At 48.1% G+C, this 48,488-nt stretch carries 48 protein-coding genes (1 of these 48 cut by a window edge); 28 read left to right on the top strand and 20 right to left on the bottom strand.

The annotated features are described in order from the left end of the window. The 18 genes from QZZ54_RS02440 to QZZ54_RS02525 form a co-directional block, all read left to right on the top strand. On the top strand, nt 1-94 hold the 3' end of the coding sequence (locus QZZ54_RS02440) for a glutamate-5-semialdehyde dehydrogenase (RefSeq protein WP_290698049.1). 1,163 nt of this gene lie to the left of the window's left edge; 94 of the gene's 1,257 nt are visible here — the last part of the coding sequence; its start codon lies beyond the left edge, outside the window; its stop codon occupies nt 92-94. A 6-nt stretch (nt 95-100) separates the two neighbouring features. Continuing rightward, nucleotides 101-760: a nicotinate-nucleotide adenylyltransferase gene (nadD, locus tag QZZ54_RS02445; protein WP_290698051.1), complete on the top strand. Its 660-nt coding sequence runs from the start codon at nt 101-103 to the stop codon at nt 758-760. A 6-nt stretch (nt 761-766) separates the two neighbouring features. Then, nucleotides 767-1,114, top strand: a complete 348-nt coding sequence (gene rsfS / locus QZZ54_RS02450) for a ribosome silencing factor (protein WP_290698053.1) — start codon at nt 767-769, stop codon at nt 1,112-1,114. A 36-nt stretch (nt 1,115-1,150) separates the two neighbouring features. Beyond that, nucleotides 1,151-1,618 carry a 23S rRNA (pseudouridine(1915)-N(3))-methyltransferase RlmH gene (gene rlmH, locus QZZ54_RS02455; RefSeq protein WP_290698055.1) on the top strand — a complete coding sequence of 156 codons (468 nt, stop codon included), beginning with the start codon at nt 1,151-1,153 and terminating at the stop codon, nt 1,616-1,618. Between the two features lie 27 nt (nt 1,619-1,645). After that, a complete protein-coding gene (gene mrdA, locus QZZ54_RS02460) occupies nt 1,646-3,571 on the top strand; it encodes a penicillin-binding protein 2 (protein ID WP_290698057.1) in 1,926 nt (641 codons plus the stop codon). Further along, nucleotides 3,572-4,708: a rod shape-determining protein RodA gene (gene rodA / locus QZZ54_RS02465; RefSeq protein ID WP_290698059.1), complete on the top strand. Its 1,137-nt coding sequence runs from the start codon at nt 3,572-3,574 to the stop codon at nt 4,706-4,708. A 209-nt stretch (nt 4,709-4,917) separates the two neighbouring features. Then, nucleotides 4,918-5,925, top strand: a complete 1,008-nt coding sequence (gene mltB / locus QZZ54_RS02470; protein ID WP_290698061.1) for a lytic murein transglycosylase B — start codon at nt 4,918-4,920, stop codon at nt 5,923-5,925. A gap of 3 nt (nt 5,926-5,928) precedes the next feature. Then, a complete protein-coding gene (locus QZZ54_RS02475; protein WP_290698063.1) occupies nt 5,929-6,777 on the top strand; it encodes a septal ring lytic transglycosylase RlpA family protein in 849 nt (282 codons plus the stop codon). 108 nt (nt 6,778-6,885) lie between these two features. Then, nucleotides 6,886-8,040 carry a D-alanyl-D-alanine carboxypeptidase family protein gene (locus QZZ54_RS02480; RefSeq protein ID WP_290698065.1) on the top strand — a complete coding sequence of 385 codons (1,155 nt, stop codon included), beginning with the start codon at nt 6,886-6,888 and terminating at the stop codon, nt 8,038-8,040. A gap of 72 nt (nt 8,041-8,112) precedes the next feature. Continuing rightward, complete coding sequence (locus QZZ54_RS02485) at nt 8,113-8,964, top strand: aminotransferase class IV (RefSeq protein ID WP_290698067.1); 852 nt, start codon at nt 8,113-8,115, stop codon at nt 8,962-8,964. Between the two features lie 17 nt (nt 8,965-8,981). Beyond that, on the top strand, nt 8,982-9,263 hold the full coding sequence (locus QZZ54_RS02490; protein ID WP_290698069.1) for a DUF493 family protein: 282 nt from the start codon (nt 8,982-8,984) through the stop codon (nt 9,261-9,263). After that, nucleotides 9,263-9,952 (top strand): lipoyl(octanoyl) transferase LipB, encoded by a 690-nt coding sequence (gene lipB / locus QZZ54_RS02495; RefSeq protein WP_290698072.1) that lies wholly within the window; start codon nt 9,263-9,265, stop codon nt 9,950-9,952. The genes QZZ54_RS02490 and lipB overlap by 1 nt, the downstream gene beginning before the upstream one ends. Continuing rightward, a complete protein-coding gene (gene lipA, locus QZZ54_RS02500) occupies nt 9,942-10,976 on the top strand; it encodes a lipoyl synthase (RefSeq protein WP_290698075.1) in 1,035 nt (344 codons plus the stop codon). Before lipB ends, lipA begins: the two co-directional genes overlap by 11 nt. After that, nucleotides 10,976-11,911 (top strand): lysylphosphatidylglycerol synthase domain-containing protein, encoded by a 936-nt coding sequence (locus QZZ54_RS02505; protein WP_290698077.1) that lies wholly within the window; start codon nt 10,976-10,978, stop codon nt 11,909-11,911. The genes lipA and QZZ54_RS02505 overlap by 1 nt, the downstream gene beginning before the upstream one ends. Before the next feature lie 97 nt (nt 11,912-12,008). After that, nucleotides 12,009-13,043, top strand: a complete 1,035-nt coding sequence (locus tag QZZ54_RS02510) for a glycosyltransferase family 2 protein (RefSeq protein ID WP_290698079.1) — start codon at nt 12,009-12,011, stop codon at nt 13,041-13,043. Beyond that, entirely contained in the window at nt 13,018-14,610 is a 1,593-nt protein-coding gene (locus QZZ54_RS02515; protein WP_290698082.1) for a glycosyltransferase family 39 protein, read from the top strand. Before QZZ54_RS02510 ends, QZZ54_RS02515 begins: the two co-directional genes overlap by 26 nt. After that, nucleotides 14,585-15,448, top strand: a complete 864-nt coding sequence (locus QZZ54_RS02520) for a phosphatase PAP2 family protein (RefSeq protein ID WP_290698085.1) — start codon at nt 14,585-14,587, stop codon at nt 15,446-15,448. Before QZZ54_RS02515 ends, QZZ54_RS02520 begins: the two co-directional genes overlap by 26 nt. A gap of 177 nt (nt 15,449-15,625) precedes the next feature. Continuing rightward, entirely contained in the window at nt 15,626-16,063 is a 438-nt protein-coding gene (locus QZZ54_RS02525; protein WP_290698088.1) for an OsmC family protein, read from the top strand. A gap of 321 nt (nt 16,064-16,384) precedes the next feature. On the opposite strand, the gene QZZ54_RS02530 is transcribed toward QZZ54_RS02525, so the two are convergent. From QZZ54_RS02530 to leuS, 5 genes are all read right to left on the bottom strand, one after another. After that, a complete protein-coding gene (locus QZZ54_RS02530) occupies nt 16,385-17,263 on the bottom strand; it encodes a DMT family transporter (protein WP_290698091.1) in 879 nt (292 codons plus the stop codon). A 565-nt stretch (nt 17,264-17,828) separates the two neighbouring features. Beyond that, the gene (locus QZZ54_RS02535; protein WP_290698094.1) at nt 17,829-18,152 is read right to left on the bottom strand and encodes a cytochrome c; all 324 of its coding nucleotides are present in this window, start codon (nt 18,150-18,152) and stop codon (nt 17,829-17,831) included. 172 nt (nt 18,153-18,324) lie between these two features. Further along, nucleotides 18,325-19,341, bottom strand: coding sequence for a DNA polymerase III subunit delta (gene holA, locus QZZ54_RS02540; protein ID WP_290698097.1), 1,017 nt, complete (start codon nt 19,339-19,341; stop codon nt 18,325-18,327). Nucleotides 19,342-19,346: 5 nt separating this feature from the next. Then, nucleotides 19,347-19,847 carry an LPS assembly lipoprotein LptE gene (gene lptE, locus QZZ54_RS02545; RefSeq protein WP_290698100.1) on the bottom strand — a complete coding sequence of 167 codons (501 nt, stop codon included), beginning with the start codon at nt 19,845-19,847 and terminating at the stop codon, nt 19,347-19,349. A 10-nt stretch (nt 19,848-19,857) separates the two neighbouring features. Then, a complete protein-coding gene (leuS, locus tag QZZ54_RS02550) occupies nt 19,858-22,449 on the bottom strand; it encodes a leucine--tRNA ligase (RefSeq protein ID WP_290698103.1) in 2,592 nt (863 codons plus the stop codon). 124 nt (nt 22,450-22,573) lie between these two features. Between leuS and QZZ54_RS02555 the strand changes: the two genes are divergently transcribed. Next, on the top strand, nt 22,574-23,116 hold the full coding sequence (locus tag QZZ54_RS02555) for a zinc ribbon-containing protein (protein ID WP_290698106.1): 543 nt from the start codon (nt 22,574-22,576) through the stop codon (nt 23,114-23,116). On the opposite strand, the gene lnt is transcribed toward QZZ54_RS02555, so the two are convergent. The 5 genes from lnt to miaB all read right to left on the bottom strand — a co-directional run bounded on the left by lnt (nt 23,060) and on the right by miaB (nt 28,378). Further along, nucleotides 23,060-24,583, bottom strand: coding sequence for an apolipoprotein N-acyltransferase (gene lnt / locus QZZ54_RS02560; protein ID WP_290698109.1), 1,524 nt, complete (start codon nt 24,581-24,583; stop codon nt 23,060-23,062). The two genes, QZZ54_RS02555 and lnt, sit on opposite strands and share 57 nt — an antisense overlap. Nucleotides 24,584-24,594: 11 nt before the next feature. Beyond that, entirely contained in the window at nt 24,595-25,440 is an 846-nt protein-coding gene (locus QZZ54_RS02565; protein ID WP_290698112.1) for a transporter associated domain-containing protein, read from the bottom strand. Nucleotides 25,441-25,502: 62 nt separating this feature from the next. Beyond that, nucleotides 25,503-25,961, bottom strand: a complete 459-nt coding sequence (gene ybeY / locus QZZ54_RS02570) for an rRNA maturation RNase YbeY (protein ID WP_290698115.1) — start codon at nt 25,959-25,961, stop codon at nt 25,503-25,505. Beyond that, nucleotides 25,958-26,959 (bottom strand): PhoH family protein, encoded by a 1,002-nt coding sequence (locus QZZ54_RS02575; RefSeq protein WP_290698118.1) that lies wholly within the window; start codon nt 26,957-26,959, stop codon nt 25,958-25,960. The genes ybeY and QZZ54_RS02575 overlap by 4 nt, the downstream gene beginning before the upstream one ends. Before the next feature lie 45 nt (nt 26,960-27,004). Continuing rightward, on the bottom strand, nt 27,005-28,378 hold the full coding sequence (miaB, locus tag QZZ54_RS02580) for a tRNA (N6-isopentenyl adenosine(37)-C2)-methylthiotransferase MiaB (protein WP_290698121.1): 1,374 nt from the start codon (nt 28,376-28,378) through the stop codon (nt 27,005-27,007). Nucleotides 28,379-28,537: 159 nt separating this feature from the next. On the opposite strand from miaB, the gene QZZ54_RS02585 reads away from it, so the two are divergent. Together QZZ54_RS02585 and QZZ54_RS02590 are read left to right on the top strand one after the other, a co-directional pair. Further along, nucleotides 28,538-28,858, top strand: coding sequence for a DUF1820 family protein (locus QZZ54_RS02585; protein ID WP_290698125.1), 321 nt, complete (start codon nt 28,538-28,540; stop codon nt 28,856-28,858). A 614-nt stretch (nt 28,859-29,472) separates the two neighbouring features. Beyond that, complete coding sequence (locus QZZ54_RS02590) at nt 29,473-32,817, top strand: EAL domain-containing protein (protein WP_290698128.1); 3,345 nt, start codon at nt 29,473-29,475, stop codon at nt 32,815-32,817. An 8-nt stretch (nt 32,818-32,825) separates the two neighbouring features. Here the strand turns inward: QZZ54_RS02590 and QZZ54_RS02595 are convergent, their stop codons facing one another. Further along, a complete protein-coding gene (locus QZZ54_RS02595) occupies nt 32,826-33,623 on the bottom strand; it encodes a glucosaminidase domain-containing protein (protein WP_290698131.1) in 798 nt (265 codons plus the stop codon). A gap of 7 nt (nt 33,624-33,630) precedes the next feature. After that, nucleotides 33,631-34,641, bottom strand: a complete 1,011-nt coding sequence (epmB, locus tag QZZ54_RS02600) for an EF-P beta-lysylation protein EpmB (protein ID WP_290698134.1) — start codon at nt 34,639-34,641, stop codon at nt 33,631-33,633. Between the two features lie 109 nt (nt 34,642-34,750). On the opposite strand from epmB, the gene efp reads away from it, so the two are divergent. Together efp and epmA are read left to right on the top strand one after the other, a co-directional pair. Next, complete coding sequence (gene efp / locus QZZ54_RS02605; protein ID WP_290698137.1) at nt 34,751-35,314, top strand: elongation factor P; 564 nt, start codon at nt 34,751-34,753, stop codon at nt 35,312-35,314. A 335-nt stretch (nt 35,315-35,649) separates the two neighbouring features. Beyond that, nucleotides 35,650-36,621: an EF-P lysine aminoacylase EpmA gene (epmA, locus tag QZZ54_RS02610; protein WP_290698140.1), complete on the top strand. Its 972-nt coding sequence runs from the start codon at nt 35,650-35,652 to the stop codon at nt 36,619-36,621. Nucleotides 36,622-36,795: 174 nt separating this feature from the next. Here the strand turns inward: epmA and QZZ54_RS02615 are convergent, their stop codons facing one another. From QZZ54_RS02615 to QZZ54_RS02640, 6 genes are all read right to left on the bottom strand, one after another. Then, the gene (locus tag QZZ54_RS02615) at nt 36,796-37,146 is read right to left on the bottom strand and encodes a DUF3147 family protein (protein WP_290698143.1); all 351 of its coding nucleotides are present in this window, start codon (nt 37,144-37,146) and stop codon (nt 36,796-36,798) included. 135 nt (nt 37,147-37,281) lie between these two features. Then, the gene (locus tag QZZ54_RS02620) at nt 37,282-37,623 is read right to left on the bottom strand and encodes a DUF6488 family protein (RefSeq protein WP_290698145.1); all 342 of its coding nucleotides are present in this window, start codon (nt 37,621-37,623) and stop codon (nt 37,282-37,284) included. Nucleotides 37,624-37,672: 49 nt separating this feature from the next. After that, entirely contained in the window at nt 37,673-38,272 is a 600-nt protein-coding gene (locus QZZ54_RS02625) for a hypothetical protein (protein WP_290698148.1), read from the bottom strand. 10 nt (nt 38,273-38,282) lie between these two features. After that, on the bottom strand, nt 38,283-39,014 hold the full coding sequence (locus tag QZZ54_RS02630; RefSeq protein ID WP_290698190.1) for a HupE/UreJ family protein: 732 nt from the start codon (nt 39,012-39,014) through the stop codon (nt 38,283-38,285). A gap of 778 nt (nt 39,015-39,792) precedes the next feature. Next, nucleotides 39,793-40,089: a hypothetical protein gene (locus QZZ54_RS02635; protein ID WP_290698151.1), complete on the bottom strand. Its 297-nt coding sequence runs from the start codon at nt 40,087-40,089 to the stop codon at nt 39,793-39,795. Between the two features lie 492 nt (nt 40,090-40,581). After that, nucleotides 40,582-41,739: a PatB family C-S lyase gene (locus QZZ54_RS02640; RefSeq protein ID WP_290698155.1), complete on the bottom strand. Its 1,158-nt coding sequence runs from the start codon at nt 41,737-41,739 to the stop codon at nt 40,582-40,584. Nucleotides 41,740-41,984: 245 nt separating this feature from the next. Here QZZ54_RS02640 and QZZ54_RS02645 point away from each other — a divergent pair, with 245 nt between their 5' ends. The 4 genes from QZZ54_RS02645 to QZZ54_RS02660 are packed head-to-tail and all read left to right on the top strand — an operon-like array spanning nt 41,985 to nt 45,636. Further along, complete coding sequence (locus QZZ54_RS02645) at nt 41,985-43,523, top strand: 2-isopropylmalate synthase (protein ID WP_290698158.1); 1,539 nt, start codon at nt 41,985-41,987, stop codon at nt 43,521-43,523. Between the two features lie 35 nt (nt 43,524-43,558). Further along, a complete protein-coding gene (locus QZZ54_RS02650) occupies nt 43,559-44,476 on the top strand; it encodes a hypothetical protein (RefSeq protein WP_290698162.1) in 918 nt (305 codons plus the stop codon). Continuing rightward, nucleotides 44,466-44,936, top strand: coding sequence for a ribosomal protein S18-alanine N-acetyltransferase (rimI, locus tag QZZ54_RS02655; RefSeq protein WP_290698164.1), 471 nt, complete (start codon nt 44,466-44,468; stop codon nt 44,934-44,936). The genes QZZ54_RS02650 and rimI overlap by 11 nt, the downstream gene beginning before the upstream one ends. A gap of 31 nt (nt 44,937-44,967) precedes the next feature. Continuing rightward, nucleotides 44,968-45,636: an energy-coupling factor ABC transporter permease gene (locus QZZ54_RS02660; protein ID WP_290698166.1), complete on the top strand. Its 669-nt coding sequence runs from the start codon at nt 44,968-44,970 to the stop codon at nt 45,634-45,636. Between the two features lie 8 nt (nt 45,637-45,644). Here QZZ54_RS02660 and QZZ54_RS02665 read toward each other — a convergent pair whose 3' ends face one another. Together QZZ54_RS02665 and QZZ54_RS02670 are read right to left on the bottom strand one after the other, a co-directional pair. Continuing rightward, a complete protein-coding gene (locus QZZ54_RS02665) occupies nt 45,645-46,196 on the bottom strand; it encodes a response regulator transcription factor (RefSeq protein ID WP_290698168.1) in 552 nt (183 codons plus the stop codon). Further along, nucleotides 46,186-47,460, bottom strand: coding sequence for an ATP-binding protein (locus QZZ54_RS02670; protein ID WP_290698170.1), 1,275 nt, complete (start codon nt 47,458-47,460; stop codon nt 46,186-46,188). Before QZZ54_RS02670 ends, QZZ54_RS02665 begins: the two co-directional genes overlap by 11 nt. A gap of 314 nt (nt 47,461-47,774) precedes the next feature. On the opposite strand from QZZ54_RS02670, the gene QZZ54_RS02675 reads away from it, so the two are divergent. Further along, entirely contained in the window at nt 47,775-48,305 is a 531-nt protein-coding gene (locus QZZ54_RS02675; RefSeq protein WP_290698172.1) for a hypothetical protein, read from the top strand. Nucleotides 48,306-48,488 lie beyond the last annotated feature (183 nt).

The raw sequence follows: 48,488 nt of genomic DNA on the forward strand, positions 1-48,488 counted from the left end.
AACTGATAAAATTCATGCTCGCGGGCCTGTTGGTCTTGAAGGGCTTACCTCGCAAAAATATGTGGTGTTGGGTGATGGCCATATTCGCCAGTAACTGTTGATGAGTGAATCTGTCAAAGTGTTTATGGGTGGGACTTTCGATCCTATCCATAATGGTCATCTACGCACTGCGTTAGAAATTGAACAGTGGCTGGGGGTGTCTCAAGTCACTTTAATTCCTTCCAAAGCGCCTGTTCATCGGCAGCGGCCTGAGCGTACTGGGCAACAACGTTTGGATATGGTGCGTCTGGCGGTTATCGACGAGCCTGGACTGTTTGCCGATGATCGTGAAGTGATGTCGGAGAATGCTTCGTATACTGTGTTGACTCTGGAGTCTTTTCGCCGGGAAATCGGCGAAGATGCACCTGTTTGTATGGTGCTGGGGATGGATGCTTATCTGTCTTTGCCACAGTGGGATCGCTGGCAGGAACTGCTGACCCTTTGTCATGTGGTTGTGGTTAAACGTCCCGGTTGGGTTTATGAGCCCTGCGAAGAAATGCAGGAAATTAGCCAGAAACATGAAACTAAAGACCTGCAGCGGCTACTAACATCCCCTGCGGGCCATGTTATTTTTCGCGAGCTGACCCCGTTGGGGATATCAGCTACCCAGATCCGTCAGCTGATCAGAGAGGGGTGTTCACCACGCTATCTGATACCTGATGCGGTATGGAACTACATACAAAAAAATAAGCTATACGGCTTTAATAATGAAGGTAAGTAATTACTAATGGAAATGGATCAGATAATCAGCGCTGTGCGTGAAGCCCTTGATGATATGAAAGCACGTGACATCGTTGAAATCGATGTTACCAATAAATCGACGGTCACTGACCGAATGGTTATTGCCAGCGGAACCTCTAGGCGACATGTGATGTCTATTGGACAGCATGTTCAGGAAGAGATGAAGCATCAGGGGTTACTGCCCTTGGGAATAGAGGGACTGGATACCGGCGAATGGGTGCTGGTAGATCTGGGTGAGCTGGTAGTGCACGTTATGATGCCGGATGCCCGTAGCTTCTATGACCTGGAACGTCTATGGGGTTTCGATGAAGCTGCGCAGGGTTCTGTTAATTAATTTCTCCCTTACGCAATAAGGATTTAGTGTTCTGCCATGAAAATACGCCTCATCGCTGTGGGTACCAAGATGCCTGGCTGGGTGACAGAAGGGTTTAACGAATATGTTAAACGCTTACCCCACGAATTTAGTCTTGAACTGGTGGAAATTCCATTGGGTCATCGGGGCAAAGGTGCTGATTTAGCCCGTGCTAAACGGCAAGAGGGTGAGTTGGTGCTGGCGGCGATACCTAAAGGTGACCGAGTTATCGCGTTGGAAGTGGGTGGCAGAAACTGGAGCACGGAGCAGCTGGCTGAACAGGCCGAACAGTGGCAGATGTCAGGACAGAATGTCTGTCTGCTAGTGGGCGGGCCAGACGGTTTGTCGCCGGAGTGTGTCGCGATTGCTGACCAGAAATGGTCACTTTCAGGGCTGACGTTGCCGCATCCTCTGGTGCGTATTCTGTTAGCTGAACAGCTTTATAGGGCCTGGAGTATCCTTCAGGGCCATCCATATCATAAGTAGTCAAATAGCCAGTGAAGAATTGCTTAGATGTCAGCATTCGATAGTCTGAAGGACCATACCAAAGAGGGGCGGGTGTTTTTGTCCCGGGCATTGATAGCCTTTGTCGTTGTGCTGCTGTTGATGGGGGTTCTGATTGGCCGGTTGTATTATCTCCAGGTCATTCAGCATGACAATCTGGCTGCACTGTCCGATGATAACCGGGTTCAACTCAAGCCAGTGGCTCCCACCCGGGGTCTCATTTACGATCGTAACGGCACCTTGCTAGCGGAAAATCGTCCCAGTTACAGTGTTACCCTTCTGAAGGAAAAGGTAGGTGATGTTGAAGCGACTCTTGCCGAGCTACAAAAGCTGATTCCTATCACTGATAGAGAGTTAAAGTCCTTTCGTAAGCGGCTCAAGCAGCGGCGTCGACCTTATGAAACAGTGCCTTTAAGATTTCGTCTTAACGATGATGAGATCGCCCGGATTGCAGTGAACTACCAACGTTTGCCTGGGGTTCAGGTGGAGGCGGATCTGATTCGATATTATCCGTTCGGTGCCGGCCTGGTGCATGCGTTGGGTTATGTTGGACGGATCAATGAGAAAGAGCTGAAGCGGGTCGATTCTACTGACTACAGTGCTACCCATTACATCGGTAAACTGGGGATCGAGAAGTTTTACGAGCCCTTGTTACATGGCGATGTGGGCTATCACAAGGTAGAAACTAATGCCCGAGGGCGGGTGATGCGGGTGCTTGAACGTGCTGATCCAGTGCCGGGTAAAGATATCGTGTTACATCTGGATATCAGGCTGCAGCAGGCTGCTGAAAAACTGGTTGAGGGGCGTCGTGCAGCGATTGTTGCTATTGACCCTAAAACCGGCGGGATACTAGCGATGGTTAGTAATCCTGGTTATGACCCGAATCTATTTGTGACCGGTATTAGTACTAAAGCTTACAAAGCGCTGCGTGAATCACCTGATCTGCCGTTGTTTAATCGGGCATTACGGGGGCAGTATCCACCGGGCTCTACCATCAAACCAATGGTTGCGATGAGTGTTATTGATAGTGGCATTGTCAGTCCTTCTCACACAATACACGACCCCGGTTTCTTTACTCTGACTAACGGTGGTCGTCACTATCGTGACTGGAAACGCGGCGGACATGGCAAGGTTGGGCTGGAGATGGCTATTTATCAGTCCTGTGATGTCTGGTTTTACGATGTATCAAACCGTGCCGGCGTTGATGTAATCTCAAATTATCTGGGTAAATTTGGTTTGGGTCAGGTAACCAGTCTTGATTTGCCGGAGGCGCTGCCCGGTATTTTGCCTAGCAAAGCCTGGAAAAAGAAAACCGGTCGCGGCTCTTGGTACTCTGGAGATACTCTTAATCTGAGTATTGGACAGGGCTGGATGCTGACCACCCCACTGCAGTTGGCCACCGCCTCAGCGGTGATGGCCAACCGGGGTGTCTGGAAGCAGCCGCGGATGTTGAAAGGGGTGATGCAGCATAGTCAGAGCGATGGCAATACGATTGTAGATGGCACCATTATTGATATCAGTGGTCTGGAAGGCACCAGTGCCGTGCTTCCCAATGTTAAACTGAAAAATGACAAGTATTGGCAGAAGATAATCGATGCAATGATTGCGGTGGTGCATGGTCCGAGAGGTACCGCCAGAAAAGTCGGCAAAGGAATTGATTTTCAGATAGCGGGAAAAACCGGTACGGCACAGGTTGTAGGCATCAAACAGGATGCGGTTTATGATGCAGAAAGTCTGGCTGAACGGCACCGTGACCATGCATTGTTTATCGCTTTTGCACCGGCAGATAAACCCGAAATTGCCGTCTCTGTTATCGTAGAGAATGGCGGTGGTGGTTCCAGTACTGCTGCCCCTATTGCCAGAGAAGTTATCGATGCGTTCATGACGCTAAAACAGCAGGATGCAGACGTGAAAGAACTGGAAAGGGTTTTATAAATGGCTGATTTTCAGCGCAGTATGCCGGATGCTCAGCCCCACCTGGCCCGTCGTCGGGGGTTGTGGTCCCACACCCGTCTGGACGCCTGGTTGTTGCTTTTTATTTTGATTCTCTGTGGCTATGGCTTATTGGTTCTGTATAGCGCCTCAGGGGGCGATATAGACTATGTAGTTCGTCAGGCGATTCGGATGGCCGCCGGTTTTTTCATCATGATATTACTGGCGCAAATGCGGCCCCGGCTGTTTGCTCGCTGGGCGCCCGCATTGTATGTGATTAGCCTGGGGCTGTTAGTGGCGGTTTTGCTGTTTGGTGTGGGTGCTAAAGGTGCGCAGCGCTGGATTGCGCTACCGGGGTTTCGTTTTCAGCCAGCAGAGGTTGTTAAGCTGGTACTGCCTTTAATGATTGCCGGTTACCTGGCTAACCGTCCACTGCCGCCAAGTTTTCGTCATATTATGATTTCACTGGTACTGATCTTTCTGCCGGTGGTGTTGATTATGAAGCAGCCTGATCTGGGTACTTCCTTGCTGATAGCCGCTTCAGGTGTGTTTGTTTTATTGCTTTCAGGTATCTATTGGCGCTATATCTTTGGTGCTTTAGCGGTTGCTGCCACTGGCCTGCCAGGGCTGTGGATGGTGATGAAGGACTATCAGAAACAGCGGGTATTAACTTTTCTCGACCCGGAAAGTGATCCTCTGGGAGCGGGCTGGAATATTATCCAGTCAAAAGCAGCGATTGGCTCCGGGGGTATCGATGGCAAGGGGTGGATGTTGGGTACCCAGTCACAGCTAGACTTTCTGCCGGAAAGCCATACCGATTTTATCATCGCGGTAATGGCGGAAGAGCTGGGTATGATCGGGGTGCTGCTATTACTATTTATCTATCTGTTGATTATTGCCAGAGGCTTGGTGATTGCGGCTAAAGCTCAGGATAGTTTTGGTCGGCTGGTAGCCGGCAGTGTTACCCTGACATTTTTTGTCTATGTGTTTGTTAATATCGGCATGGTGTGTGGCTTGTTGCCTGTAGTAGGTGTGCCGTTGCCGTTAGTGAGTTATGGCGGTACCTCGATAGTGACGCTGATGGCGGGGTTTGGTCTGTTAATGTCGGTGCAGGCGCATAGACAGATGATCAGTCACTAGTGGTTGTCTTCTTGGCGAAGAATAAGCATAGTAATTGAGCGGTTTTGTTGTCAGGACTCTGTGATACAGTCACTCTTTCGACTGATGGTTATTTGAGTCAATACTATTCGAGTCAGTGTTAATCAAATAAGGGATACCAGGTTGCGATTGTACCTGGTGAGAGGTCAAGGTTAAGACCTTAATGAAGCAGCCTCAAAAGGTGGAGATATATGTTCAGAGCTAAAATTTCAGGATTGCTGGCCGGAGTTGTACTGAGTACCGGACTTGCGTGGGTGCCACAGGTTGTGGCACATGGCTATGGCGATCATCCCAGGGCGCAACAGTTTATCTCCGAAATGGGTAAAGAGGGTTTTGATGAGGAAAACATCAGAACCATTTTACGTTCAGCAGAGCGTAAGGAAAGTATTCTTAAAGCTATCTCCCGTCCGGCTGAAAAACGCCTGAACTGGGGCGAGTATCGTAATATATTTCTCAAGGATAAGCGCATCGATCAAGGCGTTGAATTTTGGGGGAAGTATAAAGCGGCATTGGAACGGGCGGAGAAAACCTACGGTATTCCGGCAGAAATTATTGTGGCAATTATCGGTGTGGAAACCCGTTATGGGCGTAACATGGGCAGTTACCGGGTGATCGATGCCCTTTCTACGCTAGGGTTTGATTATCCGCCGCGCGGTAAGTTTTTTAAAGGCCAGTTGAAAGAATACTTCTACCTTTTGAGGGACGAGAAGGCTGATCCATTCAGCCTGAAAGGTTCTTACGCCGGTGCGATGGGTTTTGGTCAGTTCATTCCCAGTAGTTTTCGCAGCTTTGCCGTTGATTTCGATGGTGATGGCAAAAAAGATATTTGGAATAACCCCGTTGATGCGATCGGTAGCGTAGCTAACTACTTCAATGCTCATGGCTGGAAAGCCGGTGAGCCGGTGCGCAGTAATGTGGTGATACGTGAGCTGGCGGATGAAACCTGGATTAATGCCGACCTTAAGCCGAAGGTTACCCTTGAAGAGTGGACTCGACGAGGTATTAATACCCGTCAGGGGCTCGATAAAGAGGATAAGGCAACTTTGTTGCGGATGGAATCTAAGGGCGAGTTTCAGCACTGGTTCGGGCTACATAATTTCTATGTAATTACCCGCTATAATCACAGCCGGCTTTACGCTATGGCGGTTTATGAATTAAGCCAGGCGGTAGCAAAAAAACGCAATGGGGTCGCAGGGTAAACGATGAAAAGAGTCTTCCTTAATCTGATTGCGCTGACGATACTGGTGATTATTGGCGGTTGTTCTTCTTCCAGTGGTCGTTATGCTGTCGAGCAAGATTATGGACCTTCCAGTAAAGTAGATGTGTCGAATGTGCCGGATGCGGTCCCCCGGGTTGAGCCGAAAAGCCGGGGCGGTAATAAGAGCCCTTATACAGTGCTGGGGAAAAGCTATCATGTAATGTCATCCAGTGCTGGCTATAAAGAGCGTGGGGTCGCCTCCTGGTATGGCAAGAAGTTTCATGGGCATAAAACCTCAAATGGCGAAACTTACAATATGTACGCGATGAGCGCTGCTCATAAATCACTGCCGCTACCTAGTTATGTTCAGGTTACCAATCTGAAAAATGGCCGGAAAGTGATTGTCAGGGTTAATGATCGAGGGCCTTTCCATGGTGGTCGGATTATAGATCTCTCTTATGCTGCAGCTTCTAAACTGGATATGCTGGGGCAGGGGACCGCGAAGATTGAAGTTGAAGCGATCGATCCTAAACGCTGGAGTGGTTCCTCTGCTGGAGTGGTTCGTGCTCTACCGGCCGCAACGCTAACACCGGTGTCGGCTGGAAGTGGTTCTGCCTCGGCTCCTCGTTTTCTTCAGGTCGGTGCGTTTGGCTTAGAAACAACCGCGGCTGAAGCGGTTAATCAACTGCAGGCGATGCTTCCGGGGTATCAGCTACGTGTGGTGCCGCTAACATTGAAAGATCGGACGCTCTATCGGGTTCAGGTAGGGCCTGTGCAACTGAATGCGAACCTGGCTGAACTGGTGTCCAGAATAGAAGCGGCAGGCTATCTGCGGCCACATTTGGTAGACTAAGCGTTGCTAAATAAAATGTTATTCAAGCCTTAAAGAACCATTATGTGATTTTTAGGTCCCATCAGTATCTGGATCCTCTGTAACCGTAAATAAAGTACATATAAAACCATGATTAAAAAAATTGCTCTTCGTTCTGCCCTGCTGCTGATGGTTATATTTGCTCTGCCTGTTCAGGCGGCAAAGATAACACCAGCCCCACCTCAGGTTGCTGCCCGTGCCTATATCGTTATTGATGCAGACACCGGTAAGGTGATTATGGCTAATCGAGAGGAGGAGCGTTTTCCACCGGCCAGCCTGACTAAAATGATGACCAGCTATATCCTGGAATCAGAACTGACTAAGGGAAACGTTAGTAAAACAGATCTGGTGCCTATATCGGTGAAAGCTTGGCGTGCGCCAGGGTCACGGATGTTTATTCAGGAAGGGACTCAGGTATTACTGAGTGATCTGATGAAAGGTATTGTTATTCAGTCGGGCAACGATGCCAGTGTGGCGGTAGCGGAATATATCGCGGGTAGCGAGGCTGCTTTTGCGGACATGATGAACCAGCATGCTGTACAGCTGGGAATGAATAGCAGTCACTTTATGAACGCTACAGGGCTGCCTGCCGAGGAACATTACTCCTCTGCTAAAGATCTGGCGTTATTGGCTCAGGCTATCATTCAAAATTACCCTGAACATTACGGTGTTTATTCTGAAAAATACTTCACCTATAACAAAATCCGTCAGCCAAACCGTAATAAGCTATTGTGGCGTGATGATTCAGTTGATGGTCTGAAAACCGGTCATACCGATGCTGCAGGATACTGTCTGGTAGCCTCCGCTAAACGTGACGGTATGCGCTTAATTACCGTGGTTATGGGGACAAATAGTGAGGAAGCACGGGCTCAGGAAAGTCAGAAGCTACTTGCTTATGCATTCCGTTACTTCCGCACCCATAAACTTTACGATGCCGGTCAGGTACTGGAAACGACTAAAGTCTGGGCGGGCCAGCAGGATAAGCTAAGCGTTGGGTTGACTAATGCGATGGCAATAACCATTCCCCGCGGTGAGAGTGAGCAGCTTCGGGCGGTACTGGATCTGGATAAAGTAATCAAAGCACCGATACAGAAAGGTCAGAGTTTCGGTACTCTGAAAGTGATGCTAGAGGGCAAACTTGTCGCAGAAGCTCCGGTTGTAGCGCTGGAAAGTATTAATGAAGCGGGATTGTTGCAGCGTATCTGGGATGCAGTTGCGCTATTCTTTTATAATCTGATCAACTGAGTATCCGGCTCTGAGGAATAGATGCCCGGGCTTAGGAATGGACTAAGTCCGGGCATCTGTCGTTAAACGAAGATGAAAACTGTATATCTGAACGGTGAATATATCGCTGCAGACAAAGCCCAGGTCTCTGTATTTGACCGGGGTTTTCTGTTTGGCGATAGCGTTTATGAAGTGATCCCTTTTTATCAGGGCCAGGGTTTCCGGCTGGATGAGCATCTGCAGCGACTCGGGCATAGTTTGCGAGGGGTTCAGATCAGTGCAGAGTTTGATTGGAAAGAGATTCTGACCCGTTTAGTTGAATTAAATGGCGGGGGGAATTTGTCGGTTTATCTGCAGATTAGTCGGGGGAGTTCGGGTAGCCGAAGCCACATCTATGATGCAGATATGACCCCGACGGTGTTTGCCAGCTGTAGTCCTATAAAAGATATCTATGATGCGGGCCTCGATTCAGTTGACGGTGTCCGGGCAATTGTCACCGCAGACCTGCGCTGGGGGCGTTGTGATATCAAAAGCACTGGCTTGTTACCGAATATACTGGTGATGCAGCAGGCACGCCAGGCCGGCGTAGAAGAAGCACTGATGATTCGTGATGGGCTGTTAACTGAAGGGGCTTCCTGTAATCTGTTTCTGGTCGATAAAGGGGTGATTTATACTCCGAAGCGAGGTTCAGATATTCTTGGCGGTACCACCCGGGAACTGATTTTACAGTTAGCCGATGAAAACGGTATTCCTGCGCAGGAAGTTGATATCGACTACGAGCGTCTGCTAGCTGCAGATGAGGTTTGGGTTAGTAGCTCCACCCGGGCTGTAGTTCCGGTGCTTGAAATTGATGGTCAGCCGGTGGCTGATGGAAAGAAAGGGCCGTTATGGGCTCGTATGTTTGAATTATTTACCTGTTATCAGCGCGACCTGATGAAAGGTTGAGTGACCGAGAGAGAGTTATGGCCCAGAAAACTGAGCAAGAAGCACCCAAAATTGAATTTCCCTGTGCGGATTATCCGATTAAGATAATTGGCCGGGCGGGGCCTGATTTTAAAGAGCTGGTGATCGATATTGTTCGCCAGTATGCCCCTGATCTGGATCTGAGTAAGGTTGACGAGCAGGACAGTAAAAAAGGCACTTTTACCTCTGTGCGAATGAAGGTTACGGCTACCGGTGCCGACCAGCTGGATGCGATGCATAAGGCGTTGAAAGCGACTGGCCGTGTTCAGATGGTGATTTGATGGCGCCGTCTGAACCTTTGGTAGTCCAGGTATCTGAAAAAATTGTTATTCGTGATCTGGGGTTAGTTGAGTATCAACCCACCTGGTTGACGATGCAGAATTTCACCGCCAGCCGAGATGCTGAGACAGTAGACGAAATCTGGTTGCTGGAACATCACCCTGTGTTTACTCAGGGCCAGGCTGGCAACGAGTCACATCTGTTAACGACTGGAGATATTCCGGTGGTTAAGGTTGATCGGGGTGGTCAGGTCACTTATCACGGGCCGGGACAGCTGGTGGTTTATCTGTTGCTTAATTTGCGGCGGAAAAAATTTGGTGTAAGAGAACTGGTTGCACGGATGGAAGCCAGTATTGTTGAGTTATTGGCGAGTTTCGGTGTCGAGGCGTATGCCAAGCCTGATGCTCCCGGTGTCTACGTCAATGAAGCAAAGATTTGCTCGCTGGGATTGCGAGTACGTAAAGGCTGCTCATTCCATGGGCTAGCGTTTAATCTGGATATGGATCTGGAACCCTTTAATCGGATAAACCCATGTGGTTATGCGGGTATGGCAGTTACCCGTCTGACCAATATAGCAGACAATATAGACCGGGAATTCGTTAAAGATTCACTTATAGAAATACTGGTGAAAAGACTCGGCTACATCGAGCGCGCCAATGCTAATTCGCTGGAAGATATAGATGTCAGATAATAGTGATAAGTTGCAAAGTGCTCAGTCTCAAAGCTCTGAAATTAATAGCTCTGAGAATCAAAAAGCTAAGCCCAAGCGCGCCGAAGCGGGTGTGAAGTTGCGCGGGGCAGAAAAGGTTGCGCGTATCCCGGTGAAGGTTATTCCGACAGAACGGGATCAGATTCTGCGTAAGCCCGAGTGGTTACGGGTCTCTCTGGGGACTACGCCTAAGGTTCAGGGAATCAAAAATAAGCTACGCAAACATAAACTAGCGTCTGTTTGCGAGGAAGCTAGTTGCCCTAATCTGGGTGAGTGTTTCAGCCATGGTACTGCGACCTTCATGATTATGGGTGATATCTGTACCCGTCGTTGTCCGTTCTGTGATGTTGCCCATGGACGTCCAAAACCACTCCCTGAGAATGAACCTCATGAATTGGCTGCAGCAATAGCAGATATGGAACTTCGTTATGTGGTTATCACTTCGGTAGACCGTGATGATCTGCGTGATGGTGGGGCAGAGCACTTTGCCCGCTGTATTACTGAAACCCGTAAAGCGGTGCCGTCGATTCAGGTGGAAACGCTGGTACCTGACTTCCGGGGTCGTATGGATGTCGCGCTGGATGTTTTGCAGCAGACGCCGCCCGATGTTTTTAACCATAATATGGAAACCGTACCGCGTTTGTATCGAAAAGTGCGTCCGGGAGCCGACTATAAGTGGTCATTAGAGCTGCTGAAAAAATATAAACAGCGCTGTCCAGATGTTCGGACTAAGTCGGGTCTGATGGTGGGTGTGGGTGAAACTAAAGAAGAGATCTTCGAAGTTTTAAAAGACCTGAGAGCGCATGATGTGGATATGCTAACGATCGGTCAGTACCTGCAGCCTAGCCGTGATCATCTGCCGATTGATCGCTATGTAACGCCGGCTGAGTTTGATGAATATGCAAAAGTGGCGAAAGAACTGGGTTTTTCTCAAGTCGCTAGTGGTCCGCTGGTGCGTTCTTCTTATCATGCAGACCTGCAGGCGAAAGGCGAAGCAATCAGCTAATGAGTCGCTCTCAACTGCTTAAACTGCTGCTGTCGGTGGTGATCCTGGTGATCACCCTGGCAGTGGTCGAGTATCAGATCGGCTGGTACAGCCTGCTGACCTCATGGCAGGGTTTCTCAGCGGGAACTTTAACCTTGCTGGTGATCTTGTCACTCTCTAGTAATGCGCTACGTGCGTTAAGAATTAAAGTCAGTTTTGAGCTCCCCGCCGCTCGTTACCCACAGATGTTTTATCTCAGTACCAATCATAATTTATTGAATAATCTGCTGCCGATGCGCACCGGAGAGGTGGCGTTTCCGGTACTGATTAAGCGGTACTTTGGCATCGGCGTTGTGGAATCTTCTTCGCATCTGCTTTTATACCGACTGCTGGACCTGGTAGCCTTGCTATCAATTGCGGGTGTGTTGGCGCTGTGGCAATCAAATCAGATGATCTCCATTGCTATCATGCTCGTTACGCTGTTTGGCTTGCTGCTGTTTGATCGTGGTAAGCGGTTGTTGGTCTGGTTACTGGGTCGTTTCAGTAGCCCGAAGCTAGCTAAGCTGGCGAAGGCGTTCAGTGATCTGCCTACACGTGGCGGTCACTTCGGTGTGATTGTTCTGACCACTTATGCTGTCTGGCTAACTAAATTGCTGGCGTTTCTTGGGGTGGTGTTGCAACTCTCACAACTGACCCTGGCTCAGGCCGTAACCAGTGTGGCTATTGCTGACTTGTCATCTATCCTGCCAATCCATGGGGTGGCAGGCTCAGGGACTTTTGAGGCGGCTTTTGTGTTGGCGGGTAAACTGTATGCCATTGATACGACTGCGCTGCTGACAGTCGCTGTTCAGCTGCACCTGTTTCTTTTACTGATGTCATTTGCGGCCTTTCTGTTAGGTTGGCTGGTGGCGAAAATATTTAACCGTCATTCTTCATTAAAGGCAGAGGTAGAGTAGCCTGCAATGCTAGCAGTCACGGGCATTACCTTCATATCAACGGGGCTTTGTGATAGAGTCCGCTTTAAATTTTGAATAGCCTATATCCGGGTAAATTATGAAATCATTATCGATCGTCGTACCGATGTATAAAGAAGAGGACTGTGTATTTCCGCTGGTTGAGCGGGTACATGAGGCTCTCAGTGATTATGCCGGTAAGTGGGAACTTGTATGCGTCGATGATGGTAGTCCGGATCAGACTGTTGCTCGCCTTAATCAAGCACAGGAGCAGTGGGGCGATCACCTAAGAGTGGTTGAGTTACAGCGTAATTTTGGTCAAACCGCAGCGATGCAAGCAGGTATTGACGCTGCCCGTGGCGAAATTATTGTCACAATGGATGGTGATCTGCAGAACGATCCCGGCGATATCCAACGGATGATCGTTGAGATGGAAGAGCGCGATCTGGACATGCTTCAGGGTTGGAGAAAGAAACGGGAAGATGAATCTACCCGCAAGTTCTTCTCTCGTCAGGCTAACCGCCTGATCGCCAAAGTGACCAAGGTGCGTCTGCATGACTATGGCTGCAGCCTGAAAGTTTATCGTGCCAGCATTATTAAACAGGTACGACTGTTTGGTGAGATGCACCGTTTTATCCCTGTTTGGGTCGCTTCCGTTACTAAGCCAGAGCGGATCGGTGAAACCGTTGTTGATCATCACGCGCGTCAGTTTGGTGAGTCTAAGTATGGTTTATCGCGCACCTTTCGCGTGATTCTAGACCTGCTGGTTGTATTTTTCTTCCTGAAATTTAAAGCACGTCCTGGCCACTTTTTTGGCTACCTTGGCTTAGGTATGGGCATGCTGGGTTCGCTGATTATGACCTGGTTGGTTATGGTCAAGTTGTTCCTTGGTGAAGATATCGGCAGTCGTCCATTATTCATGGTGGGTATCTTCCTGCTGGTGGTTTCTCTGCAATTTATTACCACCGGTGTACTGGCTGAAATGATGTCCCGAATCTTCTTCGAAACATCGAATACCCGTGGCTATACGCTGCGTGAAAAGCTTAGTGATGATGAAGAAGGACAGTGGTTTAATCCTCAGCCTAATGTAATGGACGAGATGACAGCGCATGACGCCGACACTGCGCCAAAGTAAAACGCTTCACTATGGACTGCTGTTCGCAGCAGTCTTTTTTGCTTTTTTCTGGAACATCTGGGGGTTTCCTCTTTTTGATCTGGATGAGGGGGCGTTCTCAGAAGCAACGCGCGAGATGCTCGCCAACAATAACTTTGCCGCGACCTATCTGGACGGCGAACCCCGCTATGATAAGCCGATTTTAAGCTATTGGTTTCAGGCGCTGAGTGTTTCCCTGTTCGACCTGAGTGAATTCTCTTTACGATTGCCTTCGGCTATCGCCGCTAGTTGCTGGATGCTGGCCTGTTATCGGTTTGCCCGTCAGCAGTGGGATAGCAACACCGCGCTCTTTACTGTACTGATTATGGCGAATACGCTTTGGATAGGTATTATCGGTAAAGGGGCTATTGCGGATGCCTGGTTAAACCTCTTTCTCACCCTCACCGTTCTCGATATCTGGCGCTACTGGCAACAGCCAGAATCATCGCGCTTTTTGTTATTACGGGTTTATCTGTGGATGGCGTTGGGATTGTTGACCAAAGGGCCTGTAGCGGTGCTGATTCCGTTGTTGGTCAGCGGTATTTTCTTTGTGGTTCAGGGGCAGTGGCGGCGCTGGCTGACGGCGATCTTTTATCTGCCAGGCTGGGTATTGCTGTTGCTGATTCTGACGCCCTGGTTATGGCTGGTGTATCAGGATCAGGGGATGGGTTTTTTTAAAGGCTTTCTACTAGATCATAACCTTAACCGGTTCAGCGACACTCGCGAAGGTCATGGCGGTAAGCTCTGGTATTACCTCATAGCCTTGCCTCTGGTATTGTTGCCGTTTAGTGCGGCATTGTTTACTCTGCTACGTAATCTGCGTGAATATTGTAAGGACTCACTTACCCTCTATCTTATGATATGGCTGGGTGTTGTGTTTGCCCTAGTGTCAGTCTCAGGTACTCAGCTGCCTCACTATGTAGTCTATGGTATTTCTGGTTTACTGTTACTGTTTGCCCATTATCGCGATCGTCTGTTCCGTAGCTGGGGGCTGGTCTTTCCGTTAGTGTTCTTTATCCTGATGCTCGCACTGCCCTGGATTCTTGAATCTGCAGCAGGCAGTAGTCGTAAGCTTTATGAACAAGAGATGCTGGGCCGGGTCTGGGATGTCGTTGGGACGCCCTACCTAATTGCCAGTGTTATTGCGTTACTGCTGGTCCTGGGTATTACCTTTACTTCAAAGCTGGAAAAGCCAGTTAAGTTTGTAGCCATTGGCTTTATTCAGACACTGTTCGTTTTCAACTTCTTTATTCAGGTGATGGCGGGTTTACAACAGTTGCCGGTCCAGGAAGCGGCCTATATCGCTAAAGCCCGGGCAGGAGAGAATGTAGTCGCCTATGGCCTACATATGCCGACCTTCAGTGTTTATCGTGATGCGATTACACCCAAAGAGAAAAACCCGAAGCCGGGAGATCTTATCTTTACCGATGCGGATAATCTGAAAAAACTGCAAAAACGTCATCCTGAGGCGCTATTACAGCCGCTGTATAGTAAAGGCGGAATTCGGTTAATGGAGTGGCGTGATGCAAAGCCTGCTAACGCAGATTAAACAGTGTTTTATTATTGCTGGATTACCCGATCAGCTGAAGAGTGCTCAGCAGGGTTTTAATAAGCAGACAGATCAGCAAGCGCTGGCTCGTTTAACCCTGTTGGCGTTGGTTTTACTGGGTACAGCGCTGCTGCTCTGGCTAGTAGCTGGCTATCATGGTGCTTTTCATCTGTTCAATCAGTTTACCCCTTATTTGCCAGCAACTTTTTGGCAGATCGCTACGTTTATGGGGGATACTACATTTGTTTTGGCGTTGTCTCTGCTCGTTGCGCGGCGTAATCCCGCGATTTTATGGGTGCTATTGATTGCTGCGGTTTATGGCACACTCGCGACCCATGGGTTTAAAAACTTGTTTGATGCTGCCCGGCCTCCGGTTGCGTTGTTAACCGATGATTACAATCTGGTGGGCCGAGCGCTGAGAAATGGCAGTTTCCCATCGGGTCACTCACTGTCGGCGTTGGTCTTCGTCACAACGGCCTATTACTTCTTCAACAACCCGATATTGCGAGGCACTCTCCTGCTAGTTGGCGGGGGGGTTGCTCTGAGTCGGGTGATGGTTGCCGCTCACTGGCCGATCGATGTTTTAGTGGGTAGCGCACTGGGTATACTGGTTACCGTCGCTGCCATTAAGACAGCGCAGAGGTTCTCATTGGGTTTTCGTTTACCAATGCACCTGTTTATCCTGTTTCTGCTCCTAACGGCTGCTCTGATGATTCTGGGGGGGCATGACGGGGGGTATCCACAGGCTCATCTTTTCGCCAAAGTCATCGCGCTGTCCTCACTGCTGGTCTTTGTCTTTGAATACTTCCTGCCGCTAAAACAGTCCCGGTCTGGCTAATCTAAGCAGACCTCTGCGTTTTTCTTTAAATGGGCAGCTAAAACTGTCTACTCATCAGCTTTTGACTCTTTCTATAACCCGGTTAACTATGCGATAATTCATTACATTAGATATTTCTTATGTAGTGAGTGCTTATGCAGCGCGACTACAGAATTTTTAACGATTAGGGTGTTTATCATGGCTGCTAATAAAGTTATCTCCGTTTCTACTTCAATGAAAGCTGGGTGTCAGGTTCATGCTGATATTCGGGGTCATAAAATTGTTATCGATCAGCCAACCCAGGCGGGTGGTACGGATGAAGGCCCTACACCATTAGAGTTCTTTCTGTTCTCGCTGGCTGGATGTATCGCCAGCATCGCTCGTGTAGCCGCAACGCAACAGAAAATAGAGATGCGCAGTATCGATATTGATGTGGATGGTGCAATGAACCCCGCCGGACTGCTAGGTAAGCCCACCGAAGACCGTGTAGGTTTCCAGACCATCACCGTGAAAGCACAGATTGATGCTGACTTGAGTGATGAGGAGAAGGTTAAGTTTTTCCAGGAAGTCTGCCATCGCTGCCCGCTGGACGACAATATAATGCTTGAAACGAAAGTTACGCATTCTTTGGTTTAGTAGCTCGAACGCCGCTTCGCGGCTTGCTCGACGGAAAACTTCGTTTTCCTTGTTCGAAAAGGAAAAAGTCAGGGCTGGGCTATTTTTTTATAGGTAGTGAGTCAGATGATAAAAAAAAGGCTGATGTTTAACGCATCAGCCTTTTTTATTTGTGGATTAAGGCGCCTCGGTTATGTCTGCTAAGTGCAAAAAGCAGTCGTTCCCTTAGCCACTCCGGCATCTACAATAAAATGGCCTTTTTGTGCTGTTTGTAGCGCGCGACGGTTTTTCTGAAAGAGTTCAAAAATCACTACGGTGAGCCCTCTGCCAGAATAGTCTGATTCAGCGTTTCCAGAGCACGTTGATCAATGCTCCTGAAATAATAAAACCACCACCGGCGAGAGTCCAGAAGGTTGGAATCTCGCTGAACAAGGCCCAACCTAAAATCAGCGCAAAGAGAACCTGAACATAGGAATACGCAGTGGCTTTACCTGCCTCTTCATACTGTAGCGCTTTTGTTAACCCTACCTGTCCTATTTGGGTAAAAATGCCCACCAGCAAGAGTAATATCAGCGCTTCGAACCCTGGCATGACGAAATTATCACCCAGTAACGCCACTGATATGGGTAAGGCTATCAGTGGGAAATAGAAAATAATCACGGAGCTGTCTTCGACCTGACTTAGGCGACGTACAATTACATACGCAACCGCAGCGACAAGAGATCCAAACAGGGCAGCAACCACACTAATCAGGGGCAATTCATTAACCGTAGAGCTAAAGATTAAATCGGGCTTCACCATAATCACTAGCCCAATAATACTGAGAACAATACACAGCATCGTAGAACGCTGGATCTGCTCTTTTAGAAACAGTAATGCCATCAATGCAGTAAAAATTGGGGATAGATGCTTCAACATTGTTGCTTCAGCCAACGGTAAGGCCGTCATTGCAAAATAGCCGCACAGCAAGGCCACAAATCCGGCAGCACCACGGGCGATCAGTAAGGTTTTATTCTCCCCCCAAATAGATATCCTTTTCCGTTTTACATCTAGATAGCTGATCACTAACGATACAATTGCTCGAGCAGCCACTATCTCAAGAACGGGAATATCATATTGGCTAACCGCTTTGACGCAGGCTGCCATAAGTGAAAAACCAAAAGCAGAGAGCAACATGTAGCGCAGCCCTAGGGGGAGAATGCGATTTAATTCTGAGAACATAGTTATTCTTATAGTAATAACGAGAGAGGGGATATGTGCGCCAGACGGTTTTTCATTTCTGACATAAACAGTGAAAGAATAAAGCTAAGATCTCTTGTGTAGCATTAATCTAAATACCACCTTAACTTATAGAATAGAAACTAATTTTTATTATAACTAAAACAGTTTTGATGATCTTAGAGGTTTACTCATAGCACTCCCAACCAATAGCACTATCTATAAAACACCACTACTATCTATAACCCTTCAGCGACTCAAGATCCTCCATATATAAGAGCATCTACCTTGCTTAAAATCTAAAAAGTCAGGCAATAGTCCGCTTTGGGTCGAAAGTAGAGATAGGTGTCAGATTGATTTGAAGGGTATTGAGTTAAAATGGGGCGGATTTATGTTTTCTAGGGAGTTCAAGGGTAAGTGACCAAACTGGGGGAAATGCCGCTCCTACTGGTACCTAAATACTCTTCCTCGCAAGGAAAACGAAGTTTTCCGTCTAGCCACTAGCAGCCGCGAAGCGGCGTTCTAGCTAACCGAACTTGTTCGGAGGTCTGCTTTTATGGCGTTCTAGCTACCGTACTTTAAGGCTAAACAGGTAATCCACAATCGCTGATGCTTGTTGTTCTGTGAGGTCTGGAAATGTCGGCATCTCAGGCCGTGACGGGTCGCCTTGACGGATTAGCAGTACCACCTGCTCTTCCAACAATGCTGTACGCTTGTTTGCAGGGATGCCTTTGAGAAAGTCGCCAGTGCCATCTTTTTTATGGCAGCGTGCGCAGTTAAGGGAGTAGAGCTCTTCACCATCGATTGAGGTTGTTTGCGGATCGCTGTTGTCTGAGCAACCGGTCAGTAACAGGGTGAGTAGAGCGGGTAACATGATCAATCGGGTATTCATTTCAGAATCTGTCCTCTCTCAAAACCAGCTTTAAGTATCGCTTATATGCTAAAGATAGATCAACTCTCGTAATTTGATATACGGTATTAATGCTCTTCTTAGCAAGGAAAACGAAGTTTTCCGTCTAGCCTCTAGCAGCCGCGAAGCGGCGTTCTAACTAGCCGAGGGTGATCTATTCTAGCCCTAATTCGACCCCGGCAAGTTGCAGGGTTATTCCGGTCAGAGTTAACCAAGGGTCGCCAACAGCGCCTTTGATCTGCGCGTCGGCTTCTGAGCAACGGCTTAGCATCTGCTTGAGGGTGTCAGGGTGAATGCGCTGAGCCGCTGAGCGTAACCAGTTTTTCCGTTTGCCCCAGACTCGCTCTCGCTGACAGATAGTGTCGAAAGGGGTGCCTTTGCTGAGGCCGTTCTGGACGGCGATGAGAGACCGGATTTCTTTGCTGATCGCCCAGAGCGCTACGGTTGCTTCAGTGCCTTCCTGTCGCAACACTTCAATGATTTTGTTACAGCGGCTAACCTGTTGCTGTATAGCGGCTTCGGTCAGGCCGTAGATGTCATAGCGGGAGCTATCGGATACGCTGTCCATCACCATATCAGCGGAGATGCTTTGGCCGGCGTAGAGTAGGTTAAGTTTGTCCAGCTCCTGCTTAGCTGCCAGCAGGTTACCTTCGATACGTTCACAGAGTAACTGAACCGCATCATTTTCAAGGTTAAGACCGATCTGCTGGGCTCGCTGATTAATCCAGCCAGGGAGTTGCTGAAGTTCTACCGGCCAGATCTCTACAATAATACCTTTCTGATCGATCGCCTTGAACCACGCACTTTTCTTTGCCCCTGCGTCCAGTTTATTAGCGATGATCAGTAGTACATTGTCTTCCGCAGGACGTTCCAGGTATTCGCGCAGGATATCACTGGCTTGTTTGTTGGGTTTGCTGCTGCCTAAGCGAAGTTCGATGATTTTCTGTTCAGCAAACAGGGAGAGAGCGTTGGCGCACTGCAGTAGGTATTCCCACTTAAAGCCCGAGTCGGTGTAGAGGGTTTCCCGTTCGGTGAATCCCACGGAGTTGAGATGTTGACGCAGAAGGTCGCAGCTTTCCTCAATCAGCAGGGTTTCGTCCCCGGTCACCATATAAACCGGAGCCGGTTGCAGGCTGAGTTTGCTGGCAAGCTGCTCTGGTTTTATTTTCATAGGTTCTAAGGCTTAATGTTGGCGTAGAAGCGGAGGATCTGACTGGCCAGTTGCTGCTCCATTTCAGAGTAGAGCTGGGTTTCCTGAACGCTGCTGGCGGTTTCCCGGTCGGCATCGTAATCGTAAGTGCGTTCTATTGTCAGCTTACGTTCCAGTACTATCTCCCCTTGTGGATTTCTCACAAGGAAACTGACCTTCCGGGTTAATTCGTACTCGTCGATATCGGCGTTAGCACCCAGAGAGGCTTCACGACGACTTCGGGACTCAGAATTAATCTCTAGCTGATAGCCCGGGCCGCCGTTTACCCTAATACCGTTGGCTTCAAACTGACGGCGCAGAAGTGGTTCCAGGCTACTACGTGAGCGATCTGGCATTACCAGAGTCAGCTGGCGTAGCGGTTCTGCTATATCAGCACTGCCACGCAGATGAAATCCGCAGGCGGAGAGCATCAGACAGCTGACTATCAGAAAGAGTGTTGCTGAAAACCGATTCAGGCCGTAAGTCATCTGTTATTCCTTAACCAACAACGATGTTGACCAGTTTATTGGGTACCACAATCTGCTTACGAATTGTTTTACCATCCATGTGGCGTTGAACCCCTTCATCTGCCAAGGCTGTATGTAACACAACGCTTTCATCGGAATCTGCGGGCACATTGATCTTCGCCCGGACTTTGCCATTGACCTGAACGACCATCATTACATTGGCCTGGGTCATGGCTGCTTCGTCGGCCATCGGCCAGGGCGAATCCAGTAGAGTATTGCTGTTACCCAGATCTATCCATAGCTGATGGGTGATGTGAGGCACGATGGGGGCTAGTAACTGAACCGCTGCGGTGAGTGCTTCACGGGTGATAGCACGTCCCTGGTCACTGGCATCAACAAAGCGGCTGATGGCGTTAGTCAGTTCCATTACTGCAGCGATGGCCGTATTGAACGTCTGACGACGTTCAACGTCATCGGAAACCTTCTTAATTGTTTCGTGGGTCTTGCGGCGCAGCTCTTTTTGCTGATCATTTAACGAATCAGGCTCGATAGCGACCAGATCACCCGGGTATTGCAGGTGATCGTGTACCAGTTTCCACAGACGTCGAAGGAAGCGATGTGCCCCTTCAACACCGGAATCCGACCATTCCAGAGATTGCTCAGGAGGCGCGGCAAACATCATAAACAGGCGCACCGTATCGGCGCCGTATTTATCGATCATCACTTGTGGATCGATACCGTTGTTCTTTGACTTGGACATCTTGCCCATGCCTGCGGAATCAACTGGCTGGCCATCTTCGATGTGAGTCGCTTTAATGACACGACCTTTCTCGTCCTTCTCAATTTTGACTTCAGTTGGCGAGATCCACAGCTTGCCGCCGTTCTCATCTTCGCGATAGAAGGTTTCTGCCAGTACCATGCCCTGACACAATAGACGTTCAAACGGCTCGTCAGAGTTAACCAGTCCCTGATCACGCATTAGCTTGTGGAAGAAGCGTGAATAAAGCAGGTGGAGAATGGCGTGCTCGATACCGCCAATATACTGATTGACCGGCAGCCAGTAATTAGCTGCATCTGGTTCTAGCATTGTTTCGGCGTTACGGCAGGCGTAACGAGCGTAATACCAGGACGATTCCATAAAAGTATCGAAGGTGTCCGTTTCACGCTCAGCGTCACCGCCACACTTTGGACAGCTGGTCTTCTTGAAACTGTCCATTTTTTTGATTGGGGAGCCTACACCATCAAAAGTTACATCAGCAGGAAGGACAACAGGCAGCTGATCCTCAGGTACCGGAACTGCACCACAGCTGTCGCAGTTGATAACTGGAATCGGGGTGCCCCAATAGCGCTGACGGGATACACCCCAGTCGCGCAGTCGATAGTTGATGGTGGTTTTGCCTTTGCCTTTGCTCTGGAGTTCAGCGGCAATCGCTTTGAATCCCATCTCAAAATCTAACTCATCGAAATCTCCGGAATTCACCAGAATACCTTTGTCGGTATAGGCTTCTTCATCCATATTGACGATGATATCGCTATCAGCAGGGCGGATGACCTGCTTGATAGGCAAGTTGTATTTTTTGGCGAATTCAAAGTCACGTTGATCATGGGCCGGTACGGACATAACTGCGCCAGAACCGTAATCCATCAGTACGAAGTTTGCTGTCCATACCGGGACCATTTCACCGGTAATTGGATGAGCCGCCTGGATACCCAGATCGAAGCCTTTCTTTTCCATAGTGGCCATATCGGCTTCAGCCACTTTCATGTTTTTGCACTCAGCGACAAATGCTTGCAGTTCAGGATTGTTCTCTGCTGCTTGCTGAGCCAGTGGATGAGCTGGGGCTACCGCAACGTAAGTCACGCCCATCAGTGTATCCGGACGGGTGGTAAAGACTTCCATCTCGCCGAAGCCTTCTACATGAAAGCTTAACTCTACGCCTTCAGAACGGCCGATCCAGTTTCGCTGCATAGTGAGGACCTGTTCAGGCCACTCTCCCAGCTTGTCCAGATCATCCAATAGCTCATCGGCGTAATCGGTGATTTTCAGAAACCACTGAGGGATCTTCTTGCGCTCAACCAAAGCACCGGAACGCCAGCCGCGGCCATCGATAACCTGTTCATTCGCCAGTACGGTCTGGTCAACCGGGTCCCAGTTTACTTCTGAATCTTTTTTGTAGACCAATCCTTTTTCCATCAACTGGGTAAAGAACCACTGCTCCCAGCGATAGTACTCTGGGTGACAGGTGGCAACTTCCCGGCTCCAGTCGTAACCAAAGCCCATCAGATCCAGCTGATCACGCATGTAATCGATGTTTTCATAGGTCCACTTAGCGGGTGGCACATTGTTTTTCATCGCCGCGTTTTCCGCGGGCAGGCCGAAAGCGTCCCACCCCATCGGTTGCAGGACATTCTTACCCTGCATCCGCTGATAGCGAGAAACTACATCGCCAATGGTGTAGTTACGAACATGGCCCATGTGTAGCCGACCACTAGGGTAGGGGAACATGGATAGGCAGTAGAATTTCTCTTTGGAAAGGTCTTCAGTCGCTTTGAAGCTTTCATTTTCTACCCAGAATTTCTGGACTTCTGGCTCAATGTGCTGCGGTTTGTATTGTTCGTTCATTTTGGCTCTGATAATAAAAACCGGCAAAGGATTGGTGCCGGTCAATGGAAAGTTTTGTCTATGGAGCATAGGATACAATATATGCAATCTTACATATAGTTTTTCGTCGGCTTTGGAGAGTGATATGAGCAACAATAATAATGGTATAGATCGCAGTGCTCAGTATGACCGCGTACTTAGTCGTTTGCGTAAGGATCTGGAATCAGCAGAACACCGCTCATGGGACTACCTGCAACAGAAGATTGAAGAGGCGGTAGAGCTTGAATTGACTGCTGAAGAGATGACCCGGGATGAGATGGATCTGCTCAGTGCTTATTTGAAACGGGATCTTAAGCGTCTGGGGTACTATGCCCATGAAACCGGAGAGGGAATCGCCGCCTGGCTTAACTTTGATCTGAATGTTCTGGAACAGCAGGTTGCCCGGCAATTGATGGAGTTGGCAGATCGAACCCGTATTGGTATTGCCGAGTTAGAACAGCGGTTGGACAGTGGTGAAGATCATTATCATGCCCGCGAAATAGCGGCGGCAGGCACGTTTTCCTGCTTAGTGTGCGGAGAGAAGACGACTAACACCCGTACTAGTCGTCTATCCCTGTGTCAGAAATGCGGCTCAGATACTTTTGTACGTGCTTCTGCTCCTTGGAGTAGCGGTGAAGAGACCGAGTAATAGCATTAGCGCTGTCAGAATCTGTAGCGGTAATATTCCCCACTGCTGATAAGGTGTCAGGCCTTCCATTCGGCGGACCTCACCTACCAGCACCGCCTGCTCATATTGAGGTATTGTCGCGCTGATCTGTCCATCCGGGCTAATCAGTGCGCTGATGCCGTTATTGGTACTCCGGATTAACCAACGCCCAGTTTCCAGTGCCCGCATACGCGCTATCTGCAGATGCTGTGTCGGGGCGGTAGAGTGACCAAACCAGGTGTCATTGCTGACGGTGAGTAACAGGTCGCTGTTCAGGCTGTTATGCCGGACCAGTTCAGGATAGGCGATCTCGTAACAGATAAACGGTGCGATATGGCTATCACCTGCTTCTAACAGCGGTTGGTTGGCTGAGCCAAGACTAAATTCAGACATCGGCAGATCGAAGAAGTCGATGATGCCGCGTAACTGACGCTCCAGTGGAACGTATTCACCGAAAGGTACCAATCGTTGCTTATCGTAGTTTCCACCGCCACCGGCAAACAGGGTCAGACTATTAGTATAGCGCCTTCCTTTAGGGTGTTCGGGGTCGAGATACATAGTCGGAATACCGCTGATCATGGCAGTATTGCTTTGCTCTAGTTGCTCTATCAACGGGCTGAGCATCGCTGATGCCGACGTGTAAAAAGTAGGTATAGCAGTTTCAGGCCAGATCAGTAGATCGACTTTATCGCTGTCCTGACTTAGGTCGACATAGGTTTGCAGAATGTTATTCAGATTGCTGCGTATCCATTTCTCTTCCTGAGGAATGTTCGCCTGCACCAGCATCACATCTACCGGCTCACCAATCGGCAAGGTCCAGTCTTCAGGAATTTCTTCCTGTTGTATGGCGACCCAGGGGATTGCCAGCAACATCAGGATTGCAGCTGATTGTAGCGGGTGATTCAAACGCTTAAAGAAGCTGACTGACAGTGTACCCACTAATACTACATAGAGGCTGAGGAACCAGACGCCACCCAGTGGGGCAAATACCGCCATGGGAGTATCAATCAGGCCGTAGCCGAGGTAGAGCCAGGGGAAACCGGTAAGTAACCAGCTACGCAGCCATTCAAAGAGTAACCAGAGTGCGCAAAAACCGATAGCATTACGGAAAAAACGAGTATAGATCCAGCTTTGAATGGAAAAAAGTATTGCCAGAGCGGCGACAAATAGAAAAGTCATTGAGCCGGCCAGAAGACTGGAGGCGTTGCCATGCTCATGAATGCTGACAAATACCCAGGACACGCCTGCACCGAAAAATCCGAGGCCGTAACACCAGCCAAGCCAGCCTCCGATCCGGGGAGAACAGTTGTGCAGTGAGATAAACAGCAGTGCTACGGAAATGCCCCCCAGGTACCAATAATCAAAAGGGGCTAACGAGAGCGGAGCGATTGCGCCAGCAGATAGGCAAAGTAACACGCGCCAGAATATGTACGGAGTGCGGTTAGCCATGGATAATCGCCCTATTCTGAACGAATAACCTGCAGCAGGCGAATTCGCCGGTTGTCGGCGCTAAGAATTTTAAATGTGAAGGCATCGATTTCTACAGTCTCATCCTTGTTTGGTAGATGACCAAATTTCTGAGTCACCAATCCACCGATAGTATCAAATTCATCGTCAGGCATGCCAATATCGAAAAATTCATTAAAATCTTCAATGGGTGTCAGCGCTTTAACGATATAACCATTATCGTCGAAAGGTTTAATATTACCATCGTCATCATCTGCGTCATGCTCATCTTCAATTTCGCCGACGATCTGCTCAAGTACGTCTTCAATGGTAATAACACCGGAGACCCCTGCATATTCGTCGACAACGATGGCCATATGATTACGGGTAGCGCGAAACTCTTGCAGCAGTACGTTAAGGCGTTTGCTTTCCGGAATGAACGTGGCTTTGCGAACATGTTGTGAAATGTCGAAGTTTTCCAGATAGTTATCATCCAGAATCAATGGCAAAAGGTCTTTGGCCAGTAGCACGCCGAGGATGTCATCCGGATTTTCACCAATGACCGGGAAGCGAGAGTGGGCGGAAGAGATAATAATCGGCAGGAACTCTTTAGGTGTCTGATCAGCTTCTACCACCACCATTTGTGATCTGGGGATCATAACATCCCGTACCTGTCGATCGGCCACCTGCATTGCGCCTTCAATAATACTGAACGCTTCCTGATCCAGAACGTTTTCATCGGCGGCGTCTTTAAGATCAGCCAGCAGGTCTTCGCGGGTTTTCGGCTCATCAGAAAAGGCTTGGGCGAGTTTGCCTAACCACGTTTTCTGATGACCATTTCCCGGTCGATCTTCACTCATTGTGTGCTCCGTTTATTCGATCACAAACTTTATGGGTTAACAGGTCTATCTGATTGTCAGCGTTATTCGCTTAACAAATAGGGGTCAGGAATGTTCAGAGTAGCAAGAATTTCCCGTTCCAGCTGTTCCATCTCTTCTGCTTCAAGGTTATTTATATGGTCGAATCCCAATAGATGCAAGACTCCATGTATAACCATATGACACCAGTGGTTGAATAACGGCTTATTTTGTTCGATAGCTTCGCAGGAAACGACCTCTGCGCAGATCACTAAATCACCCAGAAGGTCCAGTTCTATGCCCTCAGGCATCTCAAACGGGAAGGACAAAACATTGGTGGAGCTGTCTTTACCACGGTATTGATTATTCAGCTCCTGACTCTCTTGTGGTGCAACTATACGTATAGAGAGTTCAGCTGCGTCCAGGCGGCCTTTCAGGGCGGCGCTGACCCATTCAGTAAGCTGAGCTTCGGAGGGAAGGTCGATGTCTTCAATCTGACACTGACGATCAACAAAATAGTTCATCGCTTGTCCTGTTGGGAAGGTTGCTGCTTTTCATAAAGCTCATAGGCATCGACAATATGTCCAACCAGAGGGTGTCGGACCACATCTTTAGAGTTAAAGCGGGTAAACCCTATCCCTTTAACTTCTTTCAGTACTTCGCTGGCGTGGATTAATCCGGAGCGTACCCCTTTGGGTAAGTCTATCTGGGTTGTATCACCGGTGATCACTGCGGTGGAGCCAAAGCCTATCCGGGTAAGGAACATCTTCATCTGTTCCCGGGTAGTATTCTGGCTTTCATCAAGGATGACGAAAGACCCATTCAGCGTTCGGCCTCGCATATAAGCCAGCGGAGCAACTTCAATTACATTGCGTTCGATAAGTTTACTGACCCGCTCAATACCGAGCATCTCATAAAGAGCGTCGTAGAGGGGGCGTAGGTAAGGGTCTACTTTTTGACTCAGATCACCGGGTAAAAAGCCCAGTTTTTCACCGGCTTCGACCGCCGGACGAACCAGCAGTATACGGCTGACTTCTTCCCGTTCCAGCGCTTCACAAGCGCAGGCAACGGCCAAATAGGTTTTACCCGTACCGGCAGGGCCAATGCCGAAATTGATATCATGGGTCAGAATGGTGCGGACATAGCTCTGTTGATTCGGCCCGCGCGGGCGGATCTGGACTTTGCGGGTCTGGATGGTAATGTCGGCCTGATAAACCGGCGCGGCAGGCTCACCACCCGATAGCTGTTCAACGCCGGATTGCTGCAACAACAGGTGGATCTGATCCGGTGTGACCGGCTCTCCCTTTTGTGCATCTTCATAGAGTTGTTCGAGCATCTTGGCGCCGGCGCGGATCAGGTCGGATTTGCCCGCCAGTTGGAAGCTGTTGCCCCGGTTACTGATCTCAATGCCCAGCCGTTTCTCTAGCAGTCGCAGGTGCTCATCGAGCTGGCCACAGAGGTTCGACAGATGCTGCGGGCTATCGGGCTCCAGAGTGAGCTTTATTGTTTGCGCTGTGTTCAAAAACTGATCCTTAGATTGAGATGCTGATAAGTATAGGGTATTGGTTTACTGAGTGTCTTGTGTTGCAAGGGTGCCATCCAGCTCAGATCCCACCAGCTCACCTACCAGAGAGTTGGTGTAGATCTCAGCGATACGGACATCGGCAAAGTGGCCGATCATGTCCGGATTGTCACAGCGGAAGTTAACCACTCTATTATTCTCAGTACGGCCCTGTAGCTTGCCTGGGTCTTTCTTCGAGTAGTTGGTTACTAATATGCGTTGTACTGAGTCGACCATACGACGGCTGATCTGCAATGCTTGCTGAAGAATACGATCTTGCAAAATTTTCAGGCGGAGCTTCTTTGTTTCGTCTGAAATATCGTCCGGCAGATCGGCAGCGGGTGTACCTGGGCGACGGCTGTAAATAAAGCTATATGAGTTATCAAACCCAATCTCTGCGATCAGATTCATGGTTGCTTCAAACTCGGCATCGGTTTCTCCGGGGAAGCCGATAATGAAATCAGAAGATAGAGTGATGTTCGGGCGTGCTGCGCGAATCTTCCTTATTAGGGACTTATATTCAAGGGCCATATGACCGCGCTTCATCGCATTCAAAATTCGATCAGATCCGCTCTGAACGGGTAGGTGCAGGAAGCTAACAAGCTCAGGGACGTCACGATAAACGTCTATCAGACTATCGGTAAACTCAACGGGGTGAGAGGTGGTAAAACGAATGCGATCGACACCATCGATGGCTGCAACGTTACGGATTAACTCTGCCAGATCCGCGAAATCGCTATCAGAGGTTGCACCTTGGTAAGCGTTGACGTTCTGTCCTAATAGGTGGATCTCCCGTACACCCTGCTCGGACAGTTCAAGTACTTCTGCCAGAACGTCGTTCAGCGGTCGGCTGACTTCTTCGCCGCGAGTATAGGGAACTACACAGAAGGTGCAGTATTTGCTGCAACCTTCCATGATCGAAACGAAGGCCTCAGCCCCTTCAACCCGAGGTGCGGGGAGGTGGTCGAATTTTTCGATTTCGGGGAAGCTGATATCAACAATGCCTTTCTTCTGAGTGCCGGCATTAGTGATGTCGATCATCTCCGGCAGACGATGGAGGGTCTGTGGTCCAAAGATCATATCCACGTATGGTGCCCGCTTGAGGATGGCATCGCCTTCCTGAGAAGCAACGCAGCCACCCACTCCGATCTTCAGATCAGGGTTTTTAGCTTTCAGCTTGCGCCAGCGGCCCAGCTGATGGAAAACTTTTTCCTGGGCCTTTTCTCGGATCGAACAGGTGTTTAGGAGCAGCACGTCGGCTTCATTCTGATTGTCGGTCAGCTCAAGTTCATGGCTCTCGCCCAGTAGATCTGCCATACGGGCGGAATCGTACTCGTTCATCTGGCAACCATGGGTTTTAATGAATAGCTTCTTGGCCATTGCACACCTGTCTTTAAATCTTGGGAAAAGTAAAAGGGCAGAAATTATACTTTAAGGTCACCGGGGATCATAGTTTTTAACTGCCTCTGTGCATGACTTGTAATCATATAAAAGAACCCCATATAGCAGGCAGTCAAACCTATTTGAGTGCTCTGAAGAATGGCAAGTGAACCCATCTACCGAATCAAATTTCTTAATCAGAACGAGGTCTATGAGATCTACGCTCTGAATGTCTATCAAAGTGACTTATGGGGTTTTCTGGAGGTTGAAAATTTTGTTTTTGGCAGTCAGAGCTCATTGCTGGTTGATCCGTCTGAAGAGAAACTGAAAAAACAGTTTGAAGAGGTAGAGCGCAGTTATATTCCGATGCAGGCGATTATCCGCATCGACGAAGTTAAGCATGAAGGTGTGGCCAAAATTACCGAGGCCAAGGGGACTGTTACGCAGTTTCCGGTGATGCCGCCGCGTCCACGCAGTTAATGCGAGCGGTAAGCTTTCAGGCTATTTTTGTGTAAACGCTGATCTGTGTTTCACTGAACTGAACCCCAGATTCAATCTAAAATACCTATCATCAAAAAAACAGCATACAGCTGAGTCATCGCTAACGATGGCCAGCTGCATGCCTGGTTTATCTCTTTCTCCTCAATATCACCCGCCTAAACAATCTGTCCTGGCTGAACCGTTGCCAGCGCCCAGCAGGTGAATCTGCAACAAGCATTGATTAGAACCTATGTCGCGAATTTTGCGAGCAGGCCCGTAGGTCTTTGCCGGATAGTCATACATAGGGCTCACCGCTTTGCTGTCATTCGTTTAAAGAAGTGAGTCGTGTCGGAGATATAAAGGCCGTAGTAATGGTTCTCCTTTTCACAGTGTCGGCGGGAGTATTACTTTTTCGAGCCTAAAATTAAGCTACAAGTTGTGCAAACCTCCTTCTATAAACGCCGAATTAGAACGCTTCAACCCCCAGTCTCTGGTGTTTTATGTGGCTAAGTTAGTTTGCAGATTGGGTAGTTTCAGGTGACTATTGCTGGTGCTTTCGCGTAAATTGTTTTATAGCGTAATAAGATCATATTTTTCAGAGTACTTAGCCGCATATGCCATCAGAGATTCCTGCCAGTGCATCCCCTAATAAGTTTTTGATAGAGGGATTTTATACCCATCTTCTACCGGGTATTGCATATATTGTTCTGGCTCACTGCTCTATAACCTGGCTGTCTATTCAGCCGAGTGAGGCCTCAGCAGTCTGGCCTGCTGCCGGTGTGTCGATTACGGCTATTCTTCTGCGTGGTTATCGTGTTTGTTTTGGACTATTTGTCGCCTTGATGATTTTTTATGCCAGCAGTTGGTTAGATACTGAAAACGCTGCAACGGTAGTCCGTTCCCTCTCTTTGATGTTTTTGCTCAGCTGTGCCGCCGTAATGCAAGCCGTTGGGGCTGTATGGTTGGTAAATCGATTTCTGGGAGGTCTGCCTGCTTTAATCGATGATAAAGAGATAACACAGTTTCTGTTTATTATCGGGCCGGTGGCTTCTATGGTCGCAAGTCTGATGGCAATTACCACGTTTCTCTTCTTTGGCATTATCGGAGGGGATGAGTATTTTGTCAGTTGGTTAACTTGGTGGATTGGGGACACTATCGGTGCCATTGTGATGGTGCCTATGTTATTAGCTCTGTTTGCTAACAAGCAGAGCACCCTCTATACACGTAGAATGGCTATTGGTTTGCCTATGGTGGGTTTGCTAGTCGTGATCATCACGTTATTCATAGTGACTAAAAACTATGAGTCAAAAGAACGAATGTCTCAGTTTAACCGACAGGCTGAACAGCTACATTCGCATTTTCAGGCAAGGCTTAATGCTGGGGTTGAGGTGCTTTACTCGCTGCGCAGTTTTTTTATCAGTAGTACTCTTGTTGATGATCATGAGTTTTCTAAATTCACTAAGTACACTCTGACGCGTTACCCTGAAATCCAGGCGCTAGAGTGGATTCCCCGGTTACACCACTCTCTTCGTTCAGAATATGAAAGTACTTCTGGTGGTGTTCCTGGTTCTGTCAGGCAGGTACTGGAAAGAGATGAGCTAGGTTCTTTTCGGCTCGCAGCTGAAAGAGATTTCTATTACCCGATTACCTATATTGAGCCTTTTAAGGGAAATGAACGGGCTTTCGGTTATGACGTGGCTAGCCATCCAACTGCGAAGCAGGCTTTGTACAGAGCTCGGGAGGTAAATGGGCTGTCATTTACGGCACCAATAACACTTGCCCAAGAGTCTGGAGGACAGCGAGGCATCGTTGCATACCTGCAAATTAATCATGGCTGGGTTGATACTGGTCTTTCGAATGAAGGGGTCGTGGCGGCTGTGTATCGGATGGGAGACTTTGTTGGCTCGGTGCTGGAGAGTCGTGAGGATCTTGCTTCATACATCGATATTGAATTACTTGATAATACAGACGATCCGAAACTGATATTCAGTTCGGCTAACGAGTCTATGATCCCTAACACTGATCTTAAGTGGGACAGTGATTATGTTATAGGTGGCCGGAGCTATCAGTTTAAGTACACGGCTAAACCCGAATTTTATACCCTTTTATTTCAGTGGAGCAGTTGGATCGTTCTGCTGGCGGGCATGATATTTACCGCGTTGTTGGGCGGCTGGTTGCTCTCCCTGACCGGGAGGACCCTGAGAGTGGGACAGCTAGTGGGGGAGAAAACAGCTTCGTTGCAATATGAAGTAGAGGAACGGCGGCGAGCTGAACAGGAGTTGCGTAAAGTTTCTAAAGCGGTTGAGTTCAGCCCTAATATGGTGCTTATAACCCGTCCAGACGGAGAAATTGAGTACTCCAGCCCTAAGTTTACTGAAGAGACCGGTTATAGCACGGAAGATGTTATAGGCCAGAATATTGAGATGCTTCACTATGTACGCTTGGGCGAGATTTCCTATCGAGATCTGTGGCATGAGCTAGAGAACAGGGAAGTCTGGCGTGGTGAAATAGTAAACCGGAAAAAGTCAGGCGACCTGTATTGGGCGCAAGTTAGTATCGCTCCTATTTACGACTTAGAGGAAGAGCTGACTCATTATGTGGTTACGCTACAGGATATTACTGAGAATCGACTGATCTCCGAGCAGATTAGTTATCAGGCAAGTCATGATCAGTTAACTGCGTTGGTAAATCGCCGTGAGTTTGAAGTCCGGCTTGAAACACTATTGAAAACGCAGTGTCAGGCTGGGGCTCAGCACGCTTTTTGTTTTCTCGATCTGGATCAGTTTAAGGTGGTCAACGATACTTCAGGGCATGTTGCAGGCGATGAGTTGCTGCGACAGGTTTCGGCTCTGTTACAAGAGAGGGTGAGGGCAAATGATACTCTGGCCCGGCTGGGAGGGGATGAGTTCGGTATCCTGTTGCAAAACTGCCCTCTGGAGAAAGCTAGGCTAGTCGCTGAAGATGTACGTAATACTATCGCCCAGTTTAAATTCTGTTGGGAACAGCAGGTGTTCAGTATCGGGGTGAGTATCGGTGTTGTTGAAATTAACGAACACTCTGCGGGCCTGACAGAAATTCTCAAACATGCTGATTCCGCCTGCTATACAGCTAAAGATTCTGGTCGTAACCGGGTTCGTCTGTACTCGGTTGGCAATGAGATGCTGGCTCAGCGGGAGGGGGAGATGCAATGGGTCTCAGAAATCAACTCAGCGCTGGATGAAAATCGCTTCGTTCTTTATGGGCAGCTAATCGTGCCGTTACAGAACCCTCAACTTAAACCGGATATTGAAATACTGCTGAGGATGAAAGGCCGGGATGGGAAGATAGTTCCTCCAGGGGCTTTTCTCCCTGCAGCAGAACGTTATCAGTTGTCAGGTCAGATAGATCAGTGGGTGGTAGACCATGCGTTTGCCTGGCTGGAACGTAACTTTACCCAGTTCAGTCAATATTTTGGTTGTTGTGCGATTAACTTGTCAGGTGGCAGTTTGGGGGATCCTGACCTGAAGCAGACAATTATTGGTCACCTGGATAATTCGTCAATGCTGCCTTACAAGGTTAAGTTTGAGATAACTGAGACTTCTGCTATTGCCAATTTGTCAGAAGCTCAGCGATTCATCAATGCTCTGAAAGCCTATGGCTGCCAGTTTTCTCTGGATGATTTCGGTAGTGGTTTATCTTCCTTTGCTTACCTGAAGAACTTGCCGGTCGATAACCTGAAAATCGACGGTCAGTTTGTCAAAGGTATTCTGGACGATAAGCTCGATCTGGCGATGGTTAAATCAATCAACGATATTGGTCATGTGATGGGTAAAGTGACCATTGCCGAGTTTGTCGAGAATGATGAGGTACGAGAGTTATTACGTGAAATCGGAGTGGATTATGGTCAGGGCTATGGCTTGGGGCTCCCTGAACCATTGGATCTTTTGCTACAGCAAGTGAGTGGTGATGACGATCGATAGCTGTTTGTTCAGAGATGATAGCTGTCGTATTGGCTTAAATTGTTTTGCCGAATCATTGTGCTGAGTCGCTGTATATAAGTTTCACCTAACTCACTATAACGGCTCAGATGCTGAATTAGCTGGAGACTATTCTGGGTATGCTGAGTGGCCGCTCTTAATTCTTGATATGCACTGCCTCGTCCCAGAGTTAGCTGATAATCATTAATTGCCCCCAGCAATGAGTCATATCGTTTCACATAAACCGCTTTACCATCACGCAGTTGGCTAGCCATGATTCTTTTTTCAGTTGGATCGAATGACCAGACGCCAAAAACATTCATCGCTTGGCGGAAAAAACGTGAGCTGCCCCAGCCAGTTTCTATGGCTGCTTGCGCCAGAATGAGGCTGTTGGGCAGGTCGATCATTCTCCTGCTGAGTTCAGTGACAGAACCTACCCGGTATAACGTTACCAGTTGATTCAGCCAAATCTGCTCAGTAGCGCTTATATTCGGTTTAGCCAGTACTTTGTTTAGTCGGTTTCTCTGCTCTTTTAATGTTGCTTTGCTGATCAGAATGGCGGGTAACAGCATGGCAATAAAACGTTGTTTCTTCTCCGCGATTGGCAGCCCTTTTAATGAGACTACTGAGGTATAAGCGACGGGTAGCACCGGGTTGCTGAGTTCGACAATATCAACAGGGGAACTCAATGCTTTGTAAGTGATAGGGATGCCAGAGCTGTTTTGCTGATCAGCTATCTGTATCAACGCGCCGAAGCCAAACATCAATAGCGCGATAAATAATAGAAACCTCTGCAGCTGCGGGTACATGAACTTTCTACTCCTGACCTGGGATTAATAGGGTTTTGCTTCCCCGCCCAGGTATCTCCCGGGCTAATTTCGGTACCAGATAGCCCGGTAGTTGATCTTGCAACTGGCTAATGATCTGTTTGGCTTCATTATCGGGGACATCGAAATGAGCAGCGCCTTTGACTGGATCAAAGGTGAAGAGATAGTAGGGTAACACGCCGATATCAAAAAGTTTTTCACTTAATTCTTTAAGTGTTGCGACGCTATCGTTAACGCCTCGTAACAGCACCGCCTGATTCAGAACAGTAACTCCTGCATGCTTTAGCTGCTCAACTGCCTTTGCCACAGCAGTATCCAGCTCTTGTGGATGGTTGCTGTGAATCACAGTGACTACTTTGAGCGTTGTTTGGCTAAACAGGTTCGTGAGTGACGTAGTGATTCGCTGCGGTAGAACCACCGGAAGTCGACTATGAATACGCAAGCGGGTCAGGTGGGGGATTTCTTGAAGATCTCCTATGAGTTGTTTCAATCGAGCGTCACTAGAGACGAGGGGGTCTCCTCCAGAAAAAATTACTTCGGTGATACTGGTGTCAGCAGCGATGTAATCAAGGATTTTCTGCCACTGTTCTGGCCCCAAGCGGTTTTCATCGTAGGGGAAGTGCCGGCGAAAACAGTATCGGCAGTTAATGGCACAGGCACCGGTTAGTATCACTAAAACCCGACCTTTGTATTTATGGATCAGACCGTCGACCGGGTTGCTGCTCATCTCTTCTAAAGGGTCACTGATGAAGCCAGGAACGGTTTCTAACTCTTCGCCAAGGGGCAGTACCTGACGTAGTAGTGGGTCATCGGGGTTCGCTTTCTCTATTCGGTCTAACCAGGGGCGGGGAACACGCATGGCAAATTCCAGGCTGGCGCGATTGGCCCCTTCCAATAATGAATCGGGAAGCTGCAGATAGCTAAGTAGCTCTTCCGGACTCTTTAAAGTCTGGCTGAGCAGTGTTTGCCAAGTGTCTGGCAGCTTGATAGTTGAGTTCATATAGGAATATTTTCGCGGAAAATTTGCTCGCATTCTCCTTTCAAGTAGAATGTGTGTCAATTTTGCGGTGGCAAGTGTTCACCAGATTATAATTTATTTTGAGATCGTTATGGCAAATTACCCATCGAACCAGTTTAAGAACGGCCTGAAAGTGATGATTGAGGGCGATCCATGCTCAATGGTAGATGTTGAATTCGTTAAGCCGGGTAAAGGCCAGGCTTTCACCCGGGTAAAACTGAAGAATCTTATTACTGGCCGCAGCTGGGAGCGTACCTTTAAGTCGAATGAAACAGCTGAAGGCGCTGATGTAATGGATACTGATATGGAGTATCTGTACTGCGATGGCGAGATGTGGCACTTCATGGATCCGCAAAGCTTCGATCAGGTTGCTGCAGACAAAACGGCTATTGGTGATGCTCATCAGTGGCTGAAAGAACAGGATAAATGCCTGGTTACCCTGTGGAATAACAACCCGATTTCAATCACACCGCCAAACTTTGTTGAACTGGAAGTCACCGAGACTGATCCTGGCCTCAAAGGTGATACTGCTCAGGGTGGTTCTAAGCCTGCGACATTGCAGTCGGGCGCTGTTGTGCGTGTACCGTTGTTTATTGAACAAGGCGATGTGTTGAAGATTGATACGCGGAGTGGTGACTACGTCTCCCGCGCTTAAAAATTGTTTGAATGCTATTGCGCTTGCGATAGCTGCGTTATAAACCGGTTCGCAATGCTCATTAAGGCGACTTAACTCCGCCTGCTCACCGGTTTATGCCTTGCTCTCACTGCGCTCATAACGCATTCAAATCAATTTTTTATAATTATTAATGGCAGCCTCGGCTGCCATTTTTATGTAAAGGATGTGCAGTATGCCGCGAGCGCATGGGCGCGCAAGAGCGGCGATGTACAGGACGTACAGTATGCTACAAGCGCAGGGATGCGCAGGAGTGGTGAAAGCAGGATGTATGGTATGCCGCGGGCACGACGGTTTATATTGAAAGGTGATGTCTGATGAGTGAATTGTGGAAAGCGACGGCGTCGGTTGAAAATCTGCGTAAGCGGGCGGAGATCTTTACACAGATCCGTGGTTTTTTTGCTGAGCGGGATGTGCTGGAGGTGGAAACGCCACTGATGACGACTGCTGCTGTCAGTGATCCCTATATCGATACCATCGAGTGTCGCTATCACCCGTTGCCAGAACAGCAGGGGCAAATACGCTATCTACAAAGTTCCCCTGAATACGCCATGAAGCGTCTGCTTGCGTCGGGCAGCGGTGCGATCTATCAAATCTGTAAGGCGTTTCGTAATGGGGAGTATGGTAAGCGCCATAATCCTGAATTCACTATGTTGGAATGGTATCGCCCCGGTTTTGATCATCACCGATTAATGGATGAAGTTGAGGCGTTGGTGGTGCCGTTACTTGGGCTTACCGCCTGTCAACGGATAAGCTACGGTGAACTGTTTAAGCAGTATCTGAATATTGACCCTTATTCAGCTACGGCCGAAGAGCTTGCAGTTATTACCCGCGAGCATATCGAGCTGGAGATGGACGATGACAACCGGGATAACTGGCTTAACCTGCTGATGTCCCATGTGATAGAGCCACAGCTGGTGGATAGTGGAGGCGTTTTTGTCTATGACTACCCTGCTAGTCAGGCAGCCCTTGCTAAGGTGATGACAAACAGTGCAGGTCAGGCTGTAGCCTGCCGGTTTGAGCTATTTGTTACTGGGATTGAGTTGGCTAATGGTTACTTTGAGCTAACTGATGCCGCTGAGCAGGCACGACGTTTTGCACAGGATATTGCTCAGCGCCAGGTTGAAGGGCTACCGGTACGGCCAACGGATAGCCTGCTGGTGGAGGCGCTGAAAAGCGGAATGCCAGAGTGCGCCGGTGTTGCCATGGGACTCGACCGATTAGTGATGTTGGCACAAGGCACGTCACAGATTAGTGACGTGATTGCCCTGCCGTTTGGCCGGGCTTGATAAGAGCAGAGGCTAGACCGCCGCTGCGCGGCTAGCTAGTTGTTAGAAAAAGCGTAAAGAACTGTTTGCAGAGAAACTGCACTCATTCCGTTTACTTGAGCTAGGGTGGAATAGCTTCTGCTCCGTGCCAAAAGCGGACACTTGGATGGCTACTATTTAGAAGTTTAAATTTATTTATAGCGTTAAATCAAAATATTTTGATGTCCCTATTAATAAGAAATAACAAACGACAGTAATTCCAATTGATATAACAAAGCTCAAATAAAAATTAACACCTTGCTTTAACAGCAAGGGTAATGACAAAAATAGAGATAATGACGGTATGATCAGCCAAAATATGCTGATTGAGAGGGTGCTTATCTTGGTAATATCTTTCGTTTCAATATAAAGCCAAAGTATAGCAAGTACTGAAATCAACGGAATGGAAGCCAACAATGACCCCATGAAAGAGCTTCGTTTAGCTATCTCTGAAATCGTAACGACCAAAAGCGTCGTTATAACAATTTTTAATATGTAATAAGCCATTGACGTTCTCCACGTCTAATCCTGTGATGACAGTAAAAAAAATATGATCTCATTGGTTCCTTGCCTTTTATTCAGCTAGGAAAAACGGAAAACTGTTATGTCTCAGAATTCCGTTTTAACTCCGCTTCCTACAGCTTAAATTTTATCTTCATATCCTGCGGATAGGATGTTTCCTAGCTCATCAATAAATATGAACAATTCATTTTTAGAAGAATCACTCGCTGCTGGGTTCTCGTAGCGCAGTACCCAGATTTTTCCTGATCCAGTATCTCGAAGATTTGTCTCTGCTCTTTCTGCTTCGCTCCATGAAGATTCAAGCCTATCACTAGCAAGTAGTTCATCGATGACTTTATCGGCACGTACAGTAGCTTCATGCTGGTTTACAGGCTCCATACGAGCATGACTAGAGTGCGCGCTGGCCATTCCTGAAAGCGCTGCGATTAGAATTCCGATGGTTAATGTCTTTATATTTAGCATAATTAAATTCCTAAAAGTTGGTGTAAGTAATACAGTACGGATAGTGTTATTAGGGCATGTAAAAAGCGTCATAAAACCCACTTGCAGTTAGATGTACTGTTACAGGTTCTGCGCCATTGTTTTTCCAATACCAGCCATGTGTACCGTCAAAAGGAGCACTAAAGGAACCACTAGATTGGGACTCATCACGTCCCAACCAATAGCTTGTAAATTTATCACCATCATTAATTTTCTCACCGTGCATATCGAAGTTTACAACCCCACCTTCAACCTCCCAGCTGAACGAAAAATTTTCACCCGCTTTCATTTTGGATTTAATTTCTGAACCTTGATTTGGTAGTAAGGTGACGGTTAGGGTATCAGAGCGATATTTCATATCACTTTTCCATACAGGATTTAGTCCTGTACTTAAGCTTGCCGTATTAGGGGTTATAGAAACCTCATCTTTTTTAATTTCAGTGGCGTTTGCAGTATTTAATACTGTTAGTCCAAGCCTCTCTCCAAAACCTGTAGGATCAATGCCATATTCGGCAGGTAAAATAGCCGTGATAAGCAACGTGCAGCCAGTTATAAATGCGAATGCGCTTGCTTTAATAAGGCTCTTACCAGAAGGAAGCTCTTCGTTGTTTAAATTAGATATGTCATGCATATTTCTTTCCTCAGGAAATTGTCAGATAACCCGTTAGCTGGTATCCCACTAATGTAAAACCAGAAAACATCAAAATAACGTTGGCTGCAAAAGCCTGTCGAGAGAATGATTGAGTTTTACGCCAGAAATTTATCACGATAAGAATCGCTCCGAGTGCGAGTATCTGTCCTAATTCAACTCCTACGTTGAAAGCTAGAATGTTCGCAATCAAACCCTCTTCAGATAGGGTGAAATCTTGAAGTTTGGTAGCAAGGCCAAAGCCGTGGAAGAAACCAAAGATCAAAACAGCAGCTTTAGTATTAGGTTGAAAACCAAACCACGTCCTGAATGCTCCAAGATTATCCAATGCTTTATAAACAACAGATAGCCCTATAATTGCGTCAACGATATAGGGATTAACATGTGTTTCACTGAGTACACCATAGAGCAATGTTATGCTGTGCCCCACCGCAAACAAAGTCACATAGATACTTACTTCTTTCATACGATAGAGGAAGAAAATAACGGCAACTAGAAACAATAGGTGATCATAGCCAGTTACCATGTGTTTTGCGCCGAGGTAGATATAGGGTATCAACTGTACGCCTGTAGCCTGCTCTATAAAAAGAGCATCACCTTCTGCTACCCCATGAGAAAATGCCGTAGGCACTACTCCTATCATTAATAATAAGACTACTAACAAGCACAGGAAGATATGTTGCGCAGACAGGGAAAAGCCCCATCGAAGATATGATGATTTCAGATTCACTCTGTAATCTCCGTAATAAAATCACGAATACTGTGGATCGCACGCGCTACCGCACACCAATACACAATTGAGAAAAATAGGGTAAATCAGACGATGGGAGGGCGAAGTAAATTTGAAAGAGATGGCTCTATTGGCATGTCATGAGAGTAAGAAGTTCTTGATGATCTGACAGAGCTTGTAGCGGGTATAAAAGCTGACCCAGGCATTTGGTTTTCAATTACGCCCATTGCATGCAGTAATAGGTGGCTGGCGTCAGATATTTCCGCATTTTCCGCATGTAAGTGACCTAAAATTGGCTCATGATAGTGCCCGTGCTCAATTGCCTGTATAGCTGGATTAATAGTAGGAGCTGCTGAATGCATGCTCTGTTCTACCACCAAAAAACCTCGACACAAAATAACTGCTATCAATATAAGAGCGATAGCCGCTAGGGTACGATTCATTGTAAGTGAGGAACTTTTAAGCATAAGAGGGATTCTAGCATAATTAATTAAGCCTTAGGATTTACTATGTTAAACGCATACCCTTAATATCTGCTTTGGGTTGTGGGTTCAGTGGATCGTTGCAACACACAGTCGAAAGCAGACCTTTTGGAAAAACGGCCGCGTTGGGTTTTATGCTCTTATCTAGCAAGTAAAACGCAGTTTTACGTCTAACCACTAGCGAGTTGCGCAGCAACGGTCTAGCTACTGAATCCTATGAAGCCAGTACGTAAGGCTGCTGAGACGCAGCCCAGATGTTTATGAGCAGAATAAGTGGTCTACTATAGGGTCTAGAGCAATTCACTCGGGTCGATAACAACGCCCAGGGAGTTTTTATCGATGAATTTGTCTTTAGCGGTTTCCTTGTATCGAAAGGTCACTTTCTTCCCTAATTCAATTCCCAGGATCTTGTCAGGCGATAGGTAGCGATAACTCTGAGAGTCAACGGTTAAGTGGTGGATGTAGTATTGAGGCATCCCAACCCAGTCATTAAAAGGGCCCTCTGTATCAATGGCTTCCATTATTCCCCGACCGACCAGCTTCGGATTAGGACTTTTATGCCCAGGTCCTTTAAAATTTCTTGCCATACCTACCCCCTAATTCAGATATCCGAAAAGATACTGCTATCTATTGGCTAACACCACAATAAATGCCGGCTTTAGAAAATTATATCGATAAATGTCTATATCTTACGAGGTCACACAACATCCCATTGGTGAGGAACGGAAGTGAGTCTCATTATTTCATCGCATTTAGAGCAAGTGTAAACCGTATCGTTGAAACTGTTGTTTCTTAGTACGTACTCGGCTGGAATAGCGATTGGTTGCTCTTTAAGTACAACCTTACATATGTCGCAACAAGTTATTCCCATGTTTCGCTACCTAACCCTACAAATTTGCCTTATTTAAGGTCAGCATCTTACGTTACATGTATTGGCGCCGGCATTTACTTGTACTCACTTTGCGATGTCCGCTTAGGGTCGATAATGGGCATCAGGAATCACTGCTTTTTCTAGCAAGTAAAATGAGAGTTCGCGTCTAATCACAAGTAAACGACGCAGTCATGTTGAGCTACTTTTATTAGCCTCCGGGTAAGTGGCTGAGCATCGCACGGCGGATCCGGTCCACTGCTTCAACTACCATGCTTCGGGTACAGCCAAAGTTTAGTCGCATGAAACGGTCATCGCCGAAATCCCGGCCAGGTGACATACCTACACCCGCTTGTTCAAAAAAGTGAGCTGGGTTTTCCAGTTTAGCGGCGGATACGTCTATCCAGGCGAGGTAGGTGGCTTCGACTTGATTGAGCTTTAAGCCCGGAATTTGATTGATCTCATTGACCAGGTAGTCCCGATTGCCTTTCAGGTAATCTAGCTGTTGCTGATGCCAGCTACCGCCTTCTTTGTAGGCCGCCAGAGTAGCGGTATAACCAAGTAGATTCACATCGGGCACTATCCCTTTGCGTACTTGTTGGAACTGTTTGCGCAGAGCTGCATCGGGGATGATAGCAAAAGAACAGCCGAGCCCTGCGATGTTAAAGGTTTTACTGGGTGCCATCAAAGTGATCGATTTTGCGGCTATCTCGTTGTTCAGTGATGCCAGGGGGGTATGTAGTAGTCCAGGCTCCAAAATCAGATCACAGTGAATCTCATCGGAGCAGACGGTTAGCTCATGCCTGAGGCAGATCTCACTTAATTGCTCAAGCTCCTCCCGGGTGTATACAGTACCGCCCGGGTTATGCGGATTGCAGAACAGCAGCAGTGTTGTAGTGTCGGTGATGGACTGCTCCAGAGCTTCGAAATCGATCAGCCAGCGTTGTTCCTGCTCAATCATCGGGATACTGATCAGTTTTCGATCAGAGAGTCGTGGGGCCGACATAAACGGCGGATAGACTGGTTTGGCGGTGGCTACTGCATCCTGACTGACTCCGACACTGCGACAGGCCAGGTTTAGTCCGCAGACCAGACCAGGTAACCAGACCAGCCATTCTGTCTGTACCGTCCAGTTATATTGAGATTCCATCCGCTCGATAATCAGTTGGTTGAGTTCGGCTGGCGTGTTGGTATAACCAAAGATTCCATGATCAACCCGTGACTGTAACGCTTCGATCACCGCTGGTGGTGCCATAAAATCGGTATCAGCGACCCACATGGGGAGAATGTCGGTATCCCGGTACTTTTCCCACTTCTGACTGAAGGTTGTATGGCGGTCGATAGGCTGATCGAAGCGATCACTATTCATCGGCTGAATCCCTTTAATTTAGCGACTAACAGACGGGTATTTGTACGTCATTGAGTTGCAAATAACCATCAGAAAGTTATATTAGGCGGTAATAGATAATATAGCGGCTATCATCATAATTTCAGATATTTTTTTATCTTTTTTGATCAATAGCCCATCACCTGCCGCGCTCTTTTTCGGCAAGTCATAGCAGTCTTTTCGCAGCACTGAAGCAGTGTTAGCCAATCAGTTTCTGGAGTCCGGTCATGACCGATAATAACCGTGTAATTATTTTTGATACTACCTTGCGTGATGGTGAGCAGAGCCCCGGCGCATCCATGACCCGTGAAGAGAAACTGCGCATTGCTAAGCAGCTGGAAAAGATGCGGGTTGATGTTATTGAAGCGGGCTTTGCTATTGCCTCTCCCGGTGATTTTGAGTCGGTAAAAGCGATCGCTGATACTATTCAGGATAGTACCATTTGTTCTCTGTCCCGGGCTCTTGACGCTGATATTGACCGCGCGGGTGAAGCGCTGGTGAACGCTAACTCAGGCCGTATACATACCTTTATCGCCACCTCGCCTATTCACATGAAATACAAGCTGCAGATGGACCCTGATAAAGTGGTAGAACAGGCGGTCTATGCGGTTAAACGGGCGCGTAACCTGATTAGCGACGTGGAATTCTCACTGGAGGATGCCAGCCGTTCTGAGTTTGATTTTATGTGCCGGATCATCGAGAAAGTGATCGATGCCGGTGCCCGCACCATCAATATTCCGGATACCGTAGGCTATGCCGTACCGGAAGAGTTTGGTTATACCCTGAAGCAACTGCTGGAACGAATTCCAAATGCAGATAAAGCGATATTCTCGGTTCACTGCCATAACGATCTGGGTCTGGCTGTCGCAAACTCTCTGGCGGCGGTTAGTGCCGGAGCTCGACAGGTGGAGTGTACGATTAACGGCTTAGGTGAGCGTGCGGGTAACGCTTCGCTGGAAGAGATAGTGATGGCGCTGCGCACTCGTCAGGATGTGTTAGGACTGCATACCGGCATCGATACGACGCAGATAGTTCCTGCGTCCCGTCTTGTTTCCAGTGTTACCGGCTTTCCGGTGCAGCCAAACAAAGCGATAGTCGGGGCTAATGCCTTTGCACATGAATCCGGTATTCATCAGGATGGAGTGCTGAAACACCGCGAAACTTATGAAATTATGACCGCCCAGGATGTTGGCTGGAACGCTAACAAAATGGTGATGGGCAAACATTCGGGTCGCAGTGCATTCCGTGCCCGTTTGGAAGAGCTAGGCACTACCTTTGAATCCGATGCTGAACTGAATACAGCGTTTGCACGGTTTAAAGATCTGGCGGACAAGAAGCACGAAATTTTTGATGAAGATCTTCAGGCGCTGGTCAGCGATGCCCGCACTTCACACTATGAGAAGTTTAAGCTGAGCAGCTTGTCAGTGACTTCGCAAACAGGTGAAACGCCAGTAGCGAAGGTAACCGTTGCCATGAATGATTCCGAGCAGACGGGTGAAGCTGACGGCAGTGGCCCTGTTGATGCTGCACTCAAAGCCATTGAATCTATTGTTCAGTCTGGCGCGTCACTGGAACTGTATTCGGTGAATGCGATCACCAGTGGTACCGATTCTCAGGGCGAGGTGACTGTAAGGCTTGAGAAGGGCGGAAGGATTGTCAATGGTCTGGGTGCTGATACCGATATCATTATCGCGTCGGCTAAAGCCTATATTCATGCACTGAATATGCTTGAATCTACCGAAGAGAAAGCGCACCCTCAGGTGTGAACCAGTCGGAAATTAAGCTATAAGGGCAACAGGATATGGAGCAGTCGCTGCGACATCAGTATCTGGAAACAATGGGCATTGCTAGCTGGTTACCACGCCGACAGCTGCCCGGTGCGCGCCCCACACCTGATTGGGTGTGGGAATACTGCTGGCCAGAAAGTGAATCAGCTCAATCGCTGGATAATCCCCAGAGAACGGCTGCGTCTTTCCTTCATCCGGCCGACCGTGCCATTGCAGCGAAGCAAGCCCGGGCAGAACTCAGTGCCAGCTTTGGTGCAACCGTTGAGGCGAAACCAGAGAAAATAAAGGTTCAGCCGACGCCGCAGCCAGCCACCCCACCTGAATCTGTACCTCTACCAGTCGCTGAAGTCTTGGCTGTTTCTCAGCCCGATGCGCCAGTGATTGATCTGCCTGAGCCAGCTGAACAAACTGAGCAGAAACCCTTTAAATTAGCCTTTATGGCCTATCAGGACTGTTTGGTGATCGATTCACTGCCGCCGGTATCCTCAGCCACACGGCAGGGGAGTGGTCAGGCGGATGCTCATCACCAGATTTTGTTGGATAAAATTCTTCGCTCCATCGGTTTGGTTGGCGGCAGTGCCGCTGATTACTACACTCTGCCCTGGCCGATGTTTGCCAGTAAATCACTGGATCAGGGGGCCGAACAGGCGCGCCTCACAGTACAACATAAGCTGAAGAAGAGCTTAGAAAAATCCCCGGTGAAAACGGTGCTGCTATTGGGGGAGTCAGCCGCTCAGATGGTACTTGAACGGGGAGAGTCTCTAGATCAATTGCGTGGCATGCTGTTCAGCCTGCGTTCCGATGTTAAAACCCTGGCTAGTGCTAGTTTGACAGAGATGATGATGTTGCCGGGTTGTAAGCGGGAGGTCTGGAGTGATCTTCAGCCACTGTTGGATCACCTGCGACAGACAACGGTTATCGATGAGCAGTAAGTCCATACGCTTGTTAGTGGCAGAGGATCTGCCTTCCCTTTCTGAAATTGAAGCCTGTTGTTTTATCCCGCCATGGTCCGATAGTCAGCTACACTCGTATATAACCGGAGATCGATTTTTATCTGTGGGCCTGTGGCAGAGTGGACAACTAAACGGCTTTGCCCTGCTATCTACTGTGTTGGATGAAGCAGAGTTGTTACAGATAGCCACTCGGCCCGGTCTGCGCGGTAAGGGGTTAGCAGAGGACGTACTGAAATTTGCCCATGAGCAACTTCATCGCCGGGGAGTTGTCCGTAACATGCTTGAAGTACGCAGTTCAAACGTTGCTGCGTTAAGCCTTTATCGACGTTTAGGCTATCAGCAGGATGGTCTACGTAAAGGTTATTACCCGACCGATATAGGGAGGGAGGATGCGGTTTTAATGAGCTGTAGCAATCTTCCTGAGTTCATAGCAGGGTAGTATCAGTACAGTTTCATAAACGGATTCCGATATGAATTTAACCACTGATCTGATTAGCGGCTTCTGGTTCTGGTTCGCACAGGTGGGCTATTTTACGCTATTGGGTTTTGCACTCTGGTCTGCTCCCTGGTCAACGTTGTTCAGTAGTCGTCAGCTTCAGCATCTGTTGTTAGGCACCACTGTCGGTTTGATGTTGTTGTGGCAGATGCGTGCAGGTGTCTCTCCTGGACTAGGTATTCACTTTCTCGGTGTCACCGTACTGACCCTGATGTTTGGCTGGGACCTGGCGATCCTTTCGGCTAGTCTGGCGCTTCTGGGGACAACATTAATAGGGCATGAAGTCTGGAATGGTTTTGCTATCAACGGCCTCAGTACTATCGTTATTCCTGTGTTGGTAAGTTATGGTATTTTGCGCAGGGTTGAAGCAAAACTGCCAACCAATTTCTTTATCTATCTGTTTCTTTGCGCTTTCCTGGGGGCTGGTGTGGCAACCCTTTGTGGCGGCCTGAGCATGAGTTTTCTACTCTGGATAAGTGATGTATACAGTGGCGAAAAAATCTATCAGGAATATATTCAGATATTGCCGCTGATTATGTTTCCTGAGGGGCTCCTGAACGGCATTATTATGACCGGCATGATGGTGTTTTATCCCGACTGGATTCGCACCTTTGATGCTAAAAAGTATATCGATGATCAGTAACTAGAGTGTTAGTGCTCTTCTCTGACGGGGCGTTTCTGCAGCTTGCGTTGCAAGGTTCTGCGGTGCATGCCAAGCGCGCGGGCGGTGGCAGAAATGTTTCCATCATGCTCGATCAGTACCTTCTGAATATGTTCCCACTCTAATCGCCCTACCGACATAGGTTTGTCTGCGATCTCAATACCTGGGTCGGGTTCTGTAACATTCAGCTTAGCCAGGATTTGATCGGTATCAGCAGGTTTGGCCAGATAATCGCTAGCGCCTAGTTTTATCGCTTCGACAGCGGTAGAGATGCTGGCATAACCGGTCAGAATAAGGATTTTAATATTGGGATTAAGGGCTTTTAATCTGGGCACCAGAGTGATGCCGGATGCACCATCCATTTTGAGATCCAGGGTTGCCAGATCTGGCGTGAAACTTTCCAGCAGGTGCAGAGCCTGTTCGGCAGAACTGGCCACTGCGGTTTCATACCCCCGGCGTTGAATTGCCTTGTTCAGTACCCGGGTAAATGTTTCATCATCATCGACAATAAGAAATTTAACTGAGGAGTCATTAGTGTTCATCGTTTTGATGCTCCTTGATGATAGGTAGTTTTACTTCGGTCAGGGTGCCGCCTTCTGGTTGATTGAAAAGCCGGACTTCTCCGCCGTAGCTGTCCAGAGCGGAAGCGGTTAGGAATAGGCCTATTCCCAGCCCCTTACCCTTGGTCGTTATAAATGGACTACCCAGTTTTTCCACCTGCTCAAGTGGAATGCCCGGTCCCTGATCTTTTATGCTAAAGAGGATCTGTTGATAATCTGATGATATCTCTATCTGCAACGGCTTATCCGAAGCATCGGCAGCATTATTTAAGAGGTTAATAAATGCCTGCTGTAGAGGGATAGAGCTGAACACTGTTGGTTTGCCGTTGAGATGAATTTCGGGTGGGTTAAAGTTCGCAGTGGGTCGCAAAAACAGCCAACGATCCAATAACTCACGAAAGAACTGTTCGGCAGGCAGTGGGCGTGAATCTCTCTGCTCTTGTTTTACGGATTCTGCCAGATGTTTTAAGCGGTCGGAACAGTTCTCAACCTGAGATTGAAGTAGCTCAATATCGTCAAGGAGCTCAGTATTATCACTGTGGTCTAACTGCATCTCATGCAGTACAACCCGCATGGTGGCCAGTGGAGTACCCATCTCATGGGCCGTACCTGCTGCCATCGTTGCAAGAGATAGCAGTTGCTGGTTACGGAGATTCTGTTCCCGTGTTCGGTTTAGTTTCACCTCTTGACGCTGTAGGTTCTCCCGGATATTGACGACAAACCAGGTGATCAGTAATGCAGTCAGGATAAAATTGACCCACATACCTGCCATATGCAGATTGAATAATGCTGTAGCCTGATGCTGATGCCCGGTATCCGGCAGGGTGATGGGGATGAAATAACGCATCAGTAGGCTGTAGCTGATAGTTACCAGAAAGGCTGTCAGCCAGATGAATTTCTTTGGCAGAGAAGTTGCGCTGATAATTAATGGAATAAGTAGTAACGCGGAAAACGGGTTACCAGCCCCGCCGACCTGATAGAGCAGGCAGACATAAAAAGCAATATCGGCAACCAGTTGGAAGAAAAATTCCAGTTGGGTCAGTGGTAGTGGTGAGCGCAGCCGTATCAGCGATAACAGATTCAATAGCGCCATCGCCATCAGGGCAAAAGCGATTAGCCAGAAATTAAGGCTGACATGCAGGCCAAGATAGAGGTACAGCAGCAGCCCGCTCTGGCCAAAAATGGTGACCGTACGGATATAGCTGAGTTGCAGTAGCTGATGGCGGGTATTGCTGGTGTAGTTCATAACGCTAGCTTGGCAGAAAGCGAAATTATAACCAAGAGTCTTGTGTCATGGATGTGGCAGATTGTCGCACTGTTTCTGGTGAATGCTTGTAAGAAGAACTGTTTCTTTGGTATTTTTGCTTCACCTCATAGTTTTCAGCCGATCTGATAGTCATTGAGGATACTCAATTTCGGGGATATAAATCGGATCTGATGATGGAACCAAGTACGATTTTTAAGCGCTTACTTACTATAGCCTCACTACTGAGTATATCTACCTGCTATGCGCAGGATCAGCCGCCCATTAACTGCGATCTTGATGAGGTGCCAGCGTATGTGATCTCCTTTGACCAGGTTTTTACTAAGCTTATTAGTGATCAGCCCGATATGAAGGGTCGCCGTACTATTATCGCGACTACGGATATTAATTATCTTGAAGAAACAGGAGAGCGGTTGGATATCTCCGCAAGACTTCGCGGAGAAATACAATATAACCCGTATCAAAAAGAGCAGTGGGATACCCTCGAGGCTATATATACCTACCAGGCTCAAGATAATATCGCGCGGGTTCGGCTGCATGCATCGGATGAAAAGAGCGCTACTCCTTATAAACTGATTTCCGAGAGTGATCCAAGCAAGCCAATCGCGGGTTATCGGTGTAACTGGAGTGAAGTAGATGTTGCCGGTGTCCAGAAAACACAGTTGTGTCGTGCGGTTTTTTACGGTTGGATAATTCCTATTTACACGAGAAAAATAGCAGAAGGGCGGGATGTGCTGTTTTCTGAGGCGACGGACATTACCCAGCGGTGTATTAAAAAAGAGAGTTTATATGTTCCTGAAGACAAGCCCTGGAGATTTTCAAAATGAGAACGTTGCATTGTTGACAGTAGTCAGCAGAAAGGCGATCTGAACGTCATTGTTCAGTTATATTTTGATTAGTGTATATAGTGTCGTAGGATTGAATCTTATCTTTAGCCATCAGTGCTTTTTCGCCACCTATTCAAAGGGATTTTGAAATCGTATGTTTAGTGTTCCCATATACTCGTTTTA

It is taken from the genome of Amphritea sp. (assembly GCF_016744155.1).
Classification (GTDB): Bacteria; Pseudomonadota; Gammaproteobacteria; order Pseudomonadales; family Balneatricaceae; genus Amphritea.

What these genes read in the sequence shown, in the direction of transcription:
- nadD (WP_290698051.1), top strand. Translation starts at nt 101, where the DNA reads ATGAGTGAATCTGTCAAAGTGTTTATGGGTGGGACTTTCGATCCTATC.
- rsfS (WP_290698053.1), top strand. Translation starts at nt 767, where the DNA reads ATGGAAATGGATCAGATAATCAGCGCTGTGCGTGAAGCCCTTGATGAT.
- rlmH (WP_290698055.1), top strand. Translation starts at nt 1,151, where the DNA reads ATGAAAATACGCCTCATCGCTGTGGGTACCAAGATGCCTGGCTGGGTG.
- mrdA (WP_290698057.1), top strand. Translation starts at nt 1,646, where the DNA reads ATGTCAGCATTCGATAGTCTGAAGGACCATACCAAAGAGGGGCGGGTG.
- rodA (WP_290698059.1), top strand. Translation starts at nt 3,572, where the DNA reads ATGGCTGATTTTCAGCGCAGTATGCCGGATGCTCAGCCCCACCTGGCC.
- mltB (WP_290698061.1), top strand. Translation starts at nt 4,918, where the DNA reads ATGTTCAGAGCTAAAATTTCAGGATTGCTGGCCGGAGTTGTACTGAGT.
- QZZ54_RS02475 (WP_290698063.1), top strand. Translation starts at nt 5,929, where the DNA reads ATGAAAAGAGTCTTCCTTAATCTGATTGCGCTGACGATACTGGTGATT.
- QZZ54_RS02480 (WP_290698065.1), top strand. Translation starts at nt 6,886, where the DNA reads ATGATTAAAAAAATTGCTCTTCGTTCTGCCCTGCTGCTGATGGTTATA.
- QZZ54_RS02485 (WP_290698067.1), top strand. Translation starts at nt 8,113, where the DNA reads ATGAAAACTGTATATCTGAACGGTGAATATATCGCTGCAGACAAAGCC.
- QZZ54_RS02490 (WP_290698069.1), top strand. Translation starts at nt 8,982, where the DNA reads ATGGCCCAGAAAACTGAGCAAGAAGCACCCAAAATTGAATTTCCCTGT.
- lipB (WP_290698072.1), top strand. Translation starts at nt 9,263, where the DNA reads ATGGCGCCGTCTGAACCTTTGGTAGTCCAGGTATCTGAAAAAATTGTT.
- lipA (WP_290698075.1), top strand. Translation starts at nt 9,942, where the DNA reads ATGTCAGATAATAGTGATAAGTTGCAAAGTGCTCAGTCTCAAAGCTCT.
- QZZ54_RS02505 (WP_290698077.1), top strand. Translation starts at nt 10,976, where the DNA reads ATGAGTCGCTCTCAACTGCTTAAACTGCTGCTGTCGGTGGTGATCCTG.
- QZZ54_RS02510 (WP_290698079.1), top strand. Translation starts at nt 12,009, where the DNA reads ATGAAATCATTATCGATCGTCGTACCGATGTATAAAGAAGAGGACTGT.
- QZZ54_RS02515 (WP_290698082.1), top strand. Translation starts at nt 13,018, where the DNA reads ATGACGCCGACACTGCGCCAAAGTAAAACGCTTCACTATGGACTGCTG.
- QZZ54_RS02520 (WP_290698085.1), top strand. Translation starts at nt 14,585, where the DNA reads ATGCAAAGCCTGCTAACGCAGATTAAACAGTGTTTTATTATTGCTGGA.
- QZZ54_RS02525 (WP_290698088.1), top strand. Translation starts at nt 15,626, where the DNA reads ATGGCTGCTAATAAAGTTATCTCCGTTTCTACTTCAATGAAAGCTGGG.
- QZZ54_RS02530 (WP_290698091.1), bottom strand. Translation starts at nt 17,263, where the DNA reads ATGTTCTCAGAATTAAATCGCATTCTCCCCCTAGGGCTGCGCTACATG.
- QZZ54_RS02535 (WP_290698094.1), bottom strand. Translation starts at nt 18,152, where the DNA reads ATGAATACCCGATTGATCATGTTACCCGCTCTACTCACCCTGTTACTG.
- holA (WP_290698097.1), bottom strand. Translation starts at nt 19,341, where the DNA reads ATGAAAATAAAACCAGAGCAGCTTGCCAGCAAACTCAGCCTGCAACCG.
- lptE (WP_290698100.1), bottom strand. Translation starts at nt 19,847, where the DNA reads ATGACTTACGGCCTGAATCGGTTTTCAGCAACACTCTTTCTGATAGTC.
- leuS (WP_290698103.1), bottom strand. Translation starts at nt 22,449, where the DNA reads ATGAACGAACAATACAAACCGCAGCACATTGAGCCAGAAGTCCAGAAA.
- QZZ54_RS02555 (WP_290698106.1), top strand. Translation starts at nt 22,574, where the DNA reads ATGAGCAACAATAATAATGGTATAGATCGCAGTGCTCAGTATGACCGC.
- lnt (WP_290698109.1), bottom strand. Translation starts at nt 24,583, where the DNA reads ATGGCTAACCGCACTCCGTACATATTCTGGCGCGTGTTACTTTGCCTA.
- QZZ54_RS02565 (WP_290698112.1), bottom strand. Translation starts at nt 25,440, where the DNA reads ATGAGTGAAGATCGACCGGGAAATGGTCATCAGAAAACGTGGTTAGGC.
- ybeY (WP_290698115.1), bottom strand. Translation starts at nt 25,961, where the DNA reads ATGAACTATTTTGTTGATCGTCAGTGTCAGATTGAAGACATCGACCTT.
- miaB (WP_290698121.1), bottom strand. Translation starts at nt 28,378, where the DNA reads ATGGCCAAGAAGCTATTCATTAAAACCCATGGTTGCCAGATGAACGAG.
- QZZ54_RS02585 (WP_290698125.1), top strand. Translation starts at nt 28,538, where the DNA reads ATGGCAAGTGAACCCATCTACCGAATCAAATTTCTTAATCAGAACGAG.
- QZZ54_RS02590 (WP_290698128.1), top strand. Translation starts at nt 29,473, where the DNA reads ATGCCATCAGAGATTCCTGCCAGTGCATCCCCTAATAAGTTTTTGATA.
- QZZ54_RS02595 (WP_290698131.1), bottom strand. Translation starts at nt 33,623, where the DNA reads ATGTACCCGCAGCTGCAGAGGTTTCTATTATTTATCGCGCTATTGATG.
- epmB (WP_290698134.1), bottom strand. Translation starts at nt 34,641, where the DNA reads ATGAACTCAACTATCAAGCTGCCAGACACTTGGCAAACACTGCTCAGC.
- efp (WP_290698137.1), top strand. Translation starts at nt 34,751, where the DNA reads ATGGCAAATTACCCATCGAACCAGTTTAAGAACGGCCTGAAAGTGATG.
- epmA (WP_290698140.1), top strand. Translation starts at nt 35,650, where the DNA reads ATGAGTGAATTGTGGAAAGCGACGGCGTCGGTTGAAAATCTGCGTAAG.
- QZZ54_RS02615 (WP_290698143.1), bottom strand. Translation starts at nt 37,146, where the DNA reads ATGGCTTATTACATATTAAAAATTGTTATAACGACGCTTTTGGTCGTT.
- QZZ54_RS02620 (WP_290698145.1), bottom strand. Translation starts at nt 37,623, where the DNA reads ATGCTAAATATAAAGACATTAACCATCGGAATTCTAATCGCAGCGCTT.
- QZZ54_RS02625 (WP_290698148.1), bottom strand. Translation starts at nt 38,272, where the DNA reads ATGCATGACATATCTAATTTAAACAACGAAGAGCTTCCTTCTGGTAAG.
- QZZ54_RS02635 (WP_290698151.1), bottom strand. Translation starts at nt 40,089, where the DNA reads ATGGCAAGAAATTTTAAAGGACCTGGGCATAAAAGTCCTAATCCGAAG.
- QZZ54_RS02640 (WP_290698155.1), bottom strand. Translation starts at nt 41,739, where the DNA reads ATGAATAGTGATCGCTTCGATCAGCCTATCGACCGCCATACAACCTTC.
- QZZ54_RS02645 (WP_290698158.1), top strand. Translation starts at nt 41,985, where the DNA reads ATGACCGATAATAACCGTGTAATTATTTTTGATACTACCTTGCGTGAT.
- QZZ54_RS02650 (WP_290698162.1), top strand. Translation starts at nt 43,559, where the DNA reads ATGGAGCAGTCGCTGCGACATCAGTATCTGGAAACAATGGGCATTGCT.
- rimI (WP_290698164.1), top strand. Translation starts at nt 44,466, where the DNA reads ATGAGCAGTAAGTCCATACGCTTGTTAGTGGCAGAGGATCTGCCTTCC.
- QZZ54_RS02660 (WP_290698166.1), top strand. Translation starts at nt 44,968, where the DNA reads ATGAATTTAACCACTGATCTGATTAGCGGCTTCTGGTTCTGGTTCGCA.
- QZZ54_RS02665 (WP_290698168.1), bottom strand. Translation starts at nt 46,196, where the DNA reads ATGAACACTAATGACTCCTCAGTTAAATTTCTTATTGTCGATGATGAT.
- QZZ54_RS02670 (WP_290698170.1), bottom strand. Translation starts at nt 47,460, where the DNA reads ATGAACTACACCAGCAATACCCGCCATCAGCTACTGCAACTCAGCTAT.